49 protein-coding genes, 1 tRNA gene and 1 pseudogene (1 of these 51 running past the window's edge) are annotated in these 57,671 nt (G+C 67.4%); 32 read left to right on the forward strand and 19 right to left on the reverse strand.

The features are described from left to right. Positions 1-245 precede the first annotated feature (245 nt). From KOL93_RS15235 to KOL93_RS15335, 21 genes are all read left to right on the forward strand, one after another. The gene (locus KOL93_RS15235) at positions 246-1,202 is read left to right on the forward strand and encodes a hypothetical protein (RefSeq protein WP_221586323.1); all 957 of its coding nucleotides are present in this window, start codon (positions 246-248) and stop codon (positions 1,200-1,202) included. 32 nt (positions 1,203-1,234) lie between these two features. After that, the gene (locus KOL93_RS15240) at positions 1,235-2,215 is read left to right on the forward strand and encodes a tetratricopeptide repeat protein (RefSeq protein ID WP_260406652.1); all 981 of its coding nucleotides are present in this window, start codon (positions 1,235-1,237) and stop codon (positions 2,213-2,215) included. Then, positions 2,199-3,236, forward strand: coding sequence for an HAD-IIA family hydrolase (locus KOL93_RS15245; RefSeq protein ID WP_221586275.1), 1,038 nt, complete (start codon positions 2,199-2,201; stop codon positions 3,234-3,236). The genes KOL93_RS15240 and KOL93_RS15245 overlap by 17 nt, the downstream gene beginning before the upstream one ends. Positions 3,237-3,261: 25 nt before the next feature. Then, positions 3,262-3,402, forward strand: coding sequence for a hypothetical protein (locus tag KOL93_RS15250; RefSeq protein ID WP_221586276.1), 141 nt, complete (start codon positions 3,262-3,264; stop codon positions 3,400-3,402). Beyond that, on the forward strand, positions 3,399-4,223 hold the full coding sequence (locus KOL93_RS15255; protein WP_221586277.1) for a TlyA family RNA methyltransferase: 825 nt from the start codon (positions 3,399-3,401) through the stop codon (positions 4,221-4,223). The genes KOL93_RS15250 and KOL93_RS15255 overlap by 4 nt, the downstream gene beginning before the upstream one ends. Then, entirely contained in the window at positions 4,220-5,203 is a 984-nt protein-coding gene (locus tag KOL93_RS15260; RefSeq protein ID WP_221586278.1) for an NAD kinase, read from the forward strand. The genes KOL93_RS15255 and KOL93_RS15260 overlap by 4 nt, the downstream gene beginning before the upstream one ends. Continuing rightward, entirely contained in the window at positions 5,200-6,888 is a 1,689-nt protein-coding gene (recN, locus tag KOL93_RS15265; protein WP_221586279.1) for a DNA repair protein RecN, read from the forward strand. The genes KOL93_RS15260 and recN overlap by 4 nt, the downstream gene beginning before the upstream one ends. A gap of 87 nt (positions 6,889-6,975) precedes the next feature. Continuing rightward, a complete protein-coding gene (locus tag KOL93_RS15270) occupies positions 6,976-8,658 on the forward strand; it encodes a CTP synthase (protein WP_221586280.1) in 1,683 nt (560 codons plus the stop codon). Then, the gene (locus KOL93_RS15275) at positions 8,655-9,221 is read left to right on the forward strand and encodes an NUDIX domain-containing protein (RefSeq protein WP_221586281.1); all 567 of its coding nucleotides are present in this window, start codon (positions 8,655-8,657) and stop codon (positions 9,219-9,221) included. Before KOL93_RS15270 ends, KOL93_RS15275 begins: the two co-directional genes overlap by 4 nt. An 8-nt stretch (positions 9,222-9,229) precedes the next feature. Next, positions 9,230-10,132, forward strand: a complete 903-nt coding sequence (xerD, locus tag KOL93_RS15280) for a site-specific tyrosine recombinase XerD (RefSeq protein ID WP_221586282.1) — start codon at positions 9,230-9,232, stop codon at positions 10,130-10,132. Positions 10,133-10,214: 82 nt separating this feature from the next. Continuing rightward, positions 10,215-11,207 (forward strand): ATP-binding cassette domain-containing protein, encoded by a 993-nt coding sequence (locus tag KOL93_RS15285; protein ID WP_221586283.1) that lies wholly within the window; start codon positions 10,215-10,217, stop codon positions 11,205-11,207. Next, positions 11,204-12,034 (forward strand): ABC transporter permease, encoded by an 831-nt coding sequence (locus KOL93_RS15290; RefSeq protein ID WP_221586284.1) that lies wholly within the window; start codon positions 11,204-11,206, stop codon positions 12,032-12,034. Before KOL93_RS15285 ends, KOL93_RS15290 begins: the two co-directional genes overlap by 4 nt. Positions 12,035-12,195: 161 nt before the next feature. Continuing rightward, entirely contained in the window at positions 12,196-13,074 is an 879-nt protein-coding gene (locus KOL93_RS15295; RefSeq protein WP_221586285.1) for a ParA family protein, read from the forward strand. 4 nt (positions 13,075-13,078) lie between these two features. After that, positions 13,079-13,927, forward strand: coding sequence for a segregation and condensation protein A (locus KOL93_RS15300; RefSeq protein WP_221586286.1), 849 nt, complete (start codon positions 13,079-13,081; stop codon positions 13,925-13,927). Further along, on the forward strand, positions 13,917-14,489 hold the full coding sequence (gene scpB, locus KOL93_RS15305) for an SMC-Scp complex subunit ScpB (protein WP_221586287.1): 573 nt from the start codon (positions 13,917-13,919) through the stop codon (positions 14,487-14,489). The genes KOL93_RS15300 and scpB overlap by 11 nt, the downstream gene beginning before the upstream one ends. Before the next feature lie 110 nt (positions 14,490-14,599). Continuing rightward, positions 14,600-15,385 carry a pseudouridine synthase gene (locus tag KOL93_RS15310; protein ID WP_221586288.1) on the forward strand — a complete coding sequence of 262 codons (786 nt, stop codon included), beginning with the start codon at positions 14,600-14,602 and terminating at the stop codon, positions 15,383-15,385. Next, entirely contained in the window at positions 15,382-16,521 is a 1,140-nt protein-coding gene (locus KOL93_RS15315; protein ID WP_308291658.1) for a prephenate dehydrogenase, read from the forward strand. Before KOL93_RS15310 ends, KOL93_RS15315 begins: the two co-directional genes overlap by 4 nt. After that, positions 16,514-17,197 carry a (d)CMP kinase gene (cmk, locus tag KOL93_RS15320; protein ID WP_221586289.1) on the forward strand — a complete coding sequence of 228 codons (684 nt, stop codon included), beginning with the start codon at positions 16,514-16,516 and terminating at the stop codon, positions 17,195-17,197. The genes KOL93_RS15315 and cmk overlap by 8 nt, the downstream gene beginning before the upstream one ends. Then, a complete protein-coding gene (der, locus tag KOL93_RS15325; RefSeq protein WP_221586290.1) occupies positions 17,187-18,725 on the forward strand; it encodes a ribosome biogenesis GTPase Der in 1,539 nt (512 codons plus the stop codon). The genes cmk and der overlap by 11 nt, the downstream gene beginning before the upstream one ends. Positions 18,726-18,914: 189 nt before the next feature. Continuing rightward, positions 18,915-19,568 carry a DUF4166 domain-containing protein gene (locus KOL93_RS15330; RefSeq protein WP_308291659.1) on the forward strand — a complete coding sequence of 218 codons (654 nt, stop codon included), beginning with the start codon at positions 18,915-18,917 and terminating at the stop codon, positions 19,566-19,568. Next, positions 19,565-20,206 carry a DUF4166 domain-containing protein gene (locus KOL93_RS15335; RefSeq protein WP_221586291.1) on the forward strand — a complete coding sequence of 214 codons (642 nt, stop codon included), beginning with the start codon at positions 19,565-19,567 and terminating at the stop codon, positions 20,204-20,206. Before KOL93_RS15330 ends, KOL93_RS15335 begins: the two co-directional genes overlap by 4 nt. Positions 20,207-20,270: 64 nt before the next feature. Here KOL93_RS15335 and KOL93_RS15340 read toward each other — a convergent pair whose 3' ends face one another. From KOL93_RS15340 to KOL93_RS15350, 3 genes are read right to left on the reverse strand one after another with little or no spacing between them, the layout of a single operon-like run. Further along, positions 20,271-21,155 carry an NUDIX hydrolase gene (locus tag KOL93_RS15340; protein ID WP_308291660.1) on the reverse strand — a complete coding sequence of 295 codons (885 nt, stop codon included), beginning with the start codon at positions 21,153-21,155 and terminating at the stop codon, positions 20,271-20,273. 30 nt (positions 21,156-21,185) lie between these two features. Further along, complete coding sequence (locus tag KOL93_RS15345; protein ID WP_221586293.1) at positions 21,186-21,563, reverse strand: RNA-binding S4 domain-containing protein; 378 nt, start codon at positions 21,561-21,563, stop codon at positions 21,186-21,188. 14 nt (positions 21,564-21,577) lie between these two features. Continuing rightward, positions 21,578-22,156: a GNAT family N-acetyltransferase gene (locus KOL93_RS15350; protein ID WP_221586294.1), complete on the reverse strand. Its 579-nt coding sequence runs from the start codon at positions 22,154-22,156 to the stop codon at positions 21,578-21,580. Between the two features lie 74 nt (positions 22,157-22,230). Between KOL93_RS15350 and KOL93_RS15355 the strand changes: the two genes are divergently transcribed. The 4 genes from KOL93_RS15355 to KOL93_RS15370 all read left to right on the forward strand — a co-directional run bounded on the left by KOL93_RS15355 (position 22,231) and on the right by KOL93_RS15370 (position 24,407). Beyond that, positions 22,231-22,638, forward strand: a complete 408-nt coding sequence (locus tag KOL93_RS15355; protein ID WP_221586295.1) for a nitroreductase/quinone reductase family protein — start codon at positions 22,231-22,233, stop codon at positions 22,636-22,638. Between the two features lie 87 nt (positions 22,639-22,725). Continuing rightward, positions 22,726-22,799 (forward strand) — tRNA-Pro (locus tag KOL93_RS15360). A 182-nt stretch (positions 22,800-22,981) separates the two neighbouring features. Next, the gene (locus KOL93_RS15365; RefSeq protein WP_221586296.1) at positions 22,982-23,221 is read left to right on the forward strand and encodes a helix-turn-helix domain-containing protein; all 240 of its coding nucleotides are present in this window, start codon (positions 22,982-22,984) and stop codon (positions 23,219-23,221) included. A 4-nt stretch (positions 23,222-23,225) separates the two neighbouring features. Further along, complete coding sequence (locus tag KOL93_RS15370; RefSeq protein ID WP_221586297.1) at positions 23,226-24,407, forward strand: tyrosine-type recombinase/integrase; 1,182 nt, start codon at positions 23,226-23,228, stop codon at positions 24,405-24,407. Positions 24,408-24,480: 73 nt separating this feature from the next. Here KOL93_RS15370 and KOL93_RS15375 read toward each other — a convergent pair whose 3' ends face one another. Together KOL93_RS15375 and KOL93_RS15380 are read right to left on the reverse strand one after the other, a co-directional pair. Beyond that, positions 24,481-24,729 carry a hypothetical protein gene (locus KOL93_RS15375; protein WP_221586298.1) on the reverse strand — a complete coding sequence of 83 codons (249 nt, stop codon included), beginning with the start codon at positions 24,727-24,729 and terminating at the stop codon, positions 24,481-24,483. Between the two features lie 340 nt (positions 24,730-25,069). Then, on the reverse strand, positions 25,070-26,656 hold the full coding sequence (locus KOL93_RS15380; protein ID WP_308291662.1) for a recombinase family protein: 1,587 nt from the start codon (positions 26,654-26,656) through the stop codon (positions 25,070-25,072). 254 nt (positions 26,657-26,910) lie between these two features. Between KOL93_RS15380 and KOL93_RS15385 the strand changes: the two genes are divergently transcribed. After that, positions 26,911-30,120, forward strand: a complete 3,210-nt coding sequence (locus KOL93_RS15385; protein WP_221586300.1) for a DEAD/DEAH box helicase — start codon at positions 26,911-26,913, stop codon at positions 30,118-30,120. 246 nt (positions 30,121-30,366) lie between these two features. After that, a complete protein-coding gene (locus KOL93_RS15390) occupies positions 30,367-35,349 on the forward strand; it encodes a P-loop NTPase family protein (protein WP_221586301.1) in 4,983 nt (1,660 codons plus the stop codon). A gap of 1,066 nt (positions 35,350-36,415) precedes the next feature. Here KOL93_RS15390 and KOL93_RS15395 read toward each other — a convergent pair. The 3 genes and pseudogenes from KOL93_RS15395 to KOL93_RS15400 all read right to left on the reverse strand — a co-directional run bounded on the left by KOL93_RS15395 (position 36,416) and on the right by KOL93_RS15400 (position 39,484). After that, the gene (locus KOL93_RS15395; protein ID WP_260406653.1) at positions 36,416-37,663 is read right to left on the reverse strand and encodes a hypothetical protein; all 1,248 of its coding nucleotides are present in this window, start codon (positions 37,661-37,663) and stop codon (positions 36,416-36,418) included. Positions 37,664-37,855: 192 nt separating this feature from the next. Further along, positions 37,856-37,996, reverse strand: a pseudogene (locus KOL93_RS16445) (SEC-C metal-binding domain-containing protein); the annotation flags it as partial. Positions 37,997-38,551: 555 nt separating this feature from the next. Continuing rightward, on the reverse strand, positions 38,552-39,484 hold the full coding sequence (locus KOL93_RS15400) for an aldo/keto reductase (RefSeq protein WP_221586303.1): 933 nt from the start codon (positions 39,482-39,484) through the stop codon (positions 38,552-38,554). A gap of 104 nt (positions 39,485-39,588) precedes the next feature. Here KOL93_RS15400 and KOL93_RS15405 point away from each other — a divergent pair, with 104 nt between their 5' ends. From KOL93_RS15405 to KOL93_RS15420, 4 genes are all read left to right on the forward strand, one after another. Continuing rightward, positions 39,589-40,251 carry a helix-turn-helix domain-containing protein gene (locus tag KOL93_RS15405; RefSeq protein WP_221586304.1) on the forward strand — a complete coding sequence of 221 codons (663 nt, stop codon included), beginning with the start codon at positions 39,589-39,591 and terminating at the stop codon, positions 40,249-40,251. Positions 40,252-40,349: 98 nt separating this feature from the next. Beyond that, a complete protein-coding gene (locus KOL93_RS15410; RefSeq protein ID WP_221586305.1) occupies positions 40,350-40,742 on the forward strand; it encodes an SHOCT domain-containing protein in 393 nt (130 codons plus the stop codon). 23 nt (positions 40,743-40,765) lie between these two features. After that, entirely contained in the window at positions 40,766-41,188 is a 423-nt protein-coding gene (locus tag KOL93_RS15415) for a DUF6325 family protein (protein ID WP_221586306.1), read from the forward strand. A 24-nt stretch (positions 41,189-41,212) separates the two neighbouring features. Beyond that, complete coding sequence (locus tag KOL93_RS15420) at positions 41,213-41,536, forward strand: hypothetical protein (RefSeq protein ID WP_221586307.1); 324 nt, start codon at positions 41,213-41,215, stop codon at positions 41,534-41,536. Between the two features lie 47 nt (positions 41,537-41,583). Here KOL93_RS15420 and KOL93_RS15425 read toward each other — a convergent pair whose 3' ends face one another. Further along, positions 41,584-44,274: a LuxR C-terminal-related transcriptional regulator gene (locus KOL93_RS15425; RefSeq protein ID WP_308291661.1), complete on the reverse strand. Its 2,691-nt coding sequence runs from the start codon at positions 44,272-44,274 to the stop codon at positions 41,584-41,586. Continuing rightward, entirely contained in the window at positions 44,253-45,923 is a 1,671-nt protein-coding gene (locus KOL93_RS15430) for a SulP family inorganic anion transporter (RefSeq protein WP_221586309.1), read from the reverse strand. The genes KOL93_RS15425 and KOL93_RS15430 overlap by 22 nt, the downstream gene beginning before the upstream one ends. A 139-nt stretch (positions 45,924-46,062) precedes the next feature. Here KOL93_RS15430 and KOL93_RS15435 point away from each other — a divergent pair, with 139 nt between their 5' ends. Then, entirely contained in the window at positions 46,063-48,396 is a 2,334-nt protein-coding gene (locus KOL93_RS15435) for an arylsulfatase (protein WP_221586310.1), read from the forward strand. Positions 48,397-48,470: 74 nt separating this feature from the next. Here the strand turns inward: KOL93_RS15435 and KOL93_RS15440 are convergent, their stop codons facing one another. The 9 genes from KOL93_RS15440 to KOL93_RS15480 form a co-directional block, all read right to left on the reverse strand. Next, positions 48,471-50,099 carry a SulP family inorganic anion transporter gene (locus tag KOL93_RS15440; RefSeq protein ID WP_221586311.1) on the reverse strand — a complete coding sequence of 543 codons (1,629 nt, stop codon included), beginning with the start codon at positions 50,097-50,099 and terminating at the stop codon, positions 48,471-48,473. After that, positions 50,096-51,049, reverse strand: a complete 954-nt coding sequence (locus KOL93_RS15445) for an HAD family hydrolase (protein ID WP_260406654.1) — start codon at positions 51,047-51,049, stop codon at positions 50,096-50,098. Before KOL93_RS15445 ends, KOL93_RS15440 begins: the two co-directional genes overlap by 4 nt. Positions 51,050-51,059: 10 nt before the next feature. Continuing rightward, complete coding sequence (locus KOL93_RS15450; RefSeq protein ID WP_221586313.1) at positions 51,060-51,674, reverse strand: hypothetical protein; 615 nt, start codon at positions 51,672-51,674, stop codon at positions 51,060-51,062. Positions 51,675-51,705: 31 nt separating this feature from the next. Continuing rightward, entirely contained in the window at positions 51,706-52,377 is a 672-nt protein-coding gene (locus KOL93_RS15455) for a GAP family protein (protein ID WP_221586314.1), read from the reverse strand. 8 nt (positions 52,378-52,385) lie between these two features. Further along, complete coding sequence (locus KOL93_RS15460) at positions 52,386-52,748, reverse strand: SHOCT domain-containing protein (protein WP_260406655.1); 363 nt, start codon at positions 52,746-52,748, stop codon at positions 52,386-52,388. Between the two features lies 1 nt (position 52,749). Then, positions 52,750-53,175 carry a DUF6325 family protein gene (locus KOL93_RS15465; RefSeq protein ID WP_221586315.1) on the reverse strand — a complete coding sequence of 142 codons (426 nt, stop codon included), beginning with the start codon at positions 53,173-53,175 and terminating at the stop codon, positions 52,750-52,752. A 46-nt stretch (positions 53,176-53,221) separates the two neighbouring features. Next, the gene (locus KOL93_RS15470; protein ID WP_221586316.1) at positions 53,222-54,883 is read right to left on the reverse strand and encodes a SulP family inorganic anion transporter; all 1,662 of its coding nucleotides are present in this window, start codon (positions 54,881-54,883) and stop codon (positions 53,222-53,224) included. 107 nt (positions 54,884-54,990) lie between these two features. Further along, on the reverse strand, positions 54,991-56,049 hold the full coding sequence (locus tag KOL93_RS15475) for an AI-2E family transporter (RefSeq protein WP_221586317.1): 1,059 nt from the start codon (positions 56,047-56,049) through the stop codon (positions 54,991-54,993). Positions 56,050-56,129: 80 nt separating this feature from the next. Then, positions 56,130-57,671 carry part of the coding region annotated (locus KOL93_RS15480; RefSeq protein ID WP_221586318.1) for a DUF5979 domain-containing protein on the reverse strand (this coding region is incomplete at its 5' end). The annotated region continues 944 nt past the right edge of the window, so 1,542 of the 2,486 annotated nt are shown.

Raw genomic sequence — 57,671 nt, forward strand, 5'->3', positions numbered from 1 at the left:
CCGATGGTACTGCACCGGGGACGGTGTGGGAGAGTAGGTCACTGCCGGACTTCACTTAGAGATGAAAGGGTCACCCAGTGTGGGGTGGCCCTTTCGTCGTTTACGGACCCGACTTATGCTCGGGAGATGGACATCGGGGCGTGCCGGCTCGGCGCAGCGCCCGCGCAATAGGGGAGTGGACATGGCCACCGACGATAGACACGACAACGGCGAGCGACGCGACGGCGATCGCCGGCAGCGTCGCGATGACGGTGGCCGTCGTTCGGAGCGCGATGATCGCTCCGGCGGCGCGCGGAGGGACGACGGTGCGCGTCGCGAAGGCGACCGACCGCGTTCTGGGCGTGATGACCGGGATCGTCGGGGCACAGGCGGCGACCGCCCCCGCTATGGACGTGACGACCGGTCCGGTGGCGCGCGGAGGGATGACCGCTCGGGTCGGAATGGCTACGGGCGTGATGACCGTTCTGGTGGCGATCGTCCGCGTTACGGGCGTGATGACCGCTCCGGTGCGGCGCGCGGAGACCGTGACGGTGGCGCGCGAAGGGACGATCGTTCGAGCCGGGATGGCTACGGACGTGACCAGCGTTCTGGTGGGGATCGTCCGCGGTATGGGCGTGATAACCGTGATCGTCGCGGCTCGAGCTCCGATCGTCCCCGCTACGGTCGCGACGAGCGTTCCGGCGGTGGACGCGACGCCGGTCGCCCGAGCGCAGGTCGCGATGATCGTGATCGTCGGTTCTCCGGCGACAAGGACCGCGGACGCCCGCGTGGTGACGGTAACCGCGCGGCTGGCCGTGGCGAGAGCTCGCGTTCGTGGCGCGACGGCGATCGACCCCGCCCGCCGTGGAACGAGGATCGCCGGCGTGATGGTGGCGAGCGCGGCCGCGGATACTCGTACGGTGGGAGCCGTCCGTGGGAGAAGGACGCGGGTCGCGGATCTTCATCCCGCGACGGCGAACGGCGTGGAGGCCCTCGTCGCGACGACCGTCGCCCCTCCGACGGTGGTGACCGTCGGTTTGATCGTCGTGACGAGCGTGGTGGTGACCGTCGGTTTGATCGTCGTGACGAGCGTGATGGCGATCGTCGGTTCGACCGGGATTCGCGTCCGCCCCAGGAGGATCGCGTCCGCGATCCCGAGCTTCCGGACGACATCACGCCGAAGGACCTCGCGCCCTCGGCACGCAACGAGCTCAAGACGCTGAGCAAGGAGAATGCGGAGCGCGTCGCGCGTCACATGGCGATGGCCGCCCGCACGATCGACGAGGACCCGCAGCTCGCGCACGAATACGCGCAGGCCGCGATGCGTCATGCCGGTCGCGTCGCCGTCGCTCGCGAGACGCTCGCCGTCACCGCGTATGCGACAGGCGACTTCGCGCTCGCGCTGCGGGAGCTGCGCACGGTGCGCCGCATCACCGGTCGCAACGAGCACGTGGCGATGCTGGTCGACAGCGAGCGCGGCGTGGGCCGTCCCGAGAAAGCCCTGGAAGAGGGACGCGCCGCGGATCGCGACGCGCTTCCCGTGCAGCAGCGCGTCGAGCTCGCGATCGCGATGTCCGGTGCCCGGCTCGACCTCGGTCAGACCGAACTCGCACTGCACGAACTCGACATCGCGGAAGACGATCCCAATCGCGCATTCGAGTGGAGCGCGGGGCTGTTCGCCGCGCGCGCGGCCGTGCTCGAGGATCTCGGCCGCGCGGAAGAGGCCGCGGAATGGGCACGCCGCGCCGAGATCGCCGCCGATGCGATCGCCTCCAAGCTCGCAGAAGACGACACGATCGAGATCGAGGAGATCGAGTTCGAGATGTCGGAGGATCTCGCTGTGCTGGATGCGGATCTGCACGGCGAGTCGGCTACGGCTTCCACGGACGTCGACGACGTTGAGTCCGAGTCCGAGTCCGAGTCCGAGTCCGAGTCCGAGTCCGAGTCCGAGTCCGAGTCCGAGTCCGAGTCCGAGTCCGAGTCCGAGTCCGAGTCCGAGTCCGACGCATCGTCGAACTCGGACGCCGCGACCGCTGTCGAGGAGACGGTTGCTGTCGAGGAGACGGTTGCTGTCGAGGAGGTCTCAATCGAGGACGAGGTGTCCGAGCTCCTCGCCGATGCCGGGATCACGGACGACGCCGAGGAGGCCTCGGATTCTGCGGAGAGCGACCCGCAGGGCGAGGAGAAGCGGAACGACGACACGGAGGAAGACCGACCCGATGGCGCTCTTTTCTAAGAAGGCCGGCCCCACGCCCCTCGATGGCGTGGACGTGGTCTTCGCCGATCTCGACGGCATCGTCTACGCAGGTCCGGGAGCGATCCCGCATGCGATCGACGGGCTGAACAGGGCAGAGGCCGAGGGGCGGCGTCTCGGCTACATCACCAACAATGCGTCTCGCACCGACGTGTCGGTGGCGGCGCACCTGACCGATCTGGGCCTGCACGCGGGTGCCGACGACATCGTGACGAGCCCTCAGGCCGCGGTGCGCCTGCTCGGCGAGAAGGTGCCGACGGGATCGACGATCCTCGTCGTCGGCGGGGAGGGTCTCGTCGTCGAGCTCGAGAAGGCGGGCTACGTCGTCACGCGCAGCTCGCAGGACGAACCGGCCGCCGTCGTACAGGGCTTCAACCCCGATGTCGCGTGGACCGACCTCGCGGAGGCGGCGTTCGCACTGGCGACCCCCGAGGACGAGGGCGGGATCCCCTGGATCGCGACGAACACCGACTGGACGATCCCGCGTGACCGTGGCGTCGCGCCCGGAAACGGCACGCTCGTGTCAGCCGTGCACACGGCGGTCGGCAGGCTCGCGACCGTCGCCGGCAAGCCGCAGGCGCCGATCTTCCATGCGGCGGTCTCGCGATTCGACGCGTCGAAGCCGCTCATGCTCGGTGACCGGCTCGATACGGACATCCAGGGCGCGTGCGCTGCCGAGATGGACTCGGCGATCGTCCTGACCGGGATCGATCGACCCAAGCACGTCCTCGCGGCGCTGCCGCACCAGCAGCCCACCTACATCCTCGGCGACCTGCGCGACCTGTTCGATCCGTACCCCACGGTCAGGCAGCGGAGCGACGTAACGACGGTCGGCGACGCGAAGGTGCGCATCGACGGGCCGCGAGTCGAGATCCTGGCCGAGGGGTCGAAGGACATCGATCTGCTGCGCGCCGGCGCGCACGCGATCTGGGCGACGGGCCGTCAGATCTTCGGCTTCGACGTGCCCGAGCGGCTGTATCGCGACACCTTCCATCGTCAGTGAGGCGCGACGGCGTAGCCTGGAGGCCATGACCGACGACAACGCCGAGAGCGAGCTGGTGAGCCGCCTCCCGATCATCGAGGACCAGCCGCTCTCCGAGCGCGCGGAGGCGTACCGCGCGCTCCACGACGATCTGTCGGCCCGCCTCGAGCAGGCTCCCGAGGCGTGAGCGCGCGGCTCGACGCCGAGCTCGCGGCTCGCGGTCTCGCGCGTTCCCGCACGCACGCGGCACGTCTCGTCGCGGACGGCCGTGTGACGATCGACGGCGTGATCGAGCGGAAGAGCTCTACGAAGGTCGCGGTCGACCAGCGGCTCGATGTCGACGCCGACCAGTACGTCAGTCGGGCCGCGCACAAGCTCATCGCCGCGCTCGACGTGTTCGACATCGACGTCACCGGCCGCACGGCGCTCGATATGGGCGCCTCCACGGGCGGATTCACACAGGTGCTGCGCGAGCGAGGGGCGGATCCGGTGCTCGCGGTCGATGTCGGACATGACCAGATCGCGCCGGACATCGCCGCGGATCCCGGCGTGCGCGTCGTCGAGGGGTTCAACGTCCGTTTCATGACGCCGGCCGCCCTGGCGGAAGCCAGCGGGATCGCGGACCCGCCCCGCATCGTGACGGGAGATCTTTCGTTCATCTCGCTCCGTCACGTCCTGCCCGCCGCCGTCGAGGTCGCGTCTCCCGACGCCGACCTGGTGCTGCTCGTCAAACCGCAGTTCGAGGTGGGCCGCACGAACGTCCGCGGTGGGATCGTCGAGGACCCGGCGCTGCGCGCCCAGGCGGTCCGCAACGTCCTCGCGCAGGCGGCGGACCTCGGGTGCGGGACGCTCGGAGTCATCCCGAGCCCGATCACGGGAACGCACGGCAACGCCGAGGCGGTTGTTCATATCGGGCGCGGCCGCGGATCCGATCCGACAGAATGGGAAGACGAGGTCGTCGGCTTCGCGCAGGCTCCACCCGCACCCGGTCCGAGAGGGGGACGATGAACGCGCGCAACATCCTGATCGTGGCTCACGCGCATCGAGAGGACACGGTCGAAGCGGCGACGCGCATCGTCTCCATCATCCGCGAGCAGGGCGCGACGCCCGTGTTCCCACCAGACGACCGGGCCGAGCTCGGCGAGCTCGTCCCGAGCTTCCTCGAGGTGGATGCGCTTGGCATCGATGTCGCACTCGACACGATCGACGTCGCCATCGTGCTCGGCGGCGACGGCACGATCCTGCGAGCGGCCGAGCTCGTGCGCGGCGGCACGACGCCGATCCTCGGCATCAACATGGGGCATGTCGGCTTCCTCGCCGAGATCGAGCGCGACGACATGGACGATGCCGTCCACCGCATCCTCGCGGGCGACTTCGTCGTCGAGGAGCGTCTCGCGCTCGCGGTGAAGGTGCGCGATCGCACGGGCGAGCTCGTCTACGAGACGTGGGCGCTCAACGAGGCGTCGATCGAGAAGGACTCTCGTGAGCGCATGATCGAGATCGTCATCGAGATCGATGGGCGTCCGCTTTCGACGTTCGGTGCCGACGGGTGCGTCGTCTCGACGCCGACCGGATCCACGGCGTACAACTTCTCGGCGGGCGGGCCCGTCATCTGGCCCACCGTTCAGGCGATCGCGGTCGTGCCGCTGTCCGCGCACGCGCTGTTCGCGCGACCGCTCGTGATCGGCCCCGACCACGCGGTCGCGGTCGAGGTGCGCGACGGCGGTCTCGGATCCGGGGTGCTGTGGTGCGACGGTCGCCGCTCGCACCTCCTGCCGGTCGGTGCGCGTGTCTCCGTGAAGCGCTCGGAGGACCCCGTCCGCCTCGCGCGACTGCACCCGGCGGCGTTCACCGACCGGCTGGTGCGCAAGTTCCAGCTTCCCGTGCACGGCTGGCGCGGTCCGACCGGCACGATGATGACCGAGGCGGTGAGCGTCATCCCGCCGGCGACGTCACGCCGCGACAGAAGGGGAGGACCGGCCTCGTGATCGAGGAGATCAAGCTGCACGACCTCGGTGTGATCGCTGACGCGACGCTGCCGATCGGACCGGGTTTCACCGCCATCACGGGAGAGACCGGTGCGGGGAAGACGATGGTCGTCACGGGCCTCGGCCTGCTGATGGGACAGCGCGCCGACAGCGGCACGGTCCGCTCCGGAGCCCGGCAGTCGGTCGTCGAGGGGATCTGGAACGTCCCGAACGCCGGTGGCGTCGCCGAGCGCGTGCGCGACGCGGGCGGCGACCTCGAGCCGATCGGGTCCGGACGCTGCGAGCTCTATCTCTCGCGCACGATCCAGGCGGAGGGGCGCAGTCGCGCGAGCGTCGGCGGTCGGGCGGCGCCCGCGGGAGTGCTCGTCGACCTCGCCGACAAGCTCGTCGCCGTGCACGGCCAGACCGATCAGCTGCGCCTGAGATCCCAGGTGGCGCAGCGTGACGCGCTCGACCGCTTCGGCGGCGACGACCTCCAGGAGGCGCTGACGGCCTACCGCGAGGCGTACGACGCGTGGAGCGCGATCGACCGCGAGCTGACGCAGCTGATCGGCGAGCGCGACATCCGCGCGGCCGAGGCCGATCGCCTGCGCGTCGCGCTCGGCGAGGTCGAGGCCATCGCGCCCGAGCAGGGCGAGGACGAGCAGATCGCTCAGCGCGCCGAGCGGCTGGCGAATGCGGAGCAGCTGCGAGAGGCCGCGCTCCTCGCCCGCGAGGGCCTGTCGAGCGAGGAGGGCGCGCCCGATGCTGCCACGATCATCGGCGAGGCGAAGCGGGCGCTCGATCGCGTGAGCGACACCGCGCTCGACGCGATCGGCACACAGCTCGCCGATCTCACCTACCGCGTGAGCGATCTCGCGGTCGAGCTGTCCAGCTACCTCGCCGATCTCGACGAGCACGGCCCGCAGGAGCTCGCGGCGGTCGAGGAGCGCCGCGCGGCCCTCGGCGGCCTCGTGCGGGCGCACGGATCCCTCGACGCGGCGATCGAGCTGCTCGAGTCCGGATCCGCGCGCCTCGCCGAGCTCGACGACGACGGAGACCGGGTCGAGCGCCTCGGACAGCTCCGCGAGGGCGCACGCGGCGCGCTCGACGTCGCGGCGGAGCGGCTCACGGAGGCGCGTCGCGCGGCGGCCGAGCGACTGGGTGCCGCCGTCACGGACGAGCTGCACGCGCTCGCGATGCCCGACGCCCGTCTCGTCGTCGACGTCTCGCCGGGGGCGGAGCAGACGCACGGGCACGACGAGATCGCGTTCCTGCTCGCACCGCATCCCGGCGCGGAGCCGCGTCCCGTCGCGAAGGGCGCCTCCGGGGGAGAGCTCAGCCGTGTGATGCTGGCGATCGAGGTGGTCGTCGCGGCGACCGACCCCGTCCCCACGTTCATCTTCGACGAGGTCGACGCCGGCATCGGCGGCGCGGCCGCGATCGAGGTGGGCCGTCGCCTCGCCAAGCTGGCGGAGACGGCACAGGTCATCGCCGTCACGCACCTGGGTCAGGTCGCGGCGTTCGCGAACAACCATCTGAACGTCGTGAAGTCGAGCGACGGATCCATCACGGCGTCGAGCGTGACGCGTCTGGACGGCGCCGAGCGGGAAGCCGAGATGGCTCGCCTGCTGTCGGGGATGGCCGACAGCGATGCGGCGATCGAGCACGCGCGCGAGCTCCTCGCGCTCGGCGTCGCGGCGTGAGTATGCTCGTGCTCAGTCCATTCCCAGCGCGCATGCGCGGCGCGCCCACCCGAGGATCTTCGCAGAGCGTTAGGATTGAAGCCCGTGATGCAGACTTCTGACGCGGCGACAAACGACACCACCAAGCACATCTTCGTGACGGGCGGTGTCGTTTCCTCATTGGGCAAGGGACTCACGGCAGCCAGCCTGGGCAACCTCCTCACGGCGCGCGGTCTGCACGTGGTCATGCAGAAGCTCGATCCCTACCTCAACGTCGACCCGGGGACGATGAATCCGTTCCAGCACGGGGAGGTCTTCGTGACCGACGACGGCGCGGAGACCGACCTCGACATCGGCCACTACGAGCGCTTCCTCGACATCAACCTGTCGCAGGCGGCGAACGTGACCACCGGCCAGGTGTACTCGCAGGTGATCGCGCGCGAGCGCCGCGGCGAGTACCTCGGCGACACGGTGCAGGTGATCCCGCACATCTCCGACGAGATCAAGCGCCGCATGCGCCTGCAGGCCCAGGACGACCCGAAGCCCGACGTGATCATCACGGAGGTCGGCGGCACCGTCGGCGACATCGAGTCGCAGCCGTTCCTCGAGTCGGCCCGCCAGATCCGCCATGAGCTCGGCCGCGACAACGTGTTCTTCGTGCATGTGTCGCTCGTGCCGTTCATGGGCGCGTCGGGCGAGCAGAAGACGAAGCCGACGCAGCACTCCGTGGCGGCCCTGCGCCAGGTCGGCATCCAGCCCGACGCGCTCGTGCTGCGCAGCGACCGTCCCGTCACGGACGGCAACATGGACAAGATCGCGCTGATGTGCGATGTGCCGCGTGAAGGCGTCGTCAACACGGTCGACCTGCCGAGCATCTACGACATCCCGTCGACGCTCAACGGCCAGGGCCTCGACGCGTTCATCGTGAATCGCTTCGGTCTCTCCACGGCCGGCGACGTCGACTGGTCGCGCTGGCAGAAGGTGCTCGACGCCGTGCATCACCCCAAGCACGAGGTCACGATCGGCCTCGTCGGCAAGTACATCGACCTGCCCGACGCGTACCTGTCGGTGACAGAGGCGCTCAAGGCGGGCGGCTTCGCGCAGGACACGAAGGTCAACATCCGCTGGATCGCGTCCGATCTGTGCGAGACGCCGGCTGGCGCCGCCGAGAACCTGGGCGAGCTCGACGGCATCTGCGTGCCCGGCGGGTTCGGCATCCGCGGCATCGAGGGCAAGCTCGGCGCGCTCCGGTTCGCCCGCGAGCAGGGCATTCCGACGCTCGGCCTCTGCCTCGGTCTGCAGTGCATGGTCATCGAGTACGCGCAGAACGTCGCCGGCATCGAGGGCGCGTCGTCGAGCGAGTTCGACCCCGAGACGGCGGCGCCGGTCATCGCGACGATGGCCGAGCAGGTCGAGATCCTCGAGGGCGGCGATCTGGGCGGCACGATGCGTCTCGGGCTCTACCCCGCGAAGCTCGCGGAGGGGTCCATCGCCGCAGAGGTGTACGGATCCACGCAGGTCTCCGAGCGTCACCGTCACCGCTACGAGGTGAACAACCGCTACCGCGACCAGATCGGCGAGGCGGGCCTGACGTTCTCCGGTCTCAACCCCGAGCTCGACCTCGTCGAGTTCGTCGAGCTGCCGCGCGACGTGCACCCGTACTACATCGCGACGCAGGCGCACCCTGAGCTGCGCTCGCGTCCGACCGAGGCGCACCCGCTCTTCCGCGGCCTCGTCGGCGCGGCCCTCGAGCGCCACAGCTCGAGCGAGCTGTTCGAGGTCGAGGAGTGACAGACGTCCTGCGCGATGAGCCGCTCGAGGTCGACGTCACGCGGTCCGACGTCGTCTTCGACGGCGTCGTGTGGGACGTCCGGCAGGACCGATTCCGCTACGGCGACGACGAGCTGGTGCGGCACTACGTCGATCACACGGGCGCTGTCGCGGTCGTCGCGATCGACGATGCGGAGCGCGTGCTGCTGATCCAGCAGTACCGCCACCCGATCCGCGCACGCGACTGGGAGATCCCGGCGGGTCTCCTCGACGTCGAAGGGGAGGACCCGCGCGATGCCGCGGCGCGCGAGCTCGCGGAGGAGGCCGATCTCCTCGCGGACGAGTGGGAGGATCTGGGATCCTTCGCCCTCACGCCGGGCGGATCCTCGGAGCACATCCGCATCTTCCTCGCGACGGGCGTGCGTCCGACCGGTGAGACGTTCGCGCGCGGCGACGAGGAGGCGGACATCCGCACGGAGTGGGTGCCGATCGATCAGGCCGTGGCCGCGGTCGAAGAGGGGCGCATGCGCAATGCGGCCCTGGTGATCGGGATCCTGCTCGCCGCGCGGCGGCGCTCGGCCTGAGGCGCACCGTGCAGCTCGACCGCGCCGTCGACGCCTATCTGCGCCACATCGCGATCGAGCGCGGGCTGAGCGACCACACGGTGGCGGCGTATCGACGCGACCTGGGCGGCTACCTCGAGTGGCTGGCGGAGCGCGGCGTCGAGTCGCCGGATCGCGTGACGCGCGCGCACGTCGAGGAGTTCGCCGCCGATCGCGCGACCGCGGATCCCCCTCCTGCGGCGTCGTCGCTGGCGCGGCTGCAGTCATCCGTGCGCGGCCTCCACCGCTTCCTCGCGCGGGAGGGCATCGTCGAGGCCGACCCGACCGTGGGGCTCGCGCCGCCGAAGCAGCCGCAGAAGCTCCCGAAGGCCCTCACGATCGACCAGGTCGAGGCGCTCCTGCAGGCGCCGAGCTCCGAGGAGCCGCTCGGGATCCGCGATCGCGCCCTCCTTGAGCTCCTGTACGCGACGGGGGCGCGCGTGTCGGAGGCGATCTCTCTCGACGTCGACGACATGCAGTCGGGGGAGGTGCTGCGCCTGCGCGGCAAGGGCGACAAGGAGCGGATCGTTCCGGTCGGCTCCTTCGCCCGCGACGCGATCGACGCCTATCTCACCCGCGTGCGGCCCGCGCTCGCCGCGAAGGGCCGGGCGACGTCGCGGCTGTTCCTGGGCGCCCGCGGAGCGCCGCTGTCGCGTCAGAGCGCCTGGCTCGTGATCCAGAAGGCGGCGGAGCACGCGCATCTCACGGCGCATGTGTCGCCGCACACGCTGCGGCACTCGTTCGCGACGCACCTCCTCCAGGGCGGCGCCGATGTCCGCGTCGTGCAGGAGCTGCTCGGGCACTCGTCCGTCGCGACGACGCAGATCTACACGCACGTCACCGCCGACGTGCTGCGCGATATGTATCAGTCGGCGCACCCGCGCGCCGTCTGACGCGGATCCGTCGGGTCCCCTTCCGAGTCGGACGCGGCGCCACTACGCTGTCGCCCGATCGCGGACGTCTCGGGGAGGTCGGATGAGCGAGGAGCTCGCCGTCGAAGCGCGCGGTCTCGTCAAGCGCTTCGGCAAGACGACGGCCGTCGACGGCATCGATCTGTCGATCGCCCGCGGCGGCATCTACGGCGTTCTGGGCCCGAACGGCGCCGGGAAGACGACGGCGCTGCGCATGTTCGCGACGCTGCTGCGACCGGATGCCGGCGAGGCCCGCGTGCTCGGCCACGATGTGGTCGCGGAGCCGAAGCGGATCCGCGAGCTCGTGGCGCTCACGGGGCAGTTCGCGTCGCTCGATGAGGACCTCACGGGCATCGAGAACCTCGTCCTCCTCGGACGCCTCTACGGCTTCTCCTCGACGGCCGCCCGGAAGCGCGGCATGGATCTGCTCGACGCCTTCGGTCTGACGGACGCGGCCGCCCGGCAGGTGAAGAAGTACTCGGGCGGCATGCGACGCCGGCTCGACATCGCCGGATCGCTCATCGTCACGCCGCAGATCATGTTCCTCGACGAGCCGACGACGGGTATCGACCCGCGCAGCCGCAACCAGGTGTGGGACATCATCCGGACGCTCGTCGACGGGGGCACGACGATCCTCCTCACCACGCAGTATCTGGAGGAGGCCGATCAGCTCGCCGGCCGGCTCGCCGTGATCGACCACGGCCGCGTCATCGCCGAGGGGACGCCCGGTCAGCTGAAGTCCCAGGTGGGGGCGGGCGCGCTCACCGTGCGCGTCATCGATCCGGCCGACCGTCCGCGCGCCGAGGAGATCCTCGACCGGGCGCTCGGCGTCGAGGTCGTGCGCGAGTCGGATCCCGCCGCCCTCACGACGACGATCGCCGATGGGCAGAGCCCGGCCGCCGCGCTGGCGGCGCTGGAGGAGGCCGGCCTCGACATCGAGTCGTTCGCGCTCGGCCAGCCGAGCCTCGACGAGGTGTTCCTCGCTCTGACCGGCAAGCCCGCCGAGGAGGAGACGGACATCGCGGAGGAGACGCAGCAGGAGGAGGCGGCGCGATGAGCATCGACACGCAGGAGGACACTGCCCGGGTCCGCACCGTCCTGCTGCCCGAGAGCGAGCGGCCCCGGCCCGCGAACGCCCTGAGCTCGTCGATCACATACGGCTGGCGCGCCCTGCTCAAGATCAAGCACATCCCCGAGCAGCTGTTCGACGTGACGATCTTCCCCGTGATGATGACCGTGATGTTCTCGACGATCTTCGGCGGGGCGCTCGCCGGAGGGATCGGCGACTACATCCAGTGGCTCATCCCCGGCGTCTTCGTGCAGACGCTCGTCATGATCACGATGTACACGGGTCTCACGCTGAACCGCGACATCTCGAAGGGCGTCTTCGATCGCTTCCGCTCGCTGCCCGTCTGGCGCCCCTCGCAGCTCGTCGGCGCGCTCCTCGGCGACCAGGTGCGCTACACGATCGCGGGCGTGATCATCCTCCTCGTCGGATTCCTCATGGGATTCCGCCCGGCCGGGGGAGCGACGGGCGTGATCGCCTCGTTCGTGCTCCTGCTGGTCTTCAGCTTCTGCCTGTCGTGGGTGTGGACGATGGTCGCGCTGCTCACCCGCACGGAGCAGGCGGCGATGGGCGTGTCGATGTTCATCCTCATGCCGCTGACGTTCGTGTCGAACATCTTCGTCGATCCGCGCACGATGCCCGAGTGGCTGCAGGCCTTCGTCGACGTGAATCCGGTCAGCGTCATCGTCAGCACGATCCGCGATCTCATGAACGGTACGTACGACGCGGCGTCCGTCGGCCTCGTGCTCGTGTACTGCGCTGTCCTGGTCGCGGTCTTCGGTCCCATCTCGATGTACCTCTACAACCGCAAGAGCTGACGGATCCGGCGCGCCCGGGTGCAGCGGATCCCGGCGATCCTCGGGGGCGCCAGGTAACGATGCGGATACACTCGACGGAGCAGGTCAGCGGCTGACCGCTGACAACGAGGCACGGACGGACGGACGGCCCTCTGGTCGCCTATCCGTCAGGAGGATCATCGGTGGCGAAGACCCAGAACAAGCCGAAGAAGAGCGACGACGTCATTCTCGGCGCCACGGGACGCCCGTACAACGGCTTCCCGACCCCGGCGAAGCTCGACCGGCACGGGCCGGCGCGCATCATCGCGCTCTGCAACCAGAAGGGCGGCGTCGGCAAGACGACGACGAGCATCAATCTCGCCGCCTCTCTCGCGGAGTACGGGCGCAAGGTGCTCGCGGTCGACTTCGACCCGCAGGGCGCGCTGTCGGCGGGCCTCGGGATCCAGACGCACGACGTCACGACGATCTACGACCTCATGCTCGACACGAAGCGCGATGCGCACGATGCGATCGTGTCGACGGCCGTCGACGGTCTCGACGTGCTCCCCGCCAACATCGACCTGTCGGCTGCCGAGGTGCACCTCGTCAACGAGGTCGCGCGCGAGATGATCCTCGCCCGCGTCCTGCGTGGCGTGGCGAAGGAATACGACGTCATCCTCATCGACTGCCAGCCGTCGCTCGGCCTGCTGACGGTCAACGCGCTCACGGCGGCGCACGGCGTGCTGATCCCGCTCGAATGCGAGTTCTTCGCGCTGCGCGGCGTCGCGCTGCTCGTCGAGACGATCGAGAAGGTGCAGGATCGCCTCAATCCGACGCTCGAGCTCGACGGTCTGCTGGCGACGATGTACGACCCGCGCACGCTCCACTCGCGTGAGGTCCTTGAGCGCATCGTCGAGACGTTCGGCGACAGCGTGTTCGAGACGGTCATCGGCCGCACCGTGAAGTTCCCCGACGCGTCGGTCTCCGGAGTGCCGATCATCGACTACGCGCCGGAGCATCCCGCCGCGCAGGCGTATCTGCGCCTGGCGCGCGAGCTCGTGCATCGCGGCGCCGTCGCCTGACGCCATGACGGTCGAGGAACAGGCGCCCGCGGAGCCTGTCTCGCCGTCGGATGCCGCGGATCCGCAGGACGAGAGCGGATTCCGCGTCTCGCTTGCGAACTTCGACGGCCCGTTCGACCTGCTGCTGAGTCTGATCACGAAGCGCGAGCTCGACATCACCGAGGTCGCGCTGTCGGCGGTCACCGACGAATTCATCGCGTATCTCGCGGAGCTCGGTCCCGAGGAGAACCTCGACCAGGCGAGCGAGTTCCTCGTCATCGCCGCGACCCTGCTCGATATGAAGGTCGCGGGTCTCCTGCCGCAGGGCGAGCTCGTCGACGCCGAGGCCGTCGCGCTGCTCGAGGCGCGGGATCTCCTCTTCGCGCGCCTCCTGCAGTACCGCGCGTTCAAGGAGGTCTCGACATGGTTCGCCGCGAACATCGCGCGCGAGGACGCCCGTGTCACGCGCGACGTGCCGCTCGAGGAGAAGTACCGCGCGCGCACGCCCGAACTGCAGTGGACCACGTCCCTCGACGATTTCGCGGCGCTCGCGACCCTCGCCTTCGCGCCGAAGGAGATCCCGACCGTCGGCCTCGATCATCTGCATGCGCCGCAGGTGTCGATCCGCGAGCAGGCGGCGATCGTCGTGTCGTCGCTGCGCACGCGCACCTCGATGTCCTTCCGAGAGCTCGTGGCGGGGGCCGACGGGCCGGGCGTCGTCGTCGCCCGCTTCATCTCGATCCTCGAGCTCTACCGACACGCCGCCGTGTCGTTCGAGCAGCTCGAGCCGCTGGGGGAGCTGACCGTCAGATGGGTCGCAGAGACCTGGAGCGATGAGAACCTCGCGACGCTGGGAGCCGACTATGACACGTGATGACCTCCACCTCCGTCAGCGGCTCGAGGCGCTGCTGATCATCGCCGATGAGCCCATGAGCGTCGTGAACCTGGCGACGGCCGTCGGTGCTCCGATCCCGGCCGTCCGCGCGGCGCTCGCGCTGCTCAGGGCCGACTACGACGGGGAGGCGGACGGGCCGCAGCGCGGGTTCGAGCTGCGCGAGGTCGGCGGCGGGTGGCGCGTGTACGTGCGCGAGCAGCTGGACGCGGTCGTCACCGACTTCATCGGCAGTCAGGCGCCCGCGCGCCTGTCGCAGGCGGCGCTCGAGACCCTCGCGGTGATCGCCTACAAGCAGCCCGTCACGCGGTCGCAGGTCGCGCAGATCCGCGCCGTCAACGTCGACTCCGTCGTGCGCACGCTCCTCGGACGCGGCCTCATCACGGAGATGCACGCGGATCCCGAGACGGGCGCCATGCACTACGGCACCACCGACCTGCTGCTGCAGAAGCTCGGCATCAACTCGACGGCGGAGCTGCCGCCGATCTCGCCGCTGCTCGACGACGGCGCCGACGGGTTCGACGACCTCGAGCAGCTCGCCTGACGAGTTCTGTCTGCGTGCGCCGCGATCGCTCGCGCGCAGCCTCGTCTCGCGGCGCGATCGAGGCCGTTCGCGAGGGGGCGCTACTCAGGAGGATCCGCCATGATGGAGGGATGCCTGAGACCCCTGATTCCTCCGCGTCCGAGGGTGTGCGCCTGCAGAAGGTGCTCGCGAACGCGGGCGTCGCCTCGCGCCGAGTCTCCGAGCAGCTGATCGCCGCGGGACGCGTGCGGGTGAACGGATCCGTCGTCTCCGAGCTCGGCAGCCGCATCGACCCCGAGATCGACCTCGTCGACGTCGACGGACAGGCGGTGCAGCTCGACACGACGAAGCGCTATGTCGTGCTCAACAAGCCCACCGGCGTCGTCAGCTCGATGAGAGACGATCGCGGACGTCCCGATCTGCGCGAGTTCACGCGCGACTTCGACGAGCGCCTCTACAACGTCGGCCGCCTCGATGCCGACACGTCCGGTCTCCTCGTGCTCACGAACGACGGCGAGCTCGCGAACGTCCTTGCGCACCCCCGGTACGGCGTGACGAAGGTCTATATCGCGAAGGTGGAGGGGCAGGTCCTCCCCAAGACGCTCACGACGCTCACGCGCGGCGTCGAGCTCGAGGACGGTCCGATCCAGGCCGACAAGGCGCGGCTGCTCGATGCCTCGCGCGGATCCAGTCTCGTCGAGCTCACGCTCCACTCGGGTCGCAATCGCATCGTGCGCCGCATGATGGCCGAGGTCGGGCACCCCGTGATCGAGCTCGTGCGGCGCCAGTTCGGCCCGCTGCATCTGGGCACGCTTCCCGTCGGGCGCACCCGCGAACTCGATAAAGTGGAGCGCAGCGCCCTCCTGACCCTTTCTCGTCAGGCGGCGCAGGATCCGCCCGCGAAGGAGAACCCGTGACCGATGACACCCGTGTGCCCGCCGCGCACGAGATCGTCGTGCCCGGGCGTCGCGCTCGTGTGAGCGGTACGGTCCGCATCGTCGGCGCCGGCCTGCTCGGATCCAGCATCGGCCACGCCCTCATGCAGAACGGCGTCGACGTGGCGCTGTTCGACACGTCGCCGGCGCAGCTGCGACTCGCGGTCGACTACGGCGCGGGGCGCACAGCGGCCGCCGACGACGCACCCGACCTGGTCGTGGTGTGCACGCCCCCCGACGTCGTCGCGGAGACGATCGCGGCCGAGCTCACGCGCTACCCCGACGCCGTCGTCACCGATGTCGCATCGGTGAAGCTCGAGCCGCTGCGCCTGCTTCGCGAGCGCGGCATCGACCTGTCGCACTACGTCGGTTCGCACCCCATGGCCGGACGTGAGCGCGGCGGCGCGATCTCGGCGCGGGCCGACATCTTCACGGGGCGCCCCTGGGTGATCTGCCGCGACGGCGAGACGCCGACGGCCGCGCTCGCGCTCATCGAGGACCTCGCGCTCGATCTCGGTGCGGTTCCGATCGAGATGACGCCGGACGAGCACGACCGCTCGGTCGCGCTCGTCTCGCACGTACCGCAGGTCGTCGCATCGCTGCTCGCCGCGCGCTTCGCGGAGGCTCCGGAGCACGCCCTCGGCCTCGCGGGCCAGGGCGTGCGCGACACGACGCGGATCGCGCACTCGGCACCCGAGCTCTGGGTGCAGATCCTCGCGGCCAACGCGCAGCCCGTCGTCGAGCAGCTCGACCTGCTCGCAGGTGACCTCGCGCTCGTCGCGGACGCGCTGCGGGAGCCCGACGAGCCGGGCGCGCGCCGCACGACGGCCGACGCGATCCGCGCGGGGAACGTCGGCGTCGAGCGCCTGCCGGGCAAGCACGGCCAGCGCCGCAGCTTCGAATCGTTCATCGTCATGGTCGACGACAGCGCCGGGCAGCTCGGGCGCCTCTTCGGCGACCTCGGCGAGCTCGCCGTCAACGTCGAGGACTTCCGTCTCGAGCACTCGCCCGGCGCGCAGCTCGGACTCGCCGAGATCTCGGTGGACCCGGCGACGCTGCCGCGCGCCGTCGACGGAATGACCACGCGCGGCTGGCGGATTGCGGGGACCAGTGACTGAGACGACACCGATCATCGCGATCGACGGCCCGGCCGGGTCCGGAAAGTCGAGCGTCTCGAAGGAGGTCGCTCGTCGCCGCGGCTTCGGCTACCTCGACACCGGGGCCGGATATCGGGCGCTCGCGTGGCACGTGCTCGCACGCGGCGCCGAAACGACCGACGCCGACGCCGTGCTCGATGCGTTGGAGTCCTTCGACCTGCGCCTCGGGCTCGCTCCCGACGACCGCAGCGTCGCCGTCGGCGAGGCTGACGTGACGGTCGCGATCCGCACGCCGGAGGTGACCGGCTCGATCGCCGGCTTCACGCGCGTCGCCGAGGTGCGGGCGTACCTCAACGCGATCTTCCGCCGCCTGGCGGGGGAGTCGGGCCTGGCGGGCGTCGTCATCGAAGGGCGCGACATCACGTCGGTCGTGGCGCCCGACGCCCCCGTGCGGATCCTCATGACCGCGTCACCTGAGGTCCGTGCTCAGCGGCGCGGGCTCGAGAGCGGCCAGGACGTCGCGGAGGTCCAGGCCGCGATCCTCCGCCGCGACGCGTCCGACAGTCACGTGCTGGATCTCGCGGAGGCGGATCCGGGTGTCGACGTCGTCGACACGACAGACAGAGATTTCGAACAGTCCATCGACGCCGTGCTCACGGTGATCGACCGAAAGCTGGGAGGCCAGGATGGCCGCTGAACACACTGACGACGAGTTCGTCCCGCGCGAGGACGACGGTCTCGCCGAGCGTCTCGACGACCTCGACGACGATCTCATCGAGGCACGCGCCGAGACGCTGCGCCGCAGCCTGACCGACTACGAGCTCGACGAGGAGGACGCCGAGCTGCTCGCGGGCATCACGGTCGATGAGCAGGGCATCGAGTACATGCCCGCGCTGCCCGTCGTCGCGATCGTCGGTCGTCCGAACGTTGGCAAGTCCGCGCTCGTGAACCGGATCCTCGGACGCCGCGAGGCGGTCGTCGAGGACACCCCGGGCGTCACGCGCGACCGCGTCACCTACAAGGCCGAGTGGCTCGATCGCCGCTTCTCGCTCGTCGACACGGGCGGATGGGAGCCCGGGGCGAAGGGCATCGACAAGTCGGTGGCGGCGCAGAGCGAGGTCGCGATCGACCTCGCCGACGTCATCCTCTTCGTCGTCGACTCGCGCGTCGGTGCGACATCGACCGATGAGCACGTCGTGCGTCTGCTCCGGGGGACCGACAAGCCGGTCTTCCTCGTCGCCAACAAGGTCGACGACGCCTCGCACGAGGCCGAAGCCGCGGCGCTGTGGAACCTCGGACTCGGCGAGCCCCACCCCGTCTCAGCGATCCACGGGCGCGGCGTCGCCGACATGCTCGACGCCGTCATGGAGAAGACGCCGAAGATCTCGGCCGTCGCGAAGCACGAGATCGGCGGCCCCCGCCGCGTCGCGATCCTCGGCCGCCCGAACGTCGGCAAGTCGTCGCTCCTGAACAAGGCGGCGGGCGAAGAGCGCGTCGTCGTCAACGAGCTCGCGGGCACGACGCGCGACCCGGTCGACGAGATCGTCGAGCTCGGCGGCAAGAAGTGGACCCTCGTCGACACGGCGGGCATCCGCCGCCGCGTGCACATGCAGCAGGGCGCCGACTTCTACGCCAGCCTGCGCACGTCGACGGCGCTCGAGAAGGCCGAGGTCGCGGTCGTCGTGCTCGACGTGACGCAGCCGATCAGCGAGCAGGATGTGCGCATCATCGACCTCGTGCTCGAGTCGGGCCGCTCGCTCGTCCTCGCGTTCAACAAGTGGGACATGCTGGACGCCCCCGAGCTCGAGGACAAGGAGCGTCGCCGCTTCCTCGAGCGCGAGATCGAGAAGGACCTCGCCCACGTCGCCTGGGCGCCGCGCGTCAACATCTCCGCCAAGACGGGCCGCCGCCTCGACAAGCTCGTGCCGGCGCTCGAGACGGCGCTCGAGAACTGGGACCGCCGCATCCCGACGGGCAAGTTCAACGCGTTCCTCTCGGAGCTTGTGGCCGAGCACCCGCACCCGCTGCGCGGCGGGAAGCAGCCGCGGATCCTCTTCGGCACGCAGGCGTCGACGCGTCCGCCGACATTCGTGCTGTTCACGACCGGCTTCCTCGACCCCGGCTATCGCCGGTACGTGCAGCGTCGCCTGCGCGAGCTCTACGAGTTCGAGGGCACGCCGATCGTCATCAACATGCGCGTGCGCGAGAAGCGCAAGCGGCCGTAGCGCGTACTCGGGGCTCGTCGGATCCGTCCGGCGGGCCCTTCGTGCGTCTCCGGGGCGAATGCGAGGAGCCGTCAGACGCGGGCGCTCCCTGCCGAGGTGCGTGTGCGCGCCGCGGTAGCGTGGCGATGTGAGCCGAGATCGCCGTCCCCTGTACGTGGAGGCGTTCATCCGCGCCCCGATCGAGCGCGTGTGAGAGAGGACTTCGCGCGCCTGCATCCGATGATGCGCCGTCGCTTCGGAGTGGGGGTCGACGCGGGATACGCCTGCGTCGGGACCGGGACGATGCGCGAGATCCGCCGTGGCCCGTGGTGGGCTCGACCGTTCCTGCGGTTCGGCGCGTCGCGGAACATCATGTTCCCGGAGTCGGGCACGGGGGTGCCGTTCCGGATCGACAATCACGCGTACATCGACGACTTCGGGCGGGAGACGGTGACGTTCGTGCGCACGATGGACGTGCGACGGGGGAGGCGTCGTCGCTTCGACGCGACCATGATCTACAGCGCGGGCCGCGGCCGCGTCGTCGACTACCTCGGCACGCACCAGCACCTCGCCGTGGACCTCGACCTGTCCGTGACCGAGGGCGGGGGACTGCGCCTGGTATCGGGGGAGCAGCGCTTCTATGAGGGCCCCGTGGCGTTCCGGTTCCCGATGCTGCTCAGCGGGCGCGCGTACCTGAGCGAGCACTACGACGAGGCTCGCGAGTGCTACGTCATCGACCTGGAGGTGCGCAACCGGCTGGCCGGGCTGCTGTTCGGGTATCGCGGTGAGTTCACGTGCGAGTTCCCGACGGAGGGAGACGTCCCCGTCTCGCTCAAACCCGCCCGCGAGGAGCGACGGGAGTGACATCGGTGTTCCTCGCCGCGCTCGGGGACGCCTCCGCACGGCTCCGTCCGGAGGTGGCGCGCTACGCCGCCGCGACGAGCGGTGGCGACGACGTCGTGGGCGAGGGGATCTTCGATGTCGTCGGCGGCCGGCAGGGCCGCATCGGGGTGCTGCTGCGGCCCTTCGCCGGGCCGAGGTTCCTCCTGACACGCCGCGGACGGAACGTCCCGTTCCACGTCGTGAACCGGCCCGGGGCCGGTCCTGCGGGCATCGAGCTCTGCGCCGAGCGCACGGTGAGGTTCGATGACCGTGCCCAGACATTCGCCGACGTGCTGCGGCTCGGCTCCGAGCCCGGCACGCTCACGAATCTGCTCGGAGATGCGCGTCGCGTCGAGATCCGGCTGCGCTGCACGGCCACGGCGGAGGGACACCTGCGGTTGGCATCGGATCGCTGCTGGGTGCGCCTCGGGCGCCTGCGCATCCGTCTGCCCGCCGCGTTCGCAGTGCGCGTCGAGGTCGAAGACGGCTTCGACGACGCGACCGGGCGCCAGACGGTGCGGGCGCACGCACGGAACCCGATCGTCGGCACGGTGCTCGAGTACCGGGGCTCGTTCACCTGGCACGTCGAGCCGACGGGCGCCCCTACGTCGGGCATCTGATCCGTCGTGAGAATCGCGACCTTCGCCGATTCCGTCCGATCGTCAGGATCCCGGCCGCGGAGGGTCAGCCGAGGAGATCGAGAAGCCACCCGGCGGGGCGCACGACAGCCCCGACCTGCTCGAGACGTTCGCGCAGGGCGCGGTCGCTCGTCACAGCGAGGGGCGGGAAGCCCGATCGGACCATGGCGTCGGCGCGGGCGACGAGATCGTCGTCGCCGGATCCCTCGGCGCGGAAGATCCGCACGGATCCGTCGCCATCGTGGACATCGCGCGCCTGGCCCTCGACGACCATCGTCACGAGCGGGAACCAGCGCTCCATCGGGCGGTCGAGTGCGGCCGCCGGGAGGCCGTCGGCCGCGAGGGTCGTGAGGCGGTCGCGCAGGCGCGCCGTCGCCCCGGCGCGATCCTTCCACCAGCCGTCCGGCACGGAGCCCACGACGTTCGCCGCGTCGACGAGGAGCACCGGGCGGTCGGCGAGCGAGGTGCGGATCTCGGGCCAGGCGAGCGCGAAGCCGGGGTGCAGATCGTGGGAGTCGACCTCGTCGACGGGAACCCACGCGAGTTCGAGGGACTCGGGGTCGCTGATGACGGGCTCGAACGGATCCGCGACGTCGGCGACCACGGTCGTGTAGCGCCAGACGTCGACGTCGAAGAGGTGGGTGAAGCGCGGCACGACGGATCCGTCGGGAACGCCCGCCTCCTCCTGCGCCTCGCGGATGGCGCCCGTGATGGGGGTCTCGTCGGCGTGGAGTGCGCCGCCGGGCAGGGCCCAGGTGCCACCGAAGTGGCTCCAGCCGACACGGTGCTGCAGGAGGACGCCGCGGCGCGCGTCGAGCGCCAGCAGTCCGGCCGCGCCGAACACGCCCCAGTACTTCGCGCCGTTCGGCGCCTCGACCCACGCGTCTCCCGGATTGCGCGGTCCGCGCCGGGGAGGGATGGGGGTCGTCACGATCTCCAACCTATTGCACGCGGAGATTCGTCAGCTCGAGCGGCCGTGGAGGCGGTCGATCTCGCGGCGTTCGCGCTTCGTGGGACGGCCCGCGCCGCGATCGCGCGTGACGATCGGGGCGACGAACTCGCGCGGCGGCGGGGGAGGCGTGCGGTCGTCGAAGGCCTCGGCGGCGGGAGCGGCGCCGACCCTCTTCCGGAGGAGCTTCTTCACCCCGAGGATCCGGTCGAACCCGTGGATCCGCACGCGCACCTCGTCGCCGACCTTCACGCTGTAAGCGGCCTTCACACTGTCGCCGTTCACGCGCACGTGGCCGCCGCGGATCGCAGCGGTCGCGGCCGAGCGGGTCTTGTAGACGCGCACGGCCCACAGCCACACATCGATGCGCACGGAGGACGGTTCGGTCATCCGTCCATTGTCGCTCAGAGGACGAGCTGCACGACGTGACGTGCGGATCCGAGGGGCGCGACGACCTCGAACCCCGCCCGGGTGAAGGTCGAGAGCGTTCCGACGAACAGGCTGTTCGCGTCGGTCCGCTTCGCCGTCGGGTCCCGCGGGTACGCCTCGATGACGCGCGCGCCGGCGTCGCGTGCAGAGGCGATCGCCGCGTCGAGCAGCGCCGCCATGATCCCCTGGCCGCGATGCGTGCGCGGAATCGAGAAGCACGTGAGCGCCCAGACGCCCGCGTCGTCGAGGTCGTGGGCGCTCGCCGCGGGGAGCCCGCGCGTGTGGGCGAGGCGCTTCTGGTGGATCCGCGGCCCGATGCGCACCCAGCCCGCCGGAGCGCCATCGATGCGCGCGACGAGGCCCGGCGGTGGCCCCGACTGGATCTCGTGGCGGAAGTCGCGCTCGAGGTCCTCCGTCGTCGCCGCGGAGAAGTCCTTCTGGCGCATCATCGGCCACATGCACTGGCAGGTGCGGCCGTCGCCGCCGCCCGCGAAGATCTCCTGCACGTCGTCCCAGTCGGCGATTGTCGCCGGGGAGGTGGTGATGGTCGACATGCCGTCAGCGTAGGAACGTCTGAGTTCTGCCACCACCCCTGTCGCTCGCCCGGGACGGGTGCCACGATGGCGCCATGGGCTGGAATCAGCGGATCATCGATGAGTTCCGTGAGAACGGCGGGACCGTGAAGACGATGGGGTTCGGGCGCGACCTCGTGCTGCTGCATCACACCGGCGCGAAGTCGGGCACGGTGCGCGTGACACCCGTGATGGCGCTGCGGCCCGGCGACGGCGTCTGGCTGATCGCGGCGTCGTACGGCGGCGCCCCGACGAACCCCGCCTGGTTCCACAACCTCGCGGCGCATCCCGACGTGACGATCGAGGATCCGGACGCGGGCACGGTGCGCGTGCGCGCCGAGATCCTCGAGGACGAGCAGCGCGACAAGGCCTGGCGGATCTTCACGGAAGCGAGCGAAGGCTTCGCGAGCTACGAGAAGAAGACCGACCGCGTCATCCCCGTCATCGTGCTGCGCAGAGCCTGACGCGCCCGGCGGAAGCCCGGATTCGCGGCGCCCCGGCGGGTCGGGTAGACTTCTCGAGTTGCCCACGCGGTGACGAAAACTTGATAGCGGGCTGTGGCGCAGCTTGGTAGCGCACCTGACTGGGGGTCAGGGGGTCGCAGGTTCAAATCCTGTCAGCCCGACCGAGAGGTCCCGGAAACTCAAGGGTTTCCGGGACTTTTTCTGTAGGTGGATGTGATCTGGTCATCCAAAACCCATCACTTTGATGCCCTCCCGGCCCGCTCGGGCCGTCGTGCTCCGGCAGGGGAGCGACCGTGCCGGTTGCTCCTGATTCGTGGGTGGGAGCAGAACGCACCTGTTCGGTATGGACACCGAACACCGCCCGACCGGCAACCCTTGGGGCCTCGAACCGCTGCTCGACGTCGGCGAGCTCGCCGCCTATCTGGGCGTGCCCGTCTCCACGGTCTACGACTGGCGCACCCGTGGCCTCGGTCCGCGGGCGTATCGCTTCGGGAAGCATCTGAAGTTCGCGCTTTCGGACGTGCGGATCTGGATCGAGCAGCAGCGCGACCCCGAACCGCCTGCACCGGCGGGTGGGCGGTGATCCGATGAGTCGCCAGCGTTTGACCATCGGCACCTTCGGGGAGATCGGCCACCTTGCGAGCCCCAACGGACGTGTCGTCGCGCGCGCCCGCTACCGCGACTGGAACGGCAAGACGCGGCTCGTCCAAGTGACCGGGGATACACGGAAGTCCGCGGAACGGGCGTTGAAGGCGAAGCTTGCCGACCGGAGTCTGTTCCAGCCGTCGTCCTCGGTGCTCACCCCGGACAGCCCGTTCCCGGACCTGGTCGCGTACTGGCTCGAAGACCTCGAGCTCGAAGACCGGCTCTCCAAGCGCACGCTGCAGCTATATGAGCGGAACATGCAGACGCTCGTTCTGCCGGTTCTCGGGAACTTGACTCTGCGGGAGATCGGCGTCGCCCGCTGCGACCACTTCCTCAAGCAGCTCGCGAAGCAGAGCTACAACCGCGCCAAACAGGCCCGCGTCGTCCTCCGGCTCGCACTCGGCCTCGCCGTCAGGCACGAGGTGCTGTCGCGGAACCCGATGGATCACGTTTCGCGGCTGCACCGGCCGGCGTCCACGCCGAACGCGCTGACGCCTGCGGAGGTTAACGAGATCCGCACAGCGATCGCGTTCTGGGAAGCCGGACGCTCGATCTCCGGTCCGAAGCCCGACGGCCAGCTCGGGGCGATCGTCGAGGTCATGCTCGGCACCTCCGCCCGCATCGGCGAAGTCCTCGCCATCCGACGCCGCGACATCGACGTCACCAGCCCGACCCCGTCCATCCGGATCACCGGCACGATCGTCAGCCACCGCGGCGAGGCGACCACACGACAGGACCACCCGAAGACAGCGAAGTCGCGGAGGACCGTGGCGATCCCGTCGTTCACCGCAGAAGCTGTAAGGCGCCGCATGACACGGCTGGAAGACTCGTCGCTCGACGCCCTGCTGTTCTGCAGCCGCGAGGGAACTCCGCTGACCACGAACAATGTGCGCCGCCAGCTCCGGCACGTGATGGACCTCGCGGGGATCACCGGCGTCACGCCTCACATGTTCCGCCGCACGGTCGCGACCGCGATCAACGAGCAGGCCGGCGTCGAGCTCGCCGCCGAACTGCTCGGGCACACGGACCCGAAGATCACGATCCAGCACTACATCCGCCGCAGCGAGATGGTGAACCCGGTGACCGCCGAGATGCTGGAGCGGGCGTTCGCGAAGGAACAGTGAACAGCGGCCGATCGACGGGGATCGTCACAGGTGCCAGCGGCCTGTGACGATCCCCATCGGCTGGCGGCGCGCTCTATGCGCGTGAGTTGGGCTTGGCGCGCTGTGTCTTAAAGACGGAGAGGTCGCCGTCCGCCAGTCCGCTCAGATCGACGCCCTCCTTGATGAGCTCTCGTTCGACCCGATCGAAGATCTCGATCAGCAGCGGGTAATGCTCGGCGGCGTAGGCGAGGAACGCCGGTATGTCCTTCTTCAAGAGCGGAGCGCACTGAGGCGGGCGAACTTCGGCGACATCGGATGATTCGTTGAGCGGTGATTCGGACATCTCAATCCTGCCTTCCTGTTGTTGGTTCCTTGCGGCGTTGAACGGGCAGCGCCCGCTACGGATCTTCGGTGCACTCGATAGGTGCGCTTCGCTCCCACCCAAGGAACTCGTCGTCATTGACGGGTAGTTGGGAGGGTCCGGAGCGAAGGCTCGATCAGAGCAGTAGGTCGGGGGTTCGACTCCCATCAGGTGCACCTGGGGTGCTCTATACGAAGCGCTGCGGCACATGCAGAAGGTCAGAGGTTCGAATCCCGTTAGGTCCACCAGGCGCGCGTTGTGCGAAACGGTCGCTGATCGTGACGTCGCGGGTTCGACTCGCGTTTGGTCTCCCGAAGTAGCCCTACACGAAATGCTCTTCCGCGGCGCCGCGCAGCCCTAGCTTGGCGATCTCTGGCCGAAGCTCGACACAGATGTCCTCCGGGTTCGGCCCGATGAGCACACGGTCCATCAACGCGTTGTTCAGCTGCTTGCGATCTGCGGGAGCCGCTGCGAGGTAGCGGTCGTAGGCGTCTTCAAGGAGATCGAGCGATTCCGCCAAGTGCTTCGTCTGGAATACGACATCGTCGCTCAGGCGCTCCTCCTCGGCCTCGGTACGGGAGAGCGAATCGGACAACTTGCGCTGCTCCTTGACGAACAGGTCGCGAGGCAGGGCGTCGGAATAGTAAGCCTCGAGGAGCTTCTCTTGGCGCAGCCGGATCTCTTGCGCCTGTACGGCGAGGTCTGATCGCTTCTGCTCGGAGCCGGATGCTTCCGCCGCGAGCCGATCCTGCCAATGCAGCTCGATCTCGTTGCGTCGGTGAGCGGAGATCTGGATCCGTTCGTAGGCGTCCTCGACGCGACGCTCCACGTCGCTGATGCGCAGTGCGCTCTGTGTGCATCGCGGTGTGCCGTTCTGGCGGCCGGAGCAGACGAAGTAGTCGTAGATGCGCCCGCTCTTCGAATGAGCGTTGTGGACCAGCAGCCGGCGTTGGCATTTGAAGCAGCGGACCGTGCTCTTGAGGTAGTGCGTGTGGATGCGGCTGCGTTCACCCTGACCCCGAGAGGTGAGGAAGCGTTGGACGGTATCCCAGGTCTTCGCCGGGACTAACGGCTCGTGGCTTCCTGCATGCTGCGCGCCGTTCAGCGTGACGATGCCCTTGTAGTACGGGTTCGTCAGGACACGATGAAGGCTCGCGACTGTCAGCGCCGCGGGGGAGCGGGAAGCAGTCGCCCGAGTCCGAAGTCCTCTGTCCGTGAGTGCCGTGGCGATCTGAGCGACGCTCCACTCGCCGGTCGCATAGGTGGCGAATGCCCAGGCGATGTGTGGCGCTCGTTCGTGGTCGAGTTGGATCGCTCGATACTCGCGTCCGTCCTCGGTCTGGCGGCGTACGTTGAGGTAGCCGATCGGCGCCCGGCCCGGTGTTCCGCCCTGGATGGCTTTCTGCCGCATGCCCTTCATGACCTCTTGCGCGAGGTTGCGCGAGTAAAACTCCGCGATCGAGGCCATGATCCCATGCAGAAGCACGCCGTTCGGCGTGGTGTCGATGTTCTCGGTGCTGGATATAAGTCGTGCACCAGTGTCACGAATTGCTTGCGTGAGTGCGATGTCATCGGCTCGAGATCGCGCGAGACGGTCAAGCTTATGCACGATCACGTAGTCGGCGGGATGGTCTCCCAGGTAGGCGAGCATCCGTTGAAGCTCCGGGCGGTTCGTACTCCGTCCAGACTGACCGCGGTCAACAAACTCAGCGGAGATGAGAGCCCCCAGCCCGTGTGCCTGCTTCCTGTTCGCCTCGCGCTGGGCCGGGATCGAGAAACCGTCTCGCTCGCCGTTTCGCTCCGCTTGGCGCGCAGTGGATACGCGGATGTACGAGACGGCCGACAGCGGCGAGAACGCAGTATGGATAGAAGTTGGAACGTGGAGGGTTTTAGAAGATGAGTCATTCAGTCAACGTTGGCGCTCCCACGCCCAAGGAGCGGAAGGGCACGTGCACTGGCTCAAGCGTGTCGTCTGGTCGCGGCGATCCACATGCTGGAGAATCAGAGGGATGTCTGACGAACTGTAGGTGACCGCGTCACCGATAGGAGGTACCCGGTGACAAGCTCATCTCTCGCAAAGCCACCTTCAGCGAACGAGCAGAGCGCCCGTCGCCGGCCGTTCTCGTGCAACGCAAGCCATGTCTCTGCCGTAGCCAACGGGCGATGGCATCACTGGCCAAAGCGGGTCGGGAGACAGCGATGAGAACCGCATCCGTATGGGCGACGGAAAGCGCTGTCGGCAAGAACATCATCAGACAGTTGTTGGTTCCGGCCCACGACTCACTAATCCTCAGCGAAGACGAAACAGAGACCGCCCGCAGCCAATACGGCGAATGGCCCACGGCTTCACCAGATCAGACTCAACCTGATGGCGGAATAGCTGCCGCACTACCGATCGACAAGGCCGAGGGCGTGATCGAATGGATCGGCGAGAGGGACCCGATCCCTGCAGAGAAGATCCTCGACTCCTTTGAGGGCGCGATAGGGTTCACCGCCTACGACCGACCACACAGCCTGCGCCGTCCACAGATCGGTGCTCTGCACTCCATCCTTGGCTACCAATCATCAGGCCTCACTGAGCCAGGAACCGTGGTCATGCCGACGGGGACCGGCAAGACAGAAACTATGCTCGCGTGGCTGGTCGCGCGACGCCCGGAACGAGTCCTCGTAATCGTTCCCTCGTCCGCGTTACGGGAGCAGCTCGCGTCGAAGTTCGAGACGCTCGGCATTCTTCAACAGGAAGGAATAGTCGGCCCAGGTGCGCTCAGACCACGAGTGGGACGAGTCTCTGGCCGATTCGACAGCGAAGAAGATGCCGCCAGCTTCGCAGCTGCCTGCAACGTTGTCATTGCGACTCCCAGCGCTATCAACGCCTCAAGCGAATCGGTACGCCGGGCCTTCTTCGCGGGGTTCACGCATCTTCTGGTCGATGAAGCACACCACGCTCCAGCTCGCACCTGGACCGAAATCATCCGCGCCTTCGCTGACCGCCCTGTTCTTTTGTTCACTGCGACTCCCTATCGGCGTGACGGACGCACGCTGCCGGGACGTGTGATCTTCCGCTTTCCGCTACGAGAGGCGCAACGAGAGGGCTACTTCAGCAAAATCGACTTCACTGCCGTCCTCGATCTCGATGACGACGACGAGGCACTCGCTAAGGCCGCGATCGCCCGACTACGAAGTGACCTGGCCGCAGGACATGAACACCTCCTGCTAGCACGTGTCGACACGAAGTCGAGAGCTGACGAAGTCCATGCGTTGTATTCGCGGCTAGCACCGGACCTCGCTCCGAAAGTGATCTATGACTCGCTTGGAGTAAGAGATCGAACCGCAGCTATACGAGCGATGCGCAACCGTTCCAGCCGCGTGATCGTGTGCGTCGATATGCTCGGCGAGGGCTTCGATCTGCCGACACTTAAAGTCGGCGCGTTCCATGATGCGCACCAGTCTCTGAGCCCTATGGTCCAGCTCATCGGGCGGTTGGCAAGGACATCGTCTCCAGTTCCGATCGGCGAAGCGAGCGTCTTTATACGCCAAGACCCTAAACAAGCACTCTCTCCACTCCGGTTCCTCCTCCGAGAAGACCCGGATTGGAACAAGGTCCTCAGTGACATCACCGAGCGTGCGACCGAACAAGCTGATGAACTCAGCGACTTTGAAGCGTCGTTCATCGAGACACCGCCCGATGTTCCCGTCGGCCTCTTGGAGCCAAAAATGAGCGCGCGAGCGTTCAAGGCCACAAACTTGGATTGGGATCCACTCGCGGCGCGGCGCATTTATGGAGACAAAGTCTTGGACGGACTTGTCAGCGTCAACCAAGACAACAGCATCGCATGGTTCGTAATCGAATCGATCACTGACCTTAGATGGGGCGATATTCCTTCCATCCGTGCCACTGACTACGCACTCATCGTCCTGTTCCTCGATCGGTCTCAGGGCCTACTCTATGTTCACTCATCTGACACGAAGCACGGCCTGGATGACCTCGTGGAGGCGGTTCTTGGGCACGATCCCATACCAGTCAACGGATTTGACACGTTCAAGGTGTTCGCTGGACTCGACCGTCTCGTGCCAACGAACATTGGCCTACTAGACGCCCGGGATCGCGATAAGCGGTTCTCGATGCACGTCGGAAGCAACGTCGAGACAGCGCTGACGGAGGCAGAGCAGAGCAACAAGACCAACACCCACGTCGCTGCCAAGGCATTCCAGGACGGCGAACGAGTCACCATATCCGCGGCACTTTCGGGCAGATTCTGGTCGATGAGGGCTGCATCCAACCTCGTTGAGTGGCGTCGTTGGTGTCACGACCGAGGTACGAAACTTCGCGATAGCTCCGTTGACGTCCGCTCTCTGTTCCGCGAGATGATCATCCCGATCGACGTGAAGGAAAGGCCTCCTCACCCGTTCCTGGCGGTCGAATGGCCGTGGGATCTGTATCTCGGGGCAGGTACTTCGTCGCGCGTCGTGTACGACGGCTCGGGCGTTCTTCTTACCGACGCGGATTTGAGAGTGGACGACTACGGCACCGTCGGTCATCTTCTCTTCTCGGTAGTCACCCCAAACTGGGAACTCGCGTACGAAGGACGGTTCAGCGAGAGAGGTATTCACTACCGCGCAGTAGCCGACGATGCCACGGTCGAAGCCGGACGCGGGACCAGTTCACCACTGTCTACGTGGTTGAACAACCACAAGCCGACGCTGCTGCTCTCTGGTGATCGGCTGATTACGGGAGATGACCGGCTTCTTGAACCGCGCACCGAACTCGCCCCATACCCCCGGGAGAACTTGCGCACTCTCGACTGGGCAGCAGGTGGCGTGAACATCACGGTCGAGTCGCAAGGCCGTGAGCGCAGACAAGACTCGATCCAGGCATTCATGGCCCGACACCTCTCGGAGAACCAGGCCTTCGATATCCTCATCGACGACGACCGATCTGGTGAGGCGGCCGACCTCGTTGGGCTCCGAGTTGAGGGCGGGAATCTTCACGTCACCCTCGTGCATTGCAAGTATTCATCGAGACCAGAACCCGGATCGCGACTTGCCGATCTCTACGAAGTGTGCGGGCAAGCGATGCGAGGAGCTCGGTGGCGAGACAAGGCCGCACTGCCGCTTCTCGAACACCTTGATCAGCGGGCCGGCGGATACGCACGCAGCTTCGGCGGTTCGGCTTTCGAGATCGGCGATCGAGAGGTGCTGTTCAAGGTCAGACAGCAAGCGCCGTTGCTGTTCCCACGCTTCACGACGATCATCGCCCAGCCTGGTCTGAGCATCGAGGCCGCAGGCGCCGAGCAGCTTCGACTCCTCGCGGGTGCCGCTTCATATGTTCAAGCGGTCACCAAAGGCGGATTCGAAGTGTATGGATCGCGATGAGACTTCGAGGCTCTCAACGGATTGCCGTAGGAGAAGGGCTTTCGACAAGTTCTTCGTTGTCAACAGGCGACGTATGGTACGACGCCCGCTACGAGGAAACGCGTACGCCGATCCGTTCTCTCGATTTGGTGCGCCCCGAAGGCGGGAAAATTTGTCGAGTTCGCCGATGGTTGGTGGTCATCGCTCGTGAGGGATCGTGGTTGGGTAAAGCCGTCGGCAACTTGTTCGACCGGGGAGAGCTAGAGCATGGGTGCCGATGACGTGAACGCGCGCGAGAAGGAGATCGCGGTCGTCAATCCTTACGCCGGTGGTGGTGGTGGGACTGTCCTTGCTCACCGAATCGCAACTAGCTACCTCGCCGACGTGCTGCTGGGGGCGGGGCGACCTGAGACTGACGAGCTTCCTGTCGTCAGAGTCGCGTTCCAGACGAGTCCAACCGACCCCGTCGATGATCTACGGGTAGAGGCCGAACGCAATGGAGAAACGGTCGTCGTCCATATCGCGGCTCGACGTGCCCCCCAGTTCACCCGCAGCCATTCGAAGACCGCCAAGCTGGTCAGAACCCTCATTGATCAGGTCGAGAGGTTGGGGGAGGACGAGCGTGCATACGTCGCGGTCGCCGTCGCAACGGTGGCCTCTTCGACGAAGGAAGTTCAGCTCCTCGCTTCCCTTGCACGAAATAGTGCGACCGAGGCAGACTTCTACTCACAGGTCCACACGCCCGAGCGACACTCTGGCTATGCAAAGCGATATGAAAACCTGACCCAGCTAGTAGCGCAGGCGCGGTCGAGAGCTTCTGCCGACGAACTTCGGGGAATCGTCTGGTCACTCCTCAACCGCCTATGGATATTGAGTTTTTGCGTCGAGTCCGACGACGAAACTGACTGGGTAGAAATCGGAAACCGGCTCAATCCGCTCGCCCGGCACGGACAGAAGGGGACCGATGTCCGCGATGCCCTATACTCGGCCGGCTCTACTCAGTTTGATCAGCAAGGCACTGTAGTTGACCGTGCCTTGCTCCGACGCAAGTTCCACTCTGTTCTCGCAGCAGACGCCGGCCGATCTAAGGATGCGTGGGCGCAGCTCAGCCTGGAACAGGAATCCGCAAGGGTTGCCGTTCGCCACGATCTGGCAGACGGAACCCAACTGCCACGAGCGAAGCTACAGGCGGACATTCAGGCCGCGATCGCTCACGCAGGCAAGACACATGGTGCGCTCCTAGTTACAGGTGAATCCGGGATAGGCAAGAGCGCGGTGACCCTCTCGTCGGCAGCAGCGCTGGCGGACAGCAACAGCGATTTTCAGTGCGTAGTGCTCAATTTGCGACGGACCCGCGACAGCGTTGCGGTACTGTCGGCGGATCTCGGAATGTCTCTTACTGACGTACTCGGGGAGATGTCTGCACCTGATCGCGTCCTCATCATTGACGCCGCCGATGCCGCCAATGAAGGGCGTGCACCACTCCTCCGAGAACTTGCGGCAGCGACACATGCAGCAGGAGTCGGAATCGTGCTCGTCGCCGCCGACACGGCGGTCAGCGAAGCCTCCAACACGCTCCACGGCATATACCCCGACCCACAGCGATTCGAAGTGCCTGGACTCGATGACAACGAGCTTCGCGCCGTGGGAACCAAGGTGCCAGCGATCGCAGGTGCCCTGCGGAACATCCCCACCAAATCGCTGTTTCGGCGACTGGCGATCATTGACCTCTTGGCGCGTACCGGTTCCGCAGTCACCAAGCCGCTGGCCGACTGGGACTGTCTCGAGCTGATTTGGCAGGACCTCATAGGCCGTGCAGTGGGTCAAAGCTCGGCGGCAGCGAGAACCGCAACTCTCTTGTCAATGAGCGAGTCAGCACTCGGCCTTCCGAACCCCGAAAAGGCCTACTCAGGCGCCGACTACGCAGCGCTCGACTCTCTCCGGGCAGATCGGCTGGTCGCGCCAGCGAATCTAAGAAGGCCCGCGCCGGAGTTTGCCCATGACGAGGTCCGTCGCTTCGCAACCGCTGTCTGTCTAGTGCAGGCCCCTTCCCTGAGCGGAACTCTGAAGACATCCGGACCAGCGCGATGGTCGATGTCTGCCGCGAAGCTCGCATGCGAGGGCAGGCTCTCTGGCGCAAACGATCCCCATGCTGAACTCGCGATACAGATCGCCGATTTTGACGCTCTTGGAGAGGAAGCCAGCGTCCGCTGGAAGGACGTGCCGCTCGAAGCGGTACTTGAGATGCCGAACTCCTATGCTCTTCTCCGCCGCATGATCGACGAATCCGGCACAGATACGCAGAACGTTCTCGCGAACATTGTCCGAGTCGTTTCGCTGCATCAGCGACATGACAACATGATCGACGTCCTACGAGGTGAGCCGGTTGTGCGCTTGCTCGTTGAGGAAACAGAGCAACTGTGGCACCGTGATAACGAGACCTACCGTTTGGTGTCAGACTGGCTCAAATCCTCCCTACTGGAACAGTTGTCTGCCGGCAACTCCACTCGTCTCGCGCTTCGCAGAGTCCTGCTCGACCATTGGCATAAGCATTACCCGCAGGCTGACCGGTCGAGCGCGGCACAGGAGCTTGAAGGCGACGCTGTGTTTAACGTCTTCCAAGGTCATACAACAATGAGAAGGCGCCGGAGCAAGCTGAACTGGCAGATCACCGAAGAGCGCTTCGTTGAGCTGCTGGCTCTCCTTGGCCCTGACATCAACGACGAAACACGTGCATGCCTCCTGGAGGTAGCAGCCGAGTCCCCATCGCGCCTTCAACCCGCTGTCGACTTCTCCTGGAGTGCCTGGGGGCTTGGGATGCACGATCCTCAGCTTCTCCTCACCCTCACTGAGTCCTACTACATCGATCACGAGGGCAGTGGCGGGTGGAGACACTGGGACGGCATTCGCGACCACCAACGGCACGGCTCTTACAAACTCAGCAACCACATGTATGGCCCGTTTTGGGTCCTGACTCGGTTCTGCTCACACGTGGATTGGATTCCAGTGGTGAACAGAATGCTCAACCATGCAGCGAACATCCGGTGCCGGACAGAGGATGGATCAGGATCGATCGATCCCGGTTCGAAGGTGACACTAGCGATCGACGGCACCGAACGAACCTACGTCGGCGACGGCAACGTATGGGGCTGGTACCGCGGCAACACAAACGGACCATACCCATGCATGAGTGCACTACAGGCAGTGGAACGATGGGTGGACCACTCGATCCGCGATGGCGCAGCTATTGGTGATGTTGCAACCGCATTGCTGAGCGGATGCGAAAACCTTGCAATTCCCGCGCTCCTCCTGGGGGTCACCATTCGTCACTTGGGTGACGACGCTACGGTACTCGATCGATACCTCGTGGAACCTCTTGTCTGGCAGCTTGACCTGAGCCGCGCCACTCACGAAGCCGTTGGAATCATGCTGGCGGCTGATGATGGAATCATCAATCCGGAACGGCGCAAGTGGCAACTGCGCGATGTCGCTGCTTTTCTTGTGTTGAACGCCGGTGCGGAACGCCGTTCAGAACTAAGGGACCTGGGTCAGCATCTCATAGCGAACTCCGATCGTGCCGGTATCGGTGAGTCAACCGTCATCCGTTGGGCGGCGACACTTGATGCGGACAATATGGAGACTGAGCCTATAGAGGGCGGCCTTCTTGTCTCGTTCAACGAGCCGAAGGCTATTGAAGAAGAGCTTGCTCCGCTACGAGCTGACCTCGGTCGCGGCAGCCTCCTAATCGGGCTTCAGAACAAGTACTGGATTCCTGCACGGGAGCAGAAGGACGGCTGGGAGCCGCCAACGCCGGGTGAGATTGCGGAGGACCTATCAGAGGTCAAAGATCTGTATGAAAATCCACCCGAGTTCGCCGCATACGACCTTCCCCTCGTAGTCGCCCACGTCTCAGCCGCAGCAGTGCGCAGCGCAGCGGCTGGCAACATTGAAGCGTTCGGTGTGAACGCGTCCTTCGCGATCAATTGCACCCTCGGCATTCTCCGGGCGTACGCGGATGCGTCAACAAACGACGTCGACGCGCTTGAGTACGAGGACGACATAGGGACCCGAGGTGCAGCGGCATCAGCGGTGCCGTATCTGCTGCTCTCCGAGCTGACTGAACAACTCGCAATCGCAGGCGTCATCATGGACGATATCGAGACAACAGTGGCGACATTCGGCCAACTCGCGGCGACCGACACTTGCCTCAGTTTCGCACGCTCTTGCGATGCCATCTGGGATCATCCTTGCTCCGGAAGCCCCTGTATCCATACGACTGCCTACAAGTGGGTGCTCGATCTCGCTGCGCTCTGCGAAGTGCCTGACTTTGACGACGAGCTTCAAGAGCCGCTGCCTAGGGAGCCCATCACGGAGAACATCGCAGATCGGGTTTCCGCTGTTGAACCAGGAAGGCTCGACACCTCACGCTTGAGTGCGACGATTCGTGCCGCTGGACACGCCGCCATCTCGAAGGCGTGCATCGCGAAGAGCGCTCAGAGCGATCTCAAGAGGCTTCTGCAGGCTCAAGCGATCGCGATGGTCGTCCAGGAGACGTCCGAAGGCGTCCACTTCATTGACGACCATGGCGCTGAGACTGTGAGCGCAGCCCGAGCATTACTCCAGAACAGATCACTTTCAGACGAGAATCTGTTGCTCTCGTACGTAACAACGCTGATGCCTGCCAGTCAAGTCTTCAGTGCGTTTCTGCGGGATCTGGCAGCCGTGGGAACCGAGAGCCAAGAACTTGCTGATTCAGCTAAAGAGCTGTGGCCCACCTTGTTGGGGCACGTGCTAAACGAACTAGACGCGAACAAAGACCTCTATGGGCGAGACGATACCTTCGGCGGCTATGCCCTTGGACATCTTCTGCCAAGCCATCCGCTCTCAGCCCGGGGCCTGCACGAAGAGTTCGGACGTTCGACTTTCGATTGGGTGCATCCTGAAGTACTGGTGGAGTTCATTCCTCGGTGGCTGCCGCACGCCGCAGGCAGAATGCCAGCGCTACTTGATCTTGTCCGTTTTCTGCGTCGACTCCCCATAGACACCCAACTCGGCGAAGGTCTGAACTGGCTGAGCGATATGTGCTTCTCGCGGCCGGATCGTCAGATCACTTCCTCCGAGGTGCTTGAGGAGTGGCTGGTAAAGGTCAAACACGAAGTTGACGTGCGAGGAAACAGCGCTAGCTGGCTCAACTTCGTCGACCGTCTCGTGTACGCGGGAAACACGGCGCTTGCAGGGTTCTCGCGTTGAATGTCGCGACAGAGCGGCTGCTGTGGTGCGGGCGCTGATGGGCGAGCCTTCGGTGCCGTTATTCATGCCTGTGAAAGTCTCCCGGCGGGGTCCTTCACGGTGCTTCTGCCTCTGTGGAGTCATAGATCGCGCCCACGACCACGACCTGTGTTTCCTCCTGGGGCGTTCGGCGCGATGAGCAGGGGCCCCAGCGCATCTAGGGTTCGTAGTCCCGCGGCGGCAAGTTCCGCGGCCTGCGCGCAGGCGATCTGGAAATGCTGTTCATCGCGCCAACGCGGCGCATCCGTCCAAGTCACACGCCGCTCGTCCTGGTCGTCGAGAGAGTGCGCGTTCCAGATGGCTAGTGGGCCGAAGTGACTGTATTCAGAGAGTTGGCGGTAGACCGGTTCAAGTTGCCCCGCGTCGTCACGAACAGCATGAAACATTGCCTGAAAGCTCTTCTTCGCCGGTCGGCTATCCCCAGGACCTTCCATAAGGAATTTTGCGTAGCCGGGGTTTCGGAGAACGTAGAGGCCGATGGTGATGGTTGTTCACGATCTCTCGTGTAACCCCCTCGTGGAGTCCCCGCATACGTGAGACGAACGACCCGAACAGCATGAACTCCGCGGTGAGTGTAGTTTGCTTCGACATGTGCCTCTTAGCCACCGCCGTATACCCCTGCGGGCAGCCATGAGACGCCCGAGAAATCGCGTTCTCGCGATTGTCCATTCCTGACAGGTCTAGGAGTTGCGGGCCTGACTTAGCCATAGCTAGAGCCTGCTACCAACGGCACGGATTTGATGTACTTGAGCGGCTCGGCTCTGTCACGACTTGCTCGGTGGCCTTGGGACACACGAACCAGTGGGCGCGGTCGTGTCTGCCATCGCTGGACGCACGGCTTCTGGCGGATATGAAGACTCGCCGGCGGAGGCCTGACGGTCGAAGGCACCGAACCACACGTCGATGAGGTTCGCCCAGAAGGGGTGGGTCCTAGTGAGGTGAGCCTTGAACCGTCCGAGGGCCCTTCTCGTGCCTGGTTGGTGTGCCGGAGAGTTCCCATCACCTATGAAGCATCCGCCGCTCGAATCTACTTGCGCTTTCGCTTTGGCATCGTGAAGAGGAATGCTGCCTCGCGGCGCTGGTTCAACCGTTCCCCAATGGCGGGGCTGATGGCCCCGACCAGTCCGAGTGTCGCACCCGCGAAACCTGCCATACCACCCGCTGAACCCACGACTAGACCCATGCCCCCAGCGATGACCGGCACGGTGAGAGCGAGGCTGCGAGACGTTCCCATGCGCTTGTTCAACACTCGCGAAGCTTGTTCGATGTCGGAGGCAGCAGCGCGGATGGAGGAGATCTGCGAACCGAAGTCTGGGGCGCTTTCCATTGCGATGCGCACTCGCACTCGAAGGTCTTCCACTGCGTCTTCAGCCGACAGCATGCGCGCGAGGTCCTTCGCTCCGAGGTTCGCTAGCGAAGGAACGTCTGCCCACAGTGCTGTATTCGCAAGACTGGACCTATTGCTATCTCTGCGCTGGAGCATGCGCGCTTCGAAAGGCGAGGCGGCAACGTACTCCGATCCGAGCACGTCGGCTACTGCTAGCCGCCGCTCCGTGCGCTGGAGATAGTTCGCTAGAGCGGTGTCTGACTCCTTCTTGATCCAAGCTGAATAGTCGTGGTGCGGGTCATAAGACTGGAGCATCCGAAAGCCAATGGATCGGTCAGCCTCAGTGATCGATTCAGGATCCGTACGGCCGTAAAACCACATACCCGGGCTGTGCTCGATGTCATCCACAGCGTTGATGAACAAGACCTCACGGGCGCTTGGTCCTTCCACCACGAGCTGAGACCGGACGAACCGCACCAGGGAGTCGTTAGCGAGAGCAAGTTCGGTCGCGTCGTGGATCATTCTGCCTCCGATGAACTCGGCGACGCTGTCAGGCATTGGAAGCACGTGCCCGCCGCGCAGAAGGTGCTGAAACTCCATTTCCTCGATAGCGAGCGTTCTCACCCTCCGCGCCGTCGGCGTGGATCGAAGCGCGCGGAGCAGACTATCTGGGTAGAGAACATGGTCAGCGAGAAGCATGGTGCGTCCGATGAGATTGTTGACTGCCAGCTCCTCATTCCAGAGGATGGTCCGGCGCGGCATCAGTTGACGGAGCGAGCTTGACGTCTTCCACGCGTCCACCGCAAACGACGCAATCGCTTCGATGTATCTGTCCTTCAGGGGTTCATCGCTTTCGGGGAGCGCAGTGAGTTCGCGCAATAGAGCAACTCGTGTGCGTCCTAACTCCTGAGCCGTCGCTGGGTCATCGTCGGGCGTGGAGGATGCCACAGCTCGGTCGAACGCGGTAGCTCCCAGAGGTCGCTGGGTAGGCCCGTCCGGCGGCAGGGTGAGTGGGGTGCCGGCAGGCATCATCGAAGGGATAGCAGTCCGCGCTAGCTGAACATCCGGACTCAGACTGATGAATTCATCGTCGTCAGGCTTGACAGGCGCTCCTGGTGGATGACGTGGTGCTGCGAATCGCTTGTGGCATAGACGATACGTCTTTCCGGACCCGCACCAACATGGGTCCTGACGGTCGAACGGAGCAAGCGGATTCACCTGCTCAGGATATCCGGCTAAGGAACTAGCCCTCTGCGCCGTCGCGCCGCACGAGGGGGACATGCAACACCTCTCTCGTTTTCGAGAGCCGTCCCGAAGCAAAACGCGTTCTGGCCTTGACCACAGCCTTGCACTTCCCGTGGAGTGGCTGGCTCAGTCCCAAAGCACCCCCGCGATGCGCCAGCCGTTGGTATCGGTGGCCTGGCGGACATCACTGCGTCTGCGCGTGCCGTAGAACGACCGCCACGAGAACCGCGAAAGCAGGCGGACTCTCAGTGATCCCCACGCCATCCGGATCCCGCTCGAACCCGTCAATTTTTCTTGGCACGAGTCCGACACCCGACCCATCAAGAACCCACCTCAATCACCCACCAAGAACCGTCACCAACCGGCTACACTCGGACTAAGCGAACCACCCGGTTCCCTGTAAGCACTAGGGAATCCGCGAGTTCCCGAGACGTTCGGCGGAGACCGGAAATCGACCGGATCCTCCAAGGGGTCGCAGGTTCAAATCCTGTCAGCCCGACCGATAAGCCCTGGTGAGAGTCTCTCTCACCAAGGCTTCCTCGTGTGCGGCGGGCGTCCGCGTGTCAGGCAGCGGATCCGATATCCGCACGCTCAGCGCGATGCGACGACCCCGTCGAGCGCGGTGAGCTCCTCGGCCGTCAGCCGGATCGCCCCGGCAGCAATGTTCTGCTCCACGTGCGCGAGGTCACCGGTGCCCGGGATGGCCAGCACGTTCTCGCCCTGGTGCAGCGTCCACGCGAGACGGATCTGCGTCGGCGTCGCGCCATGGGCGTCGGCGATGGTCGACACCACGTCCGCTCCGGTGTCGTCGGCCTCTGCGCCGGGAACTGAACCCGGCAGCGCGCGGCCCATCGAGAAGAATGGCACGAACGCGATGCGGTGCTCGCGGGCGAGGGCGAGCACATCGTCATCGTCGCGCTCGGTCAGGCCGTAGCGGTTCTGGACGCTCGCGATCGGTGCGGTGTCGAGCGCCTCGGCGAGCTGCCCGGCCGTGACGTTCGAGACGCCGATGCTGCGCAGCAGGCCGGCGTCGCGCAGGTCGGACAGCGCGCCGACGTGATCGGCGATCGATCCGGGCTCCTTGCCCATCCCCGATCCCCAGCGCAGGTTCACCAGACCCAGCGCATCGACTCCGAGCTGCCGGACGTTCTCTTCGACTTGCTCGCGCAGCTGGTCCGGCCGTGCGTAGGGCTCGAACTCGAATGCTCCGGAACGGGGACGCGACGGGCCGACCTTCGTGGCGATGAGGACGTTGTCCGGGTACGGCGACAGGGCGGTGCTGATGATCTCGTTGGCGGCGCGGGTCGGGACGAAGTAGAAGGCGGCCGTGTCGATATGGGTCACGTCGAGTTCGACGGCACGGCGCACGACGGCGATGGCGGTGTCGCGGTCGCGCGGCTGCGCGTCCCACGGCATACCCGTCAGTCGCATCGCGCCGAAGCCGATCCGGTTGACGGCGACATCGCCGAGCGTCCAGGTGCCGGAGTCGCGGGCGGTGATGGTGGGTGAGGTCTGTGCGGTCATGCGGCTACTCTGCTCAGAACCCAGGGGAATCTCTCCGTCTGGCAGGTTGTTGCCACCGGATGCCGGATCACACGGGTCACGAGCAGGGTGGAGGCATGCAGACCATGACGCGAACTGGAGAAGCCGTCACCGTCGTCCGCGGCGAACGGGAGGTGTTCCGCCGCACGGCGCATCTGTTCGAGTCGGCGACCGAGATCACGTGCGCCGCGAACGATCTCGCCGGCTGGGGCTGGCGGCACGGCACCGATGGCGGCAACGCGTTCGCTCACACCCCGACGCGTGATTCGCGCGTGCGCAAGCTGTACCGCAGCAGCGCCCTGCTCGAGCCGGGCTGGGATCAGCGGATGTCGCTCATCCGCGATCTGCCGGGCGACGTGGGTGTGCGTGTGACGACCGAAGAGCTCAACGAGACGATCATCCTCGACGGGCGCGTCGCCATCCTCGGCGGTGGGCGACGCGCAGGGGAGCGGACGTACAGCATCCTGACTCTGCCGGACACGGTGCAGGGCGTGCAGTCGCTGTTCGAATCGGCCTGGCGCTCGTCCACCGAACTCGACACCTACGACGCGGAGGTCGCGGAGATCCGGATGCTCGCGCCGCGCGTGCTGGATCTGCTCGTCCAAGGCGTGAAGGACGAGGCGGCGGCGCGCGCGCTCGGGATGAGCGTGCGCACGTATCGGCGCCGGGTCGCGGACCTCATGGCGGCGCTCGGCGCCGAGTCGCGGTTCCAAGCGGGGGTGCGTGCGCGCGAGCTCGGTCTCGTCTGACGCGCACCCCTCACCCCTCCCGGATGAGTCCTGCCGTGCGCGGGTGAGCCGCAGTGTCACGATGCACTCGCCGCAATCGTTCGAAGGAAGGCAGCTACATGTCATTTTGGGAATCCTTCTGGGACATCATCTGGTGGATGTTCTGGATCTACGTGTTCATCGCCTACCTCATGGCGCTCTTCTCGGTGCTCATCGACGTCATCCGAGACCACTCGCTCAAGGGCTGGGCGAAGGCGATCTGGATCGTCTTCCTCGTCTTCGTGCCATTCCTCACGGTGCTCGTTTACCTGATCGCACGCGGCAGCGGTATGGGTGAGCGCTCCTCGAAGGCCTTCCGCGCCGAGCGCGAGGCTTCCGAGTCCTACATCCGCGACGTCGCGGGGACGAAGCCGGATCCGGCCCAGCAGATCGAGAAGGCCTCTCAGCTTCTCGCCTCGGGCGCGATCACCGAGGCGGAGTTCGCACAGCTCAAGGCCAAGGCACTGGCGTAAGCAACGGGCGAGATGGGATCGAGATGAAGCCTTTCACCCTCGGACCCATCGAGCTGACCATCGTCGCCCTGGAATCCGAGCGCCCGCCGCTCGGATTCCTGGCGTCGTTGGCGGCACAGGTCGAGGCGGGCACCGTCCGGCTGGTCGACCTCGTCGTCATCGACAAAGCGTTGGACGGCGGCGTGACGATCAGCGAAGTCGACCTCGACGAGCTGGGTCTCGTCGGGCTCGGCCTCAGCGCTCGAGGTCTGGCCGGCTACGACGATCTCCGCGTCCTCGCCGACCGGGTGCCGCCCGGGATCCGAGCCGCGATCATCGCGTTCGAGCTCACCTGGGCACGCGCTCTGGACGAGCAGCTCGCGCAGTCGGGCGCCGTCGTCATCGGCACCGAGCGCATCCCGGCGGTCGTCGCGAACACGATCCTGGACATCTCTGCAGAGGAGTGATGCCATGCGTCGATCGGAACCCGCATGCTGACCGTGAACAGGTCAGGGCGCCCGGGGCTCATCTCCCTCGCCGCTCGCACGACGATCACCGACGCGGCGCCCCCGACGCGCGGCGAGAAGGCGGTGCGCGCAGAGTCGAGCGCCGGCCGCGATCAGATCGCCGGCGATGCCCTGCGGACAGCGGCGCAGGCCGAAGCCGCCGAGCCGCGACTCTGCGCCGCAGGATCGGTGGAGGGTTCGCGCGAGGCGGAGAGCCCCGCGCTCTTGCGCGCATCGGGAGATCCCACGAACAGCGAGGGCGACCGGGCCGAGCCCCGACTGAACGACGGATCCGTCTCGCTGCTCTGACATCGCTCCAGAGCAGGACGCGCTGCCGGTCTCGTTCGCGCGGTCTGTCAGGTGAGCACGCGCAGCGCCTCGCGGCGCGACGTCACGCCGAGCTTGCGATAGATCGCGCGCTGATGGGTCTTCACCGTGTTGATCGAGACCTCGAGGCTCTGCGCGATCTCCGCCATCGTCCTCGTCGTGCGCAGCTGATCGAAGACCGTTCGCTCTCGCTCGGAGAGCGTCTCCAGCGGTGAATTCGCGTCGGGCGGACGCAGGCAGCTCGCGACGAAGTCCTCGTAGCGGGTTCCCCAGGCGAGATGCTCCGTGAGCAGCTGACGCATCTCCAGGTCGCCCTCGCAGAACGGACGACGGACGTTCTCCTTCACCGCGATCTCGAGGGCCTGCTCGCAGTAGCTGTGGGTGAGATCCCGGTTCTCGCGACGACGCTGCACGATCGCCGCGGTGACCAGTGTGCTCGCCTGGATGTACGAGACGCCCGGGTAGCGGGCGAGGCGGCGCAGCATGCGCAGGGCCGTCTGCGGGTCGCCGAAGCGACGGACGATCCCGGCGAGGATCACGGTGACGAGCGGAAGGTCGTCCGTCTCCGCATAGCGGGCGGCGATCGAGAGCGCGCGATCACGCTGTCCGGCCGCCTCTGCGAGCGCCGCCAGAGACACGTGACGAAACGCGGTCCAGGACACTCCGCGTGCGTCGTGACCGGGGAGATCCTGCAGCTCCATCCCGGCCTTCCGACACATCTGCGGATCCTTCGACGCCGCAGCGGCCAGGGTGAACAGCATGCGCGCGATTCCCGCGAACGACTGCTCTCCGCTCCCGCTTCGGATCGCGCGCGACAGCTCGTAGCTGGCGCGCGGCAGGTCGTCGGAGTAGTAGGCGATCAGGCCGGCCGCCGTCGAGGCTCCGCCCCCCGCATACGCGTTCCACGGCCCCTCGTCGTCCGGGTGGTCGCCGAGGGTGTCCAAGACCTGTTCGGCGCGGCGCAGCTGCCCCGTCCAGGCGAGCACGAACGCCAGATGACTGAGCGCCCGTCGATGCAGGACGCGATCGGCGATCGCCTCAGCCTCCTGCGCGGCGGCGGACAGCAGCTGCACGGTGCGCTCGGGGTCGCGGCGGTGACGCATCTCCGACCAGCCCAACATGTAGAGCAGGGCGGCATGATCGCGGACGTTGCCGCTGTCCGCGCCGCGCAGCTGCGCGCGGACGCTCGCACTCGCCTGTGCGAGCTCGGAGCGCCCGTCGACGAGGAACAGCTGCGCGCGCGGCAGATTGAGCGCGTAGACCTGGTCGTCGGCGCGCTCCGCCGCACGGGTCGCGGCGCTGTCGAGCAGAAGCTGCGCGACGTCGCGCGCCCCGGCGATCTCCTGCGCACACGCGCGCACCAGCAGGATCGTCGGATCCTCGGCGTACTCACCCGGCAGCTGCATGCACAGGCGTTCGAGGGCCGCGGATTCACCGCGCACCAGGATTCCCACCCAGTGCCCCTGGATCGAGGCGACGGCGGCCGCGTCATCGCCCGCGCGGAGCCAGTGCGACAGCGCCGTGAGCGGCTCCCGCGGCTCGTAGAACCGAGCCGCGGCTCGATGCAGTCGGGCTCGCTCGCCCGGGTGAGTCGCCTCCAGGATCTCGCGGCAGTGGCGGGTGAAGGTCGAATGCCAGCGATAGACGGGGCCGTGCTCGGTGGCGTACCTGTCGAGGAAGAGCCCCATCCCGACGCAGTTGCGCAGGAGCGCTTCGGCATCGGCGCGTCCGGTGATCTCGGTGGCCAGCTCGACGGTGAGGTCCGAGCAGATCGAGGTGCGCAGCACGAACAGAGCGAGGTCGCGGGGGAGGCTGCCCAGCACGTGATCGCGAATGTAATCGCGCATGAGGTCGTCGTCGTGGCCGGTGGGCGACGTCGGACGCACGCCCGCGAGCTGGAAGACCTGGACGGCGATCGGCCAGCCCTGGGTCTCCTCGAAGATCGTCTGAGGCGTGATCTCACCGGAGGCGCCGGAAAGCAGGCCGGTGATCTCGTCCATGTCGAAGGCGAGCTGATCCGCGCGGATGGAAGCGCGGGGATGGGTGAGGGTCCATCGCGCCAGCGCGAGTTCGACGTAACTGGTGCCCACGATGATGAGGCGCAGCGCCTGCGGGCCGACATCGATCAGCGCTCCCAGAAGCCCGGCGGTGAGCGCCTCGGCGGCGCGATGCGCGTCATCGATGACCAGGTACACCGGCTGCTCGGCCTCGCCCAGGGAGGTGTGCAACGCGTCCAGGGCGCCCGCGGAATCACCGGAGACGGCGTCGAGAGCGAATGCCTCTGCTGAGACGCTCTCGGCCGTGGACCGCGCTAGGGCCTGCAGCGCCTGAAGGATCCCCGCGCTCAGGCGACTCGGATCGGCATCGAACGCACTCAGGGTCAGCCACGCGACGCGATCCGAATGGGCCGAGGCCCAGGCGCTGACCGCCGTCGTCTTCCCGTACCCGCTGGGGGCCGTCACGACCGTCACGCGATCCCTCGCGACCGTCGCGTCGATCAGATCCCGTACGCGCGGCCGATCGACGTGGCCGGCCTGCGGCTGAGGCGGCTGGAACCGCGCCCCACACGCGGCGCGCGACGGGGAGGCAGACGACGACATATCGTCACCGTAGCGTCGCGCGCACGCGAGCGGAAGCATCGCGTTCCGGCACCGGCGCGGCGCCGCGTGACGGCGCCGCTGATGGCGTTCGGTGACGGTCAGCTGTTGTCTTCCACCCATTCACGGGCGTCGGAATACGCGCGTCGGAGGGTCTTGCCGACCCATTCGTCGCCGTGATAGGTGTCGCTCTCGGCGATGTCGGTGATGCCGGCGGCATGGATCTGCTGCAGCACGTGGGGCTCGCTGACGACCAGCTTGAGCAGCGAGTCGGATTCCGCGAGCAGTCGCGCGTATCGCCGGAGCACCTCGATGTGCGCGAGACCGATCCGGTCGGTGCCGCGCAGCCGGATGATCACCACGGAATGCCGGGAGTTCCGGCCGACGGTCGGGAGCTGACGCTCGACCGTCGGAGCGCTCGCGAAGAACAGGCTCCCGTACGGCTGCAGGATCACGACCTCCGACGGAGGGATCACCGGCCGGGGCTCGGTCTCGCGCATGGGGCCGGCCTCCGAAATGCGCACCTCACGGACGCGGACCCGGTTCGACTCCTGGGCGACGAAGAGCACGATTCCCATGCCGACGCCGACGAGCACGGCGAACTGCAGCGGGATCAGCAGCGTGAGCGCGAAGGTCACGGACATCACAGTGGTCTGCAGGGGGCCGGTCTTGATCACCGAGTACACGCGGCCGGGCCGGATGGACCCGATCCCGACGACGATGAGAAGCGCGGCGAGCGCCGGCATCGCGACATAGGCGACGAGATCGGAGGCGACCAGGATCACGAGCGCCATCACCCCGCCGGCGACGAACAGGGCGAGGCGGGTCTTGGCGCCCGCCGCGACGATCAGCGCGGAGGCGGACATCGAGCCGCCGACGGGCATGCCGCGGAACAGCCCCGCGACGATGTTGCCGGCTCCCTGACCGATCACGTCGCGCGAGGCGTCGGGCTGGGAGTGCCCGTCGGCGGAGGGGATGCTGGCGGAGACGCCGGCGCCCTGGACGATGGCGACGAAGGCCAGCGAGCAGGCCGGGACGATCAGGTACAGCACGTCGTCGATCTGCGGCAGCACCGGTGCTGGCAGGCCGCGCGGCACGTCCACGACGTCGCGGAGGAAGGCGACCGGCCTGCTCGTCCAGAGATCGAGCAGGACGCCGCAGACGGATCCGACGATGACGGCCGCGACCAGGCCGAGGCTGCTGAACCGCGTGCGCTGCAGGGCCACGATGATCGCCAGGGTGACGGCGCCCACGATGACCGCGGGGATGCTCCACTGCAGGATGTGCACGAGCGTGTCGATGGTCTTGACGATGCGGTTCGCGCCCTGCGCCTGGTAGCCCGTGAAGTTCGACAGCTGTCCGAGCACGATGTTCACGCCGACGGCCGTGACGAAGCCGGTCATCACGGCGGTCGGTACGAATCTCACGAGCCGCCCGACGCGAAGGAGGCCAGCGATCACCATCGCCACGCCGGCGAGCATCGCGAGCGTGTACAGCGCACGCTCGGGGTCGGCTCTGCTCTGGAGATCGGCATCGGCGACGACCAGGGCCATCGCTCCGGTCGCCTGCACGGCCATGAAGGAGCTCGAGGTGAAGAAGGCGGCGCCGACCATGCCGAACAGGTAGGCGTACAGCCCCGCCAGCGGATTCACGCCGGCCAGCAGACCGGCGGCGAGGCCGTCGGGAACGCTCTCCACGCCGAGCACGGCCCCGGCCGTGAGGTCTTTGCCGAGGGTCTTGCGGGAGAACCACTGTCTGGGGGCGATCCGCATCTGCCTCACGCTACCGCTCTGGCGGCGGCCGTCACGGGCGGTCACCCGTGGCGGGTGACCGCCCCCGGGAACCGTCGGCGGCGCGATTAGTCTTCCTCGCGACAGGCCCCTGCGGCGAAGTGCGATCGAAGGAGCAGAGATGCCGGAGTTCAATTCAGATTTCCGCGGGGAGATCAAACTCGACGTCCGTGATTCCGTCCCGGACTGGACGCCCTACGAACTGAAGACCGCGCCGGAGGGCGCTCCCAACGTCCTCGTCATCCTCTTCGACGACACCGGGCTCGCGTCCTGGTCGCCGTACGGCGGACGCATCAACATGCCGACGATGGACAGGCTCGCGGAGTCGGGCCTGACCTACACGCAGTGGCACACGACGGCACTCTGCTCGCCCACGCGATCGACGCTCCTGACCGGGCGCAACCACCACGTCAACCGCGCCGGCGTCATCATGGAGGGCACGAACGGGTTCCCCGGGTTCGCGGGACGCCTCCCGGCAGAATGCGCGACGATCGGTCAGATCCTTCAGGAGAACGGCTACTCGACCTTCTGGGTCGGCAAGGACCACAACATCCCCGAGGAGGACAACGCTCCCGGCGGCAACCGGTCGATGTGGCCCCTCCAGCTCGGATTCGATCGCTTCTACGGCTTCCTGGGCGGCGAGACGAACAACTGGTACCCGGATCTCGTCGAGGACAACCACTTCATCGAGGCTCCCGCCACCCCGGAGGAGGGGTACCACCTCTCCAAGGACCTCGCCGACCAGGCTCTGAAGATGATCCGCAACCAGCAGGCGTCGAACCCCTCGAAGCCCTGGTACATGTGGTACTGCCCCGGAGCCAACCACGCGCCGCACCACGCGCCGCAGGAGTACATCGACAAGTACAAGGGCGTCTTCGACGACGGCTACGACTCGTACCGCGAGTGGGTGCTCGAGCGCATGATCGAGAAGGGCATCCTTCCCGAGGGCACGGCGCTGACGCCGTTCAACCCGCTGCCGGAGGACGACGCGAATCCCGCCGACTACGTGCGCCCCTGGGACGAGCTGAGCGATGACGAGAAGCGGCTGTTCGCCCGGTTCGCCGAGGTCTTCGCCGGCTTCTCCGAGTACACCGACGCGCAGGTGGGTCGGGTCATCGACTACCTCGAGGAGACGGGGCAGCTCGACAACACGCTCATCTTCTACTGCGCCGACAACGGCGCGTCCGGCGAAGGATCGCCCGACGGATCCGTCAACGAGAACAAGTTCTTCAACGGGTACCCCGACGACCTCGCGGAGAACCTCGCGATGATCGACAAGCTGGGATCCCCGGACACGTACAACCACTACCCCACGGGATGGGCCGCCGCGTTCTCGACGCCGTTCCAGATGTTCAAGCGCTACTCGCAGTACGCGGGCGGCACGTGCGACCCGATGGTGATCCACTGGCCCAAGGGGATCGAGGCCCAGGGAGAGATGCGCCACCAGTACCACCACTCCGTGGACGTGGTGGCGACGGTCCTGGACGTCATCGGGCTCGAGATGCCCGAGGTCTACCGGGGCGTGCAGCAGCACCCCCTCGACGGCGTCTCGATGAAGAGCAGCTTCGACGCCGCGCCCGACGCGCCCAGCGAGAAGAAGACGCAGTACTACTCGATGCTCGGAACGCGCGGCATCTGGAAGGACGGCTGGAAGGCCGCCGCCGTGCACGCGCCTCTCACGGGCAAGGGCGACTTCGAGAACGACGTCTGGGAGCTGTACAACGTCGAGGAGGACCGCTCGGAGTCGAACAACCTCGCCGCGACCCATCCCGAGAAGCTCGAAGAGCTCGTCGCCGCATGGTTCGAGGAGGCCGAGGCCAACTTCGTGCTCCCGCTGGATGACCGCTCCGCGCGCGACCAGCTGACGGTGGAGCGCCCGCAGGCCGAGCCCCCGCGTGACCGCTACGTCTACTACCCCGACACCGCGGCGGTTCCCGAGAGCGTGGCCGTCAACGTGCGAGGACGCTCGTTCAAGATCATCGCGGACGTCGTCCTCGAGGAGGGCGCGCAGGGTGTGCTCTTCGCGCACGGCTCGCGATTCGGCGGACACTCACTGTTCATCAAGGACAACAAGCTCACGTACGTGTACAACTTCCTCGGCATCCCGCCCGAGCAGACGTTCACGTCCGGGGAGCTCACGCCCGGGCCGCACACGCTCGGCGTGGAGTTCACCCGCGAGAAGTCCGGTGAGCACGGGGAGGCCGTCGGAACGGCGAAGCTGTACGTCGACGACCAGGTCGTCGCCGAAGGGCCGATGCGCACGCAGGTCGGCAAGTTCACGCTCTGCGGCGACGGCCTCTGCATCGGCTGGGACAGCGCGGATCCCGTCAGCCGTCAGTACTCGAACCCGTTCCCCTTCAGCGGAGGCAAGCTGCTCGGCGTCGGGGTGGACGTGAGTCCTGAGCAGTACCTGGACCTCGAGCTCGAGGCGGCGGCGATGCTCTCCCGCGAGTAGTCACGCGGTACGCGGCCCCCGACAGGCGAACTCGCTGTCGGGGGCCGCGTCGTGTGCGGCGGACGGCCGTGCCGTCAGCCCGCGGACGCGAGGGCTTCTGCGACGGTCGGGTGCACGCGGCCGGCCGCCGCGAGATCTCGATACCACCGCGTCCTCGCCGCGACGGCCTGGGCCTTCGCCGGCAGCGCCGCCAGATGCAGCGTGACCCCGGCTGCCGCCAGCTCGCTGTCCAGGTCCTCCAGCGTGTCGAGCACGGTGATGGTCATCACCGACAGTCGGCGCACGTCGAGCACGAGCGTGTCCACGGGCTCGGAGCGGGCGGCGACGAGCCCGACGATCGCGTGCTCGTGCGCCAGCGCATTCGCCGTGTACATCCCGCGGCCGACATGGACAGCGATCGTCGCGCCGTGACCTCCGACGACATCGAGCTGCGGCACGTTGAGCTCCCGCAGCACCAGGAACAGAGTGATCGCGACGCCGCCCGCCACGGCCGCCAGCAGGCCCGCGGTCAGGCCGAGAACCGCGACGACGAGCGCGACCCAGAAGTCGAGCGGACTGATGCGCGCCCAGCGGACGAGCAGAGGAATGTCGATCAGGCTCGCGACGGCCACCAGCACCATCGCCGCGAGCGTCGCCTCCGGCAGCAGCGAGACGGCCGGACCGAGGAACAGCGCGACGAGGATCGCCAGGCACACGGTCACGACCGAGGCCAGCTGCGTCTTCGCCCCGGAGCTCTGGTTCACGGCGCTCTGCGAGAAGCCGCCCGCGGCGGGCAGGACCGTGAAGAACGCGCCGGCGAGGTTCGCGGCGCCCGCGGCGAGCAGCTCCTGGTCCGCATCGATCGCCGGTTCGGACTTCCGCCGGATGCCGCGCGCGACCGCCGCCGACTCGAGGAAGACCATCATCGCGATCGCGAGGGCCCCGGGAACGAGTGCGACGACCTGCGTGAGATCCGGGAGCCCCGGGGTCGGCAGGCCCGAGGGAACCGGGTCGATCAGCGCGACGCCGGCGTCGTCGATGTCCGCCAGCCACACCAGGAGGATCCCGGCGACGACTGCGATGAGCGTGCCGGGCACGCGCGGCGCCACGCGCGTGAACAGCACGATCACGAGGATCGATCCGGCAGAGAGCGCGATCGTGGGCCAGTTCACGCTGTCGAACGCCGCAACCGCCGCGGCGAGCGATCGGAAAAATCCCTCGCCGGAGGCGTTCGCGCTCTCTCCGAGCAGCTTCGGCAACTGCCCGATGGCGACCGTGCCGCCCACCCCGATCTTCACGCCGAGCACCGTCGCCGCGCTGATGTTCTCCACCACGGATCCGAGGCGCAGCAGCCTCGCCGCCAGGAGCAGGAGACCGACCAGCATCGCAAGCGCCATGAGCGTTCCCGCGGCGTCGTCCGAGCCCGCGGCCACGCCCGCCGTCACGAGCGTGGTCGCCGTGAGCGTCGCAATCGTCGACGTGGTGGAGACGCTCATCGCTCGCGAACCGCCGAGCAGGGCGTAGACCAGCATCGGGATGATGCACGTGTAGAGCCCCACCTGCACGGGCAGATTCGCGATCGTCGCGTACGCCATCGCCTGCGGCACGACGACCGCTCCGGCGGAGAGCCCCGCGATGACATCGGGGAGGAGCCATGCACGGCGATACCCGACGAGGGTCGGCAGCAGTCGGCGCGTGCGCGGGGACGCCGCGGGAGCAGTCATGCTCGGCGCGGCGGGGGCGTGGGATCCGGGAACACCGCATCCCAGTCGTCGCGCACGCTCGCCACCGTGTAGCCGTTCTCGCCGGCGGCCGCCAGGGCGTGCTCGGCGCCTGCATCGTACGTCGCGTCGCCGCGGTCCGTGTCATCGTCGTGGTGGATGAGGAGAGCGAACCCCGCACGGGGCCCGCGACGAGCGAAGTCGAGCATCTCCATGTCGCCGTTCGAGTTGCCCGCGGCGAACAGCGGACGTCGGCCGATCCTGCTCCAGATGCGGATCGGCTTCTCCGCGCCGTCGTCGAAGAACGTCAGCGAGGCGGCGTACCGCACGGCCGCCGCGTCCTCGTCGTAGGTGAGTCCGAACGCGGATCCGATCACCCGCTCGGGCGGGATGCCGTAGTTCGCCTCCGTCATCGGGCGCATGAAATCGCGCTCTCCGCCCGAGACGATGTAGCACGTGAAGCCGTGGCGTTCGAGATAGCGAATCAGCTCGGTCATCGGCTGATACACCGCGTCAGCGTAAGGACGATTCAACGTCGGGTGCAGCGCCGAACGGTAGAAGTCCTCCACGGATCCTGCATAGTCCTCGACGCTCATGCCATCCGTGAGTCCGACGATCGCCTCGAGCATCACCGACAGATCCGTGTCGTCCCCGTCGTAGTGCTTGTCGATCGCGGCGCCGAGCCACGCGAGGTCGCCCCTCACTGCGGCGCGGTACGGCTGCTGTTCGGCGAGCGCGGGGCTGTCCTCCGCGGTCGTGCGCCAGCGGTCCACGACGTAGTGGAGCTGCGTGGGCATCGGCTTCTCCGACCAGAGCGTCCCGTCGTTGTCGAAGACGGCGACGCGCTCCTCCTCCGGAACGGCGCCCGGTCCCGAGACGACGGACTCGACGAAGTCCTCGATGGCGCGTCGCGTCGCGGTGTCCCGCCAGGAGCGCAGGTCGGCTCGGGGCATCATCGCCGCCTCAGATCTTGATGGGGAACGTCAGGAGCAGCCCGATGCCGACGACGGCCACGACGATGGCCAGCGAAAGCAGAGCGAGCCGGGTGCGGCGAGTGAGATCGCGTTGCGACATCGCCGTGAGGAACAGCACGAGTGCGAACAGCACGGTCAGGAGCGAGTAGTTGTCGCCGCGCTGGTTGTTCTCGAGCGCCTCATCGAACTTCGCGTCGGCACGGTCCGACAGCTCCTGCGCCTCGAGTGTTCCGGGCGGCACGTACTCGGCCATCTGCATCGGGCCGCGCTCCGCTCGATCTCCGGCCTCCCACGCGTCGAAGGCGACCCGGAACTCGGTGCTGAACCGCTCTTCGATGAACGAGACGAGCTCCTCTCGCCCGTCGGCCTCGGCCAGCACCCACTGCGCATAGATGTTGAGGTCGTACAGCCGCGCGTCTCGGGCCTCGCCGTCGGCGGCGGCGGCCTGGATGCGGGAACTCGACGCCTGGCTGAAGGCGATCGACATCTCGCCGCCCCACTTCGACGACTCGAACCCGCACCAGGCCGTGAGCACAGCGGTGATCGACAGGACGAACACCGTGATGACGTCGACGACCTTGTGCCATGACTGCTCTTCAGCCATGATCCTGCTCCTTCATTCCTGCGGGCCGGTGCTAGAAGCTGCCGATGCCCTTGCCGATGATGACGACTCCGAGAACGAGGAGGAGGACCGTCATGATGACGGCATTCTCCCTCGACAGCCACACCCGCAGCGCGTCCAGTGGCTGGGCGAGCCTGTCTGATGCCACGAGATACCCGATGACGGGGATGATCACGCTGCAGGCGGCGAGGAGAGTGAAGACCGCGATCGTCAGGGCCGCTTCGCCCGTCGGGAGATCGCTGTCTCCGATGATGATGCCCGCGCTCGCCGCGAGCAGGAGGTTCTTCGGGTTGATGCCTGCGAGCAGGGCGCCGAGGCCGAGCGCGCCGCCGAAGGAGATGTTGTCGACCGTCTTCATCCACTTCGGCAGCTTCGGCTCGTCCCCGGCTCCCGGCCGTCCTCGCCACTGCCTCGCGGCGAGGAAGAGCAGGCCCGCTCCGAGGAGGAGCTGGATCACGCCCACGACGGGCTTCGGACCCGCGTCCGTCGTCTCCGGGAGGACCTGGGCGAGCAGGACGAACGCCGACGTCGCGATGACGACGCCCAGGATCCACCCGATGAGGTATCCGACGCTGGTCGTCCGCGCTTTGGGGGAGAGCAGCATCAGGACGGCGACGATGATCGGCACCGGACTGATCGCGATTCCCAGAGCCAGCGGCAGTGTCTGGCCGATTGCGGGACCCATGTCGGAACTCAGGCGAGCAGCTTGGCCTTGGCCGACGCGAACTCGTCGGCGGAGAGCACGCCAGCCTGCATGAGCGAGGCGAGCTGCTGAAGCTGCGTCGCCACGTCCGTGGCCGCGGGAGCGGCCGCCGGGGGAGCAGCCGGGGCGGCTGCGGCGGGCTGCGCGTACTGCGCGGCGGCGTTCTGCGCCGCCGCGTCGATCTGCGCCTGCTGCTGGGCGGCTTCGTACTGCTGCTGCTCGTACTGCGCCTGGCTCTTGCGCTGCTGCGCGGCGCTCATGCCGCCGGACACGGCTGAGGCCGTTCCTGCGACGACAGCGGTGCGTGCGGCGAGTCCGATCAGGCCGGGACGGCCCATTCTGCGGAGGGGCATCTCACTCTCCTTCCTGCTCGACGAGGTCGAGCAGAGCATTGACGACAGGGGCGGGGACGCGTTCGCTGCGCAGCACTTCGCCGCCGCCGGAGGCGAGGCTCTGCGCGAGCGTGCGTTCGAAGGTCAGCTCGAGCGCGAGCAGCCCGGCCGACGTGCCGGGGGCGATCTGCTCGGCGAAGTCGGCGATGTCCTCCTCGCCGACGATGCCGGCCGACACGATCTCGATCTCGTCGAAGCCCGCGCCGCCCTCCACCTCGACGACGGTGAGGTCGCCGCCCTCAGACCTGCTGAGGATGATGAAGTCGAGCAGCCGCACGAGGCCGCTCTCGAGGAGCTCTCCGAGCGCCCCGAGGGTCTGCGGGTCGGGCCCTTCGCCTTCGAAGCCGACGAGATAGAGCTCGACGGGTCCATATCGGAAATTGGTCATTCGCTTCTGATCTCCTTCTGTCGTGTCGCGGTCGTGCACGCGATGATCACGGGGCGGAATCTCCCGTGTCGTCGGAGAGCGCGGCGACCGCGGCTCGGTTCGTGGTGAACACCTGCTGGTCGGTGAGGATGCCGAGCCTCTCGAGCCGGGGCTGAGCCTCCGGACGCAGGCGGCTGAAGGCGAGCTCGACATCGTGGTCGGCGAGCCAGTCGGACAGGCTCTCGAACGACTCGGCCGCGGTGACATCCGTGTCGGTGACGGCCTCCATGTCGACGACCAGGCTGTGCACGGCTCCGGGGCCCGCCGACGTGATCGACGTCTTCACCGCTTCGACGAAGACGTTGCCGTTCGCGAAGAACATCGGGGCCGCCATGCGCACGACGATGACGCCGGGCGCGGTCACGGCGCCCTGCGGAGCGTCGTCGAGGAGGGACGCCCGTCGATCGTTGTCTGCCGCGAGCACGTCGATCGCGGGGGAGGCCGCCCGCTTCGCCATGTTCACGAGCGCGAGGACGAAGGCGACGAGGATGCCCGGGATCGAGCCGACGAAGAGCGTCACGAGGAAGCACGCGGCACCGATCGCGAATTCGAATCGGTCGAGCTTCCAGAGCCGCGCGAACTCCCGGAACCCGAGCAGGGGGAGGATCGCGACCGCCACGATCGCCCCGATCGCCGGGGAGGGGATGTCGGCCAGGAGTCCCGTGCCGAACAGGAGCAGAAGGAGCGTCCCCGCCGCGAGGACAAGGGACGGGAGCTGGGTGCGAGAGCCCGCCTGGTCCATCGCCGCTGTGCGGCTCGTCGAGGAGCCGACGGCGAAGCTGCCCTGTGCGCCCGCGGCGATGTTGCCGAGACCGAAGGCGAGCAGATCGCGGTTCGGACGGGTCACATAGTGACGCTTGTCGGCGTAGGAGCGCGAGACGAGCAGCCCCTCCGCGGTGGTGACGAGCGTGAGCGCCAGGGCCGAGGGAACCAGTGCGAGCCACTCCAGCCAGGAGAGCATGGGCCAGGTGAAGGTCGGGGGCCCCGCGGGGACCTCTCCGAGCACGGCGACGCCCGCATCGTCGAGGCCGGCGGTCACGACGAAGACCGTCGCGACGACCATGACGATCAGCGCCCACGGCACCGTCGCGACGAGCCGACGCCCGACCAGGAGGATGGCGACGGCGACGACGGAGATGAGGATCGACCACGGGTTCGCCGTGCCGAGTCCGCTGATGAGCCCGATGACCTTCTCGACGAACTCTCCGCCGGATTCGATCGACACACCGAGCATCTTCGCGACCTGCGAGACCAGGATGTCGAGTGCCAGGCCGCCGACGAAGCCGATGAGGATCGGCTTCGAGAGGAAGTTCGCGAGGAATCCGAGCTTGAGGACGGAGAGCAGCACGAACATCACGCCGCAGATGATCGCCTGCGCCAGCGCCATCGTCGCGTAGTCCTCGGAGCCGGCTGCAGCGAGTCCGCCGATCGACGACGCGACGAGCGCGGCTGCGGCGGCGTCGGGTGAGGCGACCACCTGGCGCGAGGAGACCACGAGCGCGTAGACGATCGTCGGCACCACGAGCGCATACAGCCCGGCCGTCGGCGGAAGGCCGGCGATCTGGGCGTAGCCGATGTTGAGGGGGATGGCGATCGCGAGAAGCGTGATTCCCGCGAGCAGCTCGGTGACGAGGTTCGCGCGGGTGAGGCCCACGAGCGGTCGCTGCACTGCCGTCTCCCGTCCGTCGTGATCGCCAAGCGGCGGTCGCGTTCATGCTGGCACCGCGAGTGCGAGCGCACCACGGTCGGTTCACCCTCAGCGGGCGATGCGGTCGGTCACCTCTCGGGTGCCGTCACCCGCGCATCCTGCTGGGGCACGACGACCTGCCGCACGATGATGAGGATGGACGCCGTGATGGGCACCGCGATGAGCGCCCCGAGCAGGCCGAGCAGCGCCGCGCCGATCATGGCGCCCGTGATCACGAGCACGGCAGGGACTGCGGCGGTCCTCCCCAGGATGCGGGGGGTGAGGACGTAGGCCTCGACCTGGATGTAGAGGAAATAGCCGATCAGGAAGGCGCCGGCCGCCCACGGGCTGATGAAGAGCGCGCCGACGGTTCCGATCACCAGGAAGACGAGCGAGCCGATCATCGGCACGAGGGTCACGAAGAAGGCGACGAGAGCCATCAGCGCCGGGACCGTGGATCCGATCGCGAGATGGAGCAGGAACACGGCGATCGCGTTGAGCGTCGAGAGCGTGATGCCGCCCGACACGACCCCACCGACGGAGGTCGTGATCTGATTCACGAGCGCAGAGAACCGCTCTCGGCCGTACGCCGGCTGCAGCCGCGCCAGCGCCTCCTTCATCATCGGCAGAGCCGAGACGAAGTACAGCGTCAGCACGACGACCATGAACCCGGTCGAGATCGCGCCCGCCACGCTGAAGCCCGCTCGCAGCACTCCGCCCGACACGGCCAGGAAGTTCGAGACGTTCGTAAAGGAGCGCACGCTGTCGGCGATCGCCGCGGAGAGATCCGTGTCGAGGGTCGACTCGAGCGACGTGAACCACTCGCTCTCCTGGAACGCGTCGATGGCCGCCGGCGCGCTCACGACCAGGTGGGCGAACTGCCGGATCGTCGGGGGAACGACGAGGAGCACGACGACGGCCACGATCAGCAGGAACGACACCGCGACGATCGCGATGCCCCACCCGCGGGGGATCCGGCGCCGTTCGAGAGCGCCGACGGCCGGGTCGAGGCCGAGAGCGAGGAAGAGCCCGAAGAACACCGTCATCAGGACGCTGGAGACGGACGCGATCGCGACGGCGAGCGCGACGGCGATGATGATCCCGATCGCCACGGTGAACCCCGTGACGATCGGGCGCGTGAGCAGCATGCGCGTGCGCGAGGCTCCCTCCGACGGTGCGCTCGAGATCTCACGTCGCGGCGTGCGGGGCCCTCTGCCCGGTGCGAACCTCACAGCCGTCCCTGCTTCCTGCGGGAGGTCGCGAAGGTGATCCAGCCGGCCGCCGCGAGGACGGCTCCGATCAGCCCGATGCGTGCGATCGCGCTCCAGTCGAGTCCTGTGGGCGCCAGGCCGTGGAAGGTGTTCTCGAGCTCGAGACCCTGTTCGACGTCGGCACGGATGGGGAAGTATCCGTCGCGGCTGTCGCCATCGAGGTCGATGAGGGCGATCTCCGTTCCCGCGTCGTCGAGGAGGCGCGTCGCATCCGCCCCGCCGTCGTCGGTCTCGGCGATTCCGCACAGCGCGCCCGGCGGAAGCACCTCGTACTCGGTGCGGAAGTCGTTGCCCGCATCGAGCTCGCGGACGGCCCCGCCCGGGATGTCGGTGAGCGCTGCTCCGCTCTCCGGGTCGATGCACTGCATCGTGACCTCGAACGGACCGGCCCCGCGCGTCGCGGCGTCTGCGCCCGTCACGGTCTTCGAGACGACGACGCTTCCGGCGAGGAAGGTGTTCGTCGCTGTGACCGTCGAGACGCTCCCATCGCCGATGGCGGCGGGGGATCCCTCGATCTCGTGGCTGTCGGCGACGCCGTCATCTGTCTCTTCGACCCCGCACACGGATCCGTCGGGCAGGCCGTCGACGGTCTTCTCCAGCGGCTCCTCGCCTCCGAGGATCACATCGGCGTCGTACACCGTGCGGGGGGTCGGCCTGCCGTCATCGAGCGTGCACGTCACGTGCAGAGTGAAGGGCCCGGCGCCGAAGTGCTCGGCCCCCGCACCCTCGAGCTCCTTGCGCAGTTCGAGGGCGCCGGCATCGAACGTGTTCACGAGGTCGATGCCCACGCTCGCGTTCTCCTCGACGGTGACGGTGCCGTCGTCCGGCGTCATCGTCGACGAGCCCGCGCCGCCGTCGTACGGCTCGGTGAGCGTGCACACCGCGCCGTTCGGGAGGCCCTCGTAGACAGCTGCGAAGTCGTTCTCCGCACCGAGCGTGCGGTTCGCGCCGCCCGGGACGTCGACCGGCAGGACCTCGCCCTGCACGGTCAGCTCGCAGGCGAGCCGCACGACGAAGTCCGTGGTGCCGAGAGCCGCTCCGGGCCCCGCGACGTCCTTGTGGACGGTGACGTCTCCGGTGTCGTAGCGATTCTCGACGTCGATGGTCACCGAGGCGCCGGGCTCGACAGTCACCAGGCCGTTCGCCGGCGAGATCGTCGTCTCGGAGGCGTTCGCCGCATCCGACTCGGTGAGACGGCACAGAGCGCCGTCGGGCAGGTCCTCGTAGGCGGCCGACAGGCTGGTGTCCTCCGAGAGGGTGCGCGTCGCGCCGCCGGGGATGTCGATCGGAGCGCCGTCCCAGGTACAGACGAGAGAGACCTCGAACGTACCGGTCGCCCACGGTGCGCCGGCACCCGTGATGGACTTGTCGACCACGATCTCGCCGACCTCGAACGCGTTGTCGATCGCGATCGTGACCGGCTCGTCAGCGCCGCCCACGGTGACCATGCCGTCGGCGGGCTCCATGCTCACCTCGCTGGCGCCGCCGGTGTCGGTCTC

Source organism: Microbacterium salitolerans (assembly GCF_019720895.1).
Lineage (GTDB): Bacteria > Actinomycetota > Actinomycetes > Actinomycetales > Microbacteriaceae > Microbacterium.

Excerpts from the sequence above, each read along its gene's own strand:
- KOL93_RS15405 (WP_221586304.1), top strand. The coding sequence starts at position 39,589 with ATGACGCGAACTGGAGAAGCCGTCACCGTCGTCCGCGGCGAACGGGAG.
- KOL93_RS15420 (WP_221586307.1), top strand. The coding sequence starts at position 41,213 with ATGCTGACCGTGAACAGGTCAGGGCGCCCGGGGCTCATCTCCCTCGCC.
- KOL93_RS15390 (WP_221586301.1), top strand. The coding sequence starts at position 30,367 with ATGGGTGCCGATGACGTGAACGCGCGCGAGAAGGAGATCGCGGTCGTC.
- KOL93_RS15250 (WP_221586276.1), top strand. The coding sequence starts at position 3,262 with ATGACCGACGACAACGCCGAGAGCGAGCTGGTGAGCCGCCTCCCGATC.
- KOL93_RS15310 (WP_221586288.1), top strand. The coding sequence starts at position 14,600 with ATGCCTGAGACCCCTGATTCCTCCGCGTCCGAGGGTGTGCGCCTGCAG.
- KOL93_RS15430 (WP_221586309.1), bottom strand. The coding sequence starts at position 45,923 with ATGCGGATCGCCCCCAGACAGTGGTTCTCCCGCAAGACCCTCGGCAAA.
- KOL93_RS15365 (WP_221586296.1), top strand. The coding sequence starts at position 22,982 with ATGGACACCGAACACCGCCCGACCGGCAACCCTTGGGGCCTCGAACCG.
- KOL93_RS15445 (WP_260406654.1), bottom strand. The coding sequence starts at position 51,049 with ATGCCCCGAGCCGACCTGCGCTCCTGGCGGGACACCGCGACGCGACGC.
- KOL93_RS15290 (WP_221586284.1), top strand. The coding sequence starts at position 11,204 with ATGAGCATCGACACGCAGGAGGACACTGCCCGGGTCCGCACCGTCCTG.
- KOL93_RS15375 (WP_221586298.1), bottom strand. The coding sequence starts at position 24,729 with ATGTCCGAATCACCGCTCAACGAATCATCCGATGTCGCCGAAGTTCGC.
- KOL93_RS15415 (WP_221586306.1), top strand. The coding sequence starts at position 40,766 with ATGAAGCCTTTCACCCTCGGACCCATCGAGCTGACCATCGTCGCCCTG.
- KOL93_RS15455 (WP_221586314.1), bottom strand. The coding sequence starts at position 52,377 with ATGGGTCCCGCAATCGGCCAGACACTGCCGCTGGCTCTGGGAATCGCG.
- KOL93_RS15370 (WP_221586297.1), top strand. The coding sequence starts at position 23,226 with ATGAGTCGCCAGCGTTTGACCATCGGCACCTTCGGGGAGATCGGCCAC.
- der (WP_221586290.1), top strand. The coding sequence starts at position 17,187 with ATGGCCGCTGAACACACTGACGACGAGTTCGTCCCGCGCGAGGACGAC.
- KOL93_RS15350 (WP_221586294.1), bottom strand. The coding sequence starts at position 22,156 with ATGTCGACCATCACCACCTCCCCGGCGACAATCGCCGACTGGGACGAC.
- scpB (WP_221586287.1), top strand. The coding sequence starts at position 13,917 with ATGACACGTGATGACCTCCACCTCCGTCAGCGGCTCGAGGCGCTGCTG.
- KOL93_RS15410 (WP_221586305.1), top strand. The coding sequence starts at position 40,350 with ATGTCATTTTGGGAATCCTTCTGGGACATCATCTGGTGGATGTTCTGG.
- KOL93_RS15235 (WP_221586323.1), top strand. The coding sequence starts at position 246 with ATGACGGTGGCCGTCGTTCGGAGCGCGATGATCGCTCCGGCGGCGCGC.
- KOL93_RS15240 (WP_260406652.1), top strand. The coding sequence starts at position 1,235 with ATGGCGATGGCCGCCCGCACGATCGACGAGGACCCGCAGCTCGCGCAC.
- KOL93_RS15425 (WP_308291661.1), bottom strand. The coding sequence starts at position 44,274 with ATGGGTGGAAGACAACAGCTGACCGTCACCGAACGCCATCAGCGGCGC.
- KOL93_RS15245 (WP_221586275.1), top strand. The coding sequence starts at position 2,199 with ATGGCGCTCTTTTCTAAGAAGGCCGGCCCCACGCCCCTCGATGGCGTG.
- KOL93_RS15435 (WP_221586310.1), top strand. The coding sequence starts at position 46,063 with ATGCCGGAGTTCAATTCAGATTTCCGCGGGGAGATCAAACTCGACGTC.
- KOL93_RS15270 (WP_221586280.1), top strand. The coding sequence starts at position 6,976 with ATGCAGACTTCTGACGCGGCGACAAACGACACCACCAAGCACATCTTC.
- KOL93_RS15385 (WP_221586300.1), top strand. The coding sequence starts at position 26,911 with ATGGCATCACTGGCCAAAGCGGGTCGGGAGACAGCGATGAGAACCGCA.
- KOL93_RS15440 (WP_221586311.1), bottom strand. The coding sequence starts at position 50,099 with ATGACTGCTCCCGCGGCGTCCCCGCGCACGCGCCGACTGCTGCCGACC.
- KOL93_RS15465 (WP_221586315.1), bottom strand. The coding sequence starts at position 53,175 with ATGACCAATTTCCGATATGGACCCGTCGAGCTCTATCTCGTCGGCTTC.
- KOL93_RS15355 (WP_221586295.1), top strand. The coding sequence starts at position 22,231 with ATGGGCTGGAATCAGCGGATCATCGATGAGTTCCGTGAGAACGGCGGG.
- KOL93_RS15400 (WP_221586303.1), bottom strand. The coding sequence starts at position 39,484 with ATGACCGCACAGACCTCACCCACCATCACCGCCCGCGACTCCGGCACC.
- KOL93_RS15285 (WP_221586283.1), top strand. The coding sequence starts at position 10,215 with ATGAGCGAGGAGCTCGCCGTCGAAGCGCGCGGTCTCGTCAAGCGCTTC.
- KOL93_RS15450 (WP_221586313.1), bottom strand. The coding sequence starts at position 51,674 with ATGGCTGAAGAGCAGTCATGGCACAAGGTCGTCGACGTCATCACGGTG.
- KOL93_RS15475 (WP_221586317.1), bottom strand. The coding sequence starts at position 56,049 with ATGCTGCTCACGCGCCCGATCGTCACGGGGTTCACCGTGGCGATCGGG.
- KOL93_RS15460 (WP_260406655.1), bottom strand. The coding sequence starts at position 52,748 with ATGCCCCTCCGCAGAATGGGCCGTCCCGGCCTGATCGGACTCGCCGCA.
- KOL93_RS15300 (WP_221586286.1), top strand. The coding sequence starts at position 13,079 with ATGACGGTCGAGGAACAGGCGCCCGCGGAGCCTGTCTCGCCGTCGGAT.
- KOL93_RS15345 (WP_221586293.1), bottom strand. The coding sequence starts at position 21,563 with ATGACCGAACCGTCCTCCGTGCGCATCGATGTGTGGCTGTGGGCCGTG.
- KOL93_RS15260 (WP_221586278.1), top strand. The coding sequence starts at position 4,220 with ATGAACGCGCGCAACATCCTGATCGTGGCTCACGCGCATCGAGAGGAC.